This is a genomic window from Anaerococcus porci, assembly GCF_034090325.1.
Classification (GTDB): domain Bacteria; phylum Bacillota; class Clostridia; order Tissierellales; family Peptoniphilaceae; genus Anaerococcus; species Anaerococcus porci.
On record NZ_JAXDSU010000019.1, the window covers coordinates 1 to 51,642 of the forward strand.

A 51,642-nucleotide genomic window follows, 5' to 3' on the forward strand; every position below is an offset into this window, starting at 1 on the left:
TTGATTAAGATATAGACTAAATCCCAACATTTTTTAACCTTCTTAGCATAAGAATTGATGAAATTATAGCAATAAATAAGCTAGCAATAGAAGATATTCCAGTTTTTGGATTGTTTTTTTCTTTTATTATCCTACTTATCACTTCCTTATAGCCACTATTTTCTACATTTTTTGTACTTATCTTATCAGCTATATTTAATGATTTATCATCTTCATCAGGCAACTGATCATTTTTTTCATGGTTTTTAGCTTTTCTATTCATTTCCTCAAATTTAGCTAGATAATTAAAATAAGAATCTTTTAAGGCTAAATAATCATTGTAATCAGCTATATTATTATAAGCTTCTACATTTTCTATCAAATATAGCTTCTTATCCATCATCTCTTTGGCTAAGTCTAGAATCAATTTTGGGTCATTCTTATCTAATGATTTATAAATTAGACTGCTTATAGCACCATAGCCAGCAGACATTGACCTATCAGAGTAAAATCTATTAGGATTTTTTTCCTTATCAATTAAGGGCGAATTCTTTTTATTTGTCAATAATATTATTACCATATTCTCGATAGGATCTATAAGACTCAATGTACCAGTCCAACCAGTATGACCGTATGTTTTATTTGATGCTAGGTTAGAAAATGCCCAAGCATATCTTCCCTCTCCCATCTTTCTCCATCCTAGACCATAAGAAGGATTGTTTTTATTTTCTGTTAAAAATAAATCTTGAGTTTTCTTATCCCAAAAAGTTAAGTCTTTATATTTACCATTATTTTGCATTATATTTGCTAATATGGCTAATTCTTTAGAATTAGAAAATAATCCTGCATGACCACTTATACCATCCATTGCATAGTAGGCTTTTTCGTCATGAACTTCTCCCCAAATAGTGTGCTTTCTTATATTTTTAAAATCTATAACACCATCTCTTGTATTTCCATGTAGCTCAGTAGCTGCAGTATCTGTTTTCTTAAAACCATTTTTTAAAGGATTAAATAAAGTATGTCTTAAACCTAGGGCTTTAGCAAAGTTTTGATCAAAATATTCATCCAATCTTTGTCCTGATACTTTCTCTACTATTGCTCCTAGCAACATATAATCTACATCCGAGTATACATTTTTTTCTCCAGGATGATATTGTAGGGGGGTTTTTAAAATCATCTCTAAGGTTTTATCCCTATCTTGACTAAAAAGATCGTTTTTTCCATTTTTAATACCATCATCTTTATCATAATTATTGTTATGATATTGTGGGTCAGCCGGAAAACCTCCTTGATGCATCAATAAATCTTTAATTGTTAATTCATTCTTTCCTTTTATAGGATCATTTTCATTATCTTTAAACTCTGGAAAATATTTTGATATTTTATCATTAATGTCTATTTTATTTTCATAAACTAATTTTTGAAGTGAGTAATTTGTTACATACATTTTTGTGTTACTTGCTAGGTCAAATAATGTATCTGAATTTACTTTTATCTTATTCTCATCTTTTAGTCTCTTATTGTCTTCATCATAGTTATTTATATAGCCAAAGTTATGAGAATAAATTTCCTTATTATCCTTTATAACTGTAATTTGGCCACCAGCAAAACCTTTTTTAACTTCATTATCAAGTAAATCTTCCAAATACCCTAAAGTATTTTCATCTAGATTTCCATCATTGTCACTTTTACTTTCATTCTTAGAAGATTTAATCTCAACCTTTGTATCTTCCTCTGCATCAAATACATCGATAGTGTTTTTCCCATCTTTTATAGAATTATCTGACTTATTGTACTCTTTACCATTCACATATACTTTTGCATCTGACTCATTTACTGTAATTTCTGCTTTACCTTCCTTATCACTATAAAACTTATAAGAAGTATTAGTTAATATTGAATCATCATAATCTTTATCATCCTTTGACTCTATCACTGTTTCTTCTTGATTTTCTTTTAGCGTATCATCAGCTAGGGAATTTGTTGGTATTAACAATAAGGCTAAAGCTAATAATATAAGCTTTTTCATTTATACCTCCTTTGATGGCACATTAATATAGGAATTATATAAGTTAAACTTTTAATCTTATTAAATATTCTAAAATATATTAGACTATTGTTTGAAAAGCTTTTCATTTTCTATATTATAAAACACTTGAAAATTTATTTCAAGTGTTTTTGTTTATTTTTGAAATAATTATTTAAGTTTATCAGTTAAGTCCTTACTTATCTTAAGGCTCTCATTTACATTTTCGTAATTTTTAGCTATATAGGTGAAAAATAGAATATCTGTAATTATAAAAGATGAGAATCTTGAGGCAATTGCCCCATATCTTATTTCTTTTTCACTTGATGGAATTTTTAGAATTATGTCTGATAGGTCTTTTAGTTTTGATTTTTCAGACTTTGTTATGGCTATAACCCTAGCATTATTCTCTTTTGCAAATTTCATTGCTTCTAATACTTCTTTTGTTTTAGCATTATAGGAGATTGCTATAAGGATATCACCCTTTTTTATATGGCTTATGGCTGAAAGATTTGTGTGAGCATCTTTTTCATAAAAAACATTTGCACCTGCCCTAAGGAGTTTATAGTAGAAATCTTCACATATAAGTCCAGATCCTGCAACTCCACAAAGGTAAATCCTACTTGCCATATTGATTAAATTTCCTGCCTTTTCTATATTTTTTTCATCTATTATAGCATAGGTTTTTTCTAATGTCTTTTGGATATTTGCTCTAGATTTATCTATTATTTCACTGATCTTATCATCCTTTTTTATTTCATCTTCTATATATTCATTCTTGCTTTCAAAAGATTTTGCTATCGAAACTTTCATATCTACAAAGGACTTATAGCCTATTTTTTTGACAAATCGTGTTACCGCAGACTGAGAAGTTTTTGTATTTTTAGCAAGGTCTATGGATGATTCGTTTATTATCTTATCTTTATTTTTAAGTATATAGTCTGCTATAAGTTTATCTTTTTGAGTGAAATTTTCTTTTTTATCTTTTATTCTTATTAAATATTCCATATATTCCTCATTTTATTAATAAAAAAGACCCCTAGAAGGGGTCTTATCTACTCATCTTTTTTGGAGTCATCTTCACTTGAACCAAGTTCTATTGGCTTATTATCTTCTTCATTTTTTTCTTCTACAATTTTTTCTTCGTCTTTTGTGCTTATTTCATCACTTGAATTTTCATTTGTAGACTCTTTTTCTTCAATTTCTTCTTTTACTTTGACTTCTACAGGTTTTTTATTTAGAATTTCCATAAATTGTTCGCCTGTTATAGTCTCTTCTTTAAGAAGGAAGTCTGATATTTCGTGAAGTTTGTCTAGGTTATCTTTTAAGATTTCTATAGCTCTCATGTGGGCTTGAGATATGATGTGGATTACTTTCTCATCAATTTTATCTCCAGTACCACTAGATACTATAAGTGAGTGTTCTCCACCTAGGTATCTTCCAGTTGTTCTTTCAAGTTGGACAAAATCAAAATCATCGTCCATACCATATTGGGTTACCATGGCTCTTGCAATTTGGGTAGCTCTTTCTATATCATTGCTTGCCCCAGTAGTTTTAGTATTAAAGATAAGTTCTTCTGCACTTCTACCACCTGCAAAGGTAACTATTTCATCAAATAGTTCTTTTTTGGTCATTATATATTTCTCATCACGATCAACACTCATGGTATAACCTAAGGCCCCTGATGTTCTTGGAACTATGGTTATCTTGGTTACTGGTTTCTTTTGGGTTTGAATAGCTGTAACTAAGGCATGTCCTACTTCATGGTAGGCTATAATCTTCTTTTGGTCATCACTTATTACAGCATTTTTCTTTTGTGCACCTGCTATTACAGTTTCTATACTTTCTTCAAGGTCAACTTGTGTAAGTTTTTTCCTACCTTCTCTTACAGCTCTAAGCGCACCTTCATTTACTATATTTGCAAGGTCTGCACCAGAAGTTCCTGCCGTTCTTCTTGCAATTTCTTCATAGTCTATGTCATCTTCTCTTTTAACATTTTTTGCATGAACTATTAAGATGTCCTTTCTACCATTTAAATCTGGTAGCTCAACTCTTACTTGTCTATCAAATCTTCCAGGTCTTGTAAGAGCTGGGTCAAGGATTTCAGGCCTATTTGTTGCAGATAAAAGTACTACTCCCTCAGCTGCATCAAATCCATCCATTTCGTTTAGAAGTTGGTTAAGGGTTTGTTCACGTTCATCATTTCCACTAAAACCTGATGTATCCCTTCTCTTACCTATGGCATCTATCTCATCTATAAAGACGATACATGGAGCCTTTTCCTTAGCTTGTTTAAAAAGATCTCTTACCTTACTTGCTCCCATACCTACAAACATCTCAACGAATTCTGAGCCTGAAATTGAGAAAAATGGTACATTAGCCTCACCTGCTACAGCTTTTGCTAAAAGTGTCTTACCTGTTCCTGGAGGACCTACTAAAAGCACGCCTTTTGGAAGAACTGCCCCTATATCCCTATATTTTTGTGGTTCATGTAAGAAATCTACGACTTCATTAAGGCTATCTTTTGCCTCTTCTTGGCCTGCTACATCTTTGAAAGTTTTTCCCGTCTTATTTTCCATGTAGACTTTAGCATTTGACTTACCAAAGTTCATGAAGTCTCCGCCACCTCGGCCTCCCATAGTCTTTGATAGAGACCTGTTAGCCATATAGAAAATTAAAAGCAAGAATATAAGAGGCAAAATAGATGTTATAAACAGGGTGAGCCATGGACTCATTTTTGTTTCTATCTCTTTCGTAAATGTTAGGTTCTTATTATTCTTAGCCTTATCAAGTAATCTTTCTGTAAGGTTAGTATCTGGCCATAAACCTGTGGTGAAAGTTTTTTTGTCACCATCAACCATAGCTGTGAAGGTATAGTTATAATCATCTTTGGTAACTTCTCTTACTTGGTCATTGTCTATCATTTGGACAAATTGGTTGTAAGTTACCTCCTTTGGCTTCTCTCCCATTGTAATAGGATTAAGCATGTATCTTATTACTAGAAAGGCAACTATGGCTATAATCCAATAGTAGACCAATGGCCTATTGCCTTTTTTATTTGATAGCATCTATAAACCACTCCTTATAATATAATCATCTAGTAAGCTATCTAAAGATTCTAATTCATTAATGATTGTCTTTAAGTTAGTGTTGATATTTGACTCATCAACCTCTGGTTTTATTTTATCAAAATACTCACTTACCTTATCAGCTGCATCAACACCTTTTTGGGTAAGCTTAACATTTACAACTCTTTCATCTTCATCTGATCTATTTCTATCAACAAATCCTTGCTTTTCAAGTTTCTTGCAAATATTTGATATATTTCCACCATTTACACCTATACTTTTTCCAAGATTACCTATTGATACTGAATCTTCAGATGCAGATAAGGTCATAATCATCTTAAGTTGTAGGGTTGTTACTCCTAGATCTGTTGCTGTTTCTTGTAATAGTAAATCTATCTTGTGTGATATTTCTCTAATCATAGAGAATATAGAATTATTAAATTCAAAAAAATCAATGTGTCTGTCTGTCATATAAACCTCCATAAATTATAGACCTATATTTAATATAGGAGATAAGTATTCTCCACTATTATTTTACATATATTGTAATAAATTTCAAGTATTTAGAAAGAATATTTTTAATACATACTTTAATTGTGAATTAATTATGTTCTTTGATAAAAAACACCTATTATTATCTTTAAAAAAAACTAATGGGGTTGTTGCTTAATGAATTAATCTTTATCATATAATTACAAATCCCTCCACAACAATTTTACTCTATAGTATAAAGCTTTGTTTTTAAGATTCTAGAAGTAACTTGCAATTATATAAAGATATAAATTCGTAATTTTACAACACCCCACTAATAGTTTCACTGTCATTTTGTTTCACGTGAAACATTTCTTATATATGAGCTTGCATTAAGTCCTGCTACTTGACCTTCACCGCAGGCTTTGTTTATTTGGTAAGGCTTACCTGTTATGTCACCACAGGCAAAAAGCCCCCTTATATTTGTCTTCATATCTTTATCCACCAAGATATGTTTTTCATCCATTTTTACAGATGGTACTAAGTTTTTAGGCTTAGATGATGATTTTATTATAAAAAATCCATCAGCCCTGATTTTACTACCATCACTAAGCTCAAGACTTTCAGCCTTTATTAGGCCATCAAATTTTAAAGGCCTTTCATCTACAATATTTATATTAGATGAAAGTTTTATATTTTTTTTGTACATATTTATAAAGGTCGTATTTTTAGCTACTTTATTTATAAATTCTACTTCTTCTATTGACTCTTCATTGTAGCCTATAACTACAACATCACGCCCCTTATATAAAGAAGCATCACAGGTTGCACAATAAGATATACCCTTTGCAAAAAACTTATCTTCACCTTCTATAACTTTACCCATGTCTATACCTGTAGCTATAATGCAGGCTTTTGATTTTAGCATTTCATCTCCAAAATCTACTGCAAAGTAGTCTCCCATAGCGTAAACCGCCTTAATTTTTTTATCTTTTATATCTATATCATAGTATTTAATTTGCTCTAGGAATCTTTGATATAGGTCATCTCCCTTTATATCCTTAAATCCTAGGTAATTTTTTATGGATGGACTTTTTGAAAGAGCTTTGGAATCTTTCCCAATGACTAAAACCTTGTTTTTTCTAATTGCAGCATTAAGGGCTGCAGATAATCCTGCAGGCCCTTTACCTACTACTATTAAATCATAATCCATATTATTTAAGTTTTTCTACTTCTTCAAGTATAACTTCTTTAGCTTGGAAGCCTACTAGGGTGTTTTTTAATGTACCCTTTTTGAAAAGCATCATTGATGGGACTGCATTTACATTATATCTTCCAGCAAGTTCTGGACTTCGGTCTACATCTACTGAATATATATCAAAGTCTACTTCAGATTCTAATTCTTCGAGTATTGGTTTTTGCATCTTGCATGGTCCACACCATGTAGCTGAAAAATCTACTAAGACTATTCCTTCATTTTCTAGTACATGAGTATCAAACTCTTGAGTATTTAATTCTTTCATTTTTATCCTCCATTAATAAAGTTATTATACTTCTATTATTTTTGATCAACAAGACCACGAACATCACTTACAGGTAGTGAAAAAAGTATACCATTTGAATCTTGATTAAGCTCTAAGCTATCATAAAGAGCTGATTTAATTTTTTCCGCTATATCTTTTTTTATAAGCATTATTACTATATCTTTTTCTGGTTCTATAACCATATTTAAAAATACTGACTTTTTTTGGATACCTGAACCCCTTCCGTGAACAACAGTCGCCCCCCTTGCTCCATGTTTTTGGGATATATCTATAACCCTATCGGCATTGGACTTATCCACTATTACATATAAAGCCTCATATTCCATATTTATTTCTCCTTTTTTATCTATTGGTGTTGTAAACATGATAGATGTGTTTTTCTTGTCAAATTTATCTGATAATTTATCCAGCAAGTCTTTTACTAAAGAGTCATTTACTAAGGCTGATACTATTTCTTTTCTTTCTTTATTAATTCCAAGGACTTCTAATATGTGATCATTAGCAGAACCCTCTGCTAAAAGACAACTTATATATTTTGCTCCATAAGCTTGAAGCTGTTGCATAAATTTAGATCCTTTAGATCTATTTGTAATTATTCTTAAATATTTCATTATCCCTCTATGACCTCCTTATAAAAAGATCCCATTATCATTATAGTTATAACTGGCATAAGTGCAACAAAAGCTATAACTCCAAATCCATCTGCAACATTTCCTGCAACCCCTTGGCAAAATGCGAGAATAAAGGTTGCAGTCATTGGCCCTGATGCAACTCCACCTGAGTCAAAGGCAATACCTACAAAAAGTTGTGGTACATTTCTTGAAAGTATTAGGGCAAGTAAGAATCCCGGTCCTATTAGCATCCAAAGCTTAAATCCGTCTATTTTGATTCTTATCATTGCAAGCATCACTGCAAAGGCAACTCCTATTGATAAAGCCTTCATTATAGATGACCTATGGATTGAACCAGCAGTTACATCTTCTACTTGCTCTGATAATACAAATACTGCAGGTTCTGCTAAAACAACTAAAAGTCCTAGAACAAAGCCTATTAGTGGAACAAATTTAAAGTCAGCATAAGCCTCTCCCATAACTCTTGCAAGTTCCATAAAACCTCCTTCTACTGAGGCTAAAAACATTATAAGACCAATATAGGTGTATCCAAGTCCAAGCATTATATCTTTTTTATTTTTTAGTTTAAATACTAGCTTATCCATTATAAGAAATACTATAGTTATAGGTAATATTGCAAAGCTTGCTGACTTAAATCCACTTAAAATTGCTGAAGTATGGGCTACTTCTTCTATTACAACTGCTGATGGGTCTATAGACATTGTCATCAAAAGTCCTGCAAGTATTGGTCCTGTTGATGCTATTCCTACAAGTCCAAAGGAGTTTTCCTCACCCTTACTCTCTCCTTTAAGTTTACTTACTCCAAGACCTAAAGCTATTATAAAAGGAGTTGTCATAGCTCCTGTAGTTGCACCAGATGCATCAAAGGCTATAGCATGACTTAAATCACTTGATATAAACATAAGAATAAAGATTGCTCCATATATACACATCATAAGACTAGATAGCTTAATTTCCTTAAATATCCTATAAAGTCCTATTGATATCATCACTCCTACACCTACTGATATTATAGAAACTATTAACATTGATTCAAGTCCTATAGCACTGCTTACTTGCTTTGCTAAAATTAATAGGTCTGGTTCTGCAATTGATATTACAAAGCCTATAAATACGCCAAATATTATAACCTTTAATATATTTTCACTTTTTGCTATAAAATCTCCCATAAAAGATCCTATTTTTGATATTGATAAATCTACCCCAGTTAAGAATATAGATAAACCTACTATTACACCTAAACAACCTATAAGGAAGTTTGCGATTAATTTACTATCTACTGGTCTAAATATATTCAATACTAACACAAGAATGGCTATGGGACCTACTGCTTTTGCATTTTGTTTTAATTCTTCTCTAAATATAGTCATCACCCCTTTAAAATGATTATTGTTTAATTTTTATATTATTAATAGCTTATTTTTTATATAATAAAAGAGGCAATCATTAGACTGTCTCTTTATTTTAACTTATTAACTTTAGTCTCTAACTTGGTTAGCAGTTAGGATTGCAAGTTTATAAACATCTTCTTCGTTACATCCTCTTGAAAGGTCATTTACTGGTTTATTAAGTCCTTGAAGTATTGGACCAAGAGCTTCATAATTTCCTAATCTTTGTCCTATCTTATAACCAATATTTGCAGATTGTAGATCTGGGAATATAAATACTTTAGCTCTTCCAGCTACATCTGAGTTAGGGATTTTCTTTCTTGCTACTTGTGGTGAGATTGCAGCATCAAATTGCATTTCCCCATCAACTTTAAGGTCTGGGTCCATTTCCTTAGCAAGTTTTGTAGCTTCTTCTACTCTTCTTGCCAATTCGTGTTTAGCAGAACCTTTTGTTGAGAAAGATAGCATTGCTACTATTGGTTCTATACCAAATTCAACTGCTGTTTTAGCAGCTTCTACTGCAACTTCAGCAAGTTCATTTGATTGAAGAGTGATATTAATAGCTGTATCTGCAAATAATAATTTTTCACCATTTGGTCCAAGCATAATCATTACACCACTTACCCTATTTACACCTTTTTTTGTTTTTATAAGTTGAAGAGCAGGTCTTACAGTATCTCCTGTTGGGTGAGCAGCACCTGAAACCATACCATCAGCCTTACCTGTTTCTATAAGCATAGTTCCGAAGTAGTTATTGTCTTTTTTAAGCAAGTAGTCACCATCTTCTCTGGTGTTTTTACCATTTCTTAATTCTACATATCTATCTACTAATTCATCGAGTAAATCAGAGTGTCTAGGATCAATTATTTCTATATTTCCTAAGTCCACACCTTCTTCGTTTGCAACTTTTTTAATAGATTCAGGATCTCCAAGTAGTATAGGTTTAATAAGACCATCATTGTTGTGTCTTATCGCTGCCCTTAAAACTCTTGAATCATCACCTTCTGGAAAAACTATAGTACGATTTTTCCCTCTAATATTATCAGTTGCAAGCTCCATTACTCCATCATTTGCCATAATAGCCTCCTAATTAAAATCGATATTAATACTATTATTATACCCTAAGTGAAAATATTTTCTTCTATAGTTTTGCCTTTTCTAGACATTCATTCTCTCTTTCAGAAAGTTCTATCTCACTTTCTCCATTTATTATCTCTTTAAGATAGGTATTTGAACCTTCTTGGGAATAGAGATTGGTTAGAATTATTCCATTGTGGTAAGAGTCTAGAAGAGTTAAAGAAAATGAGTTTTTCCCTCTTTGGTTTTCAAAGGCATCAAAATGAACAACTGCCATCTTATTTACAGCTCCCATAGATGAGTTTTTAGTATCTGCTGATCTTTGGTCAAGAGATCTTATCTCCTTATTTGACTTATCTATTTGTTTGTTTAATTCTAAGATTAATTCTTCTAGGTTTAGATCTGGATTATTTCCCCTAAGAAGATGATCGTATCTTCTTTTTTGCCTTCTTAGCTTATCGTTGTTTGACTTTATCATAGTAAATTCAACTATAACTATTATAAATAAAATTATTATTGCCATTATTTGTCCCATAACTTAATCCTCTTTCTGATAATATCCATATTCTTTTCATATAGCTTATCACAATATTTAGTAATTGATTTGTAGTCGGTTTTTTTAAAATTGCTATCTTTATCAAAGTATTTTTCATTCATAATAACATTTACAAAAGATGAATGTATACATTCCTTTACCAATCTAAGTCCTATCTCCCCATCACTTATAGTTGAAAATTTCCCATTTTCAAGTAGAAAATCACAATCTTGAAGGACTATTATCATAAGTTCGATTGTTCTTTTTGGTGCAATATTTGCATCATTGATAAGCTTATCAATATTATCCATTTCATTATTTTTAAAAGCTTTTAAAAGGACATTTACCCTATCTACATCTTCTTGCATCAAATCCTTTAGCTCTTGTGAATAAGCTATGAATTTCTTAAAGATTTTTTTCCCCTTTTTATTCAAATTCTCATCTTTATAGTCCTTTTTTGCCATCATCAATATTAAATTTATTCCAAGATTTCCACTAAGACTTGCTAGGGCTCCTCCTCCAGGATAGGCTGTAGGCTTTCTTGTATTATCTATTAATTCACCTAGCTTAAAATCAATCAACTTCTTCTCTGCCATTTTTTATACTCCAATAAAGTCTTTCAATATCTTCTATAGAAAAGCAGTCTATAGACACTTTGTAGGTATTATTTTGCTTTTTAATCTCAACCTTTGAGTCTAAGAGGTTTATAAATTTTTCCTCAAAGTCTTCAAAAAGTATCTTATCTAGCTTATCTTCTTTTATGTCTAAATTTTCTTTTCTTTTATTTTTATTCTTTTTTTCTACATTTCTAATATTTGTTTTTTTATTTTTAAAATCATCAAGGCTTTTACTTCTTTCATTCTTATCTTTTATAGAAAGAAGTGTCCTTGCCTGAGATGAAGTTATATTTCCCTCTTCTAATTCCTTTTTACTATTTTCATCAAGTTTTAAAAGCCTTAGGGTATTTGCTATATAAGATCTTGATTTTCCGACAGTTTTTCCTATCTCGTCTTGTTTTAGTCCATAATTTTTAATAAGTTCATTATAGGCATTAGCCTCTTCAAGAGCTGTAAGGTCCTCTCTTTGAACATTTTCTACTATAGAAAGTATATCTATATCTTTATTATCTACATTTTTTATAATAGCATCTATTTCTGTATGACCTAGAAGCTTACTTGCCCTAAATCTTCTCTCCCCTGCTATAATTTCATATTTATTGCCATTTTTTCTTAAAACTATTGGATTTAAAAGACCATATTGTTCTATAGACTGGCTTAGACCCTCAAGAGCTTTTGTATCAAAACTTTTTCTAGGTTGGTCTTCTCTTCTGATGATTTTTTCCATAGGAATTTTAACTACAGTCTTATTTTTCTTATTATTTTCTGGTATAAGCGAGCCAAGACCCCTACCCAATGTTTTTCTCGTCATTTCTTATCACCTGATTTTTTTCCTCATCTTTTTGAAGTTTTTTATCTTTCTCATCTTTTCTTAATTCTTGATTATAATCTTTACTTTCTTCACTTATCTTTTCCTTAGTCTTTTTCTTGAAATTTTCCTTTTCTTTGGATTCCTTTTTTATATTTTCTATAAGCTCACTTGCCAGATTAAGATAGGCTCTTGCTCCCTTTGATTTCTCATCATAAACAATTACTGACTTCCCATAAGAAGGTGCTTCGGCAAGTTTTATATTTCTAGGAATCATAGTCTTAAAGACCTTGGACTTAAAATATGATTTTACTTCTTCTACAACCTCATATGAAAGCTTACACCTTCCATCAAACATACATAAAAGAACCCCTTCAATTTCAAGATCTTCTTTTACAGAACTTTTTATAGACTTATAGGTATTCATAAGCTCACTTACCCCTTCTAGGGCATAATATTCTGTTTGAATTGGTATTATTATGGAATCACTTGCTACAAGAGCATTTAAAGATAAAAGTCCAAGAGATGGTGGGCAGTCTATAATTATAAGATCAAAATCATCTCCTATTCCTTTTATAATAGAACTAAGCATAGTGAGTCTTTCTCTCTCATCTAAAGAAACCAATTCCACTTCAAGACCAGAAAGGGCATTTTCACTTGGAATAAGATAAGCACCATCTTCTGTTTTTACTATGTAATTTTCAAATGAATCTTCTTCATAAAACATCTTGTATATAGACTTCTCTACCTTAGATTTATCAAGACCCAAACCTGTTGTAGTATTTGCCTGAGGGTCAAAATCTATTACCAGAATCTTTTTTCCTAATTTTGAAAGGGCAGTGGCAAGATTTACCACTGTAGTAGTCTTTCCTACACCACCCTTTTGATTAAATATCGAAATTGTCTTCATACATACCTCTCATTATTAATATGGAAAGGTCCATGGCCCTATTTTTAGTCCAACGCCTAGCCTTATTCCTACTTGCAGAGAACTTAAATTCTCTAACAAACTTTTTATCCTTATATTTTACACCTATAAAAGCTTCTCCTTTGTGAGCATAGCCTGTAGTTATTATACATAATGCTGATTTTGTCCTATCATACAGACCATCGAGCATCTCATATGCACATTCCTTGCTGACTGCAGAATATTTTCTTAATGTTTCATATGAAACATTCAAGATTTTTTCTTTAGTCCTATCAGAGTAGGTCACATAGGACTCTTCTATTACATCACTTGCACCAGCTATATCTATAATAGATGACGCCACCATTCCTCCTGTAATAGACTCAGCACAAGATACTTTCTCTTTTCTCTCTTTTAATAAATCTATAAGGGTTTCTTCTTTTCTCTTTCCATCATCTGACAATAATAGTGGACCAAAAACTTCCCTTACTTCCTTTTCCTTTTCATCAAGTAAGATAAGAGCTTTATCATCACTTTCTGCCTTTGCACTTATTCTTAAAAATCCTCCCTCATCATCAAAATAAGGACTTATGGTTGGATTTGTAGAATGAAGATCTATCCTACTTGCCATATCCCATTCTCCCAAAAGTGCAATTCTTAAAGTCTTTGACTTAATAACCGCTTCTTTTTTTATATATTTAAGTAATTTATTTTCAAACATATATTTCATCTCTTGAGGTGGCCCCGGCATAAGAACTATTTTGCTCTTATTATCACAATCAATAATACAACCTGGTGCTGTACCTATATCATTTGGAAGAATAATAGCATCTTTAGGAAATTTTGCCTGCTTTATATTCACACTAAGGGCCCTTTCATTTGACTTAAAATATGAGTCAAGTTTCTTTTTACTTTCCTCATCTATAACTACCTTATCTTCCTTACCACTTGCCCTGATCGCTACTTCTTTACTTATATCATCTTCAGTAGGTCCCAGCCCTCCTGTAATAAAAATATAATCAACTTTACCAATAGCATTTTTAAGTTCTTTTAATAACCTGTCAAAATTATCTCCAACAGTTACCATCTTGTATAAATCTATTCCAAACTCACTTAATCTTTGTGCTATATACTTTGAATTAGTATCGGTAATATTTCCAAGTAATATTTCTGTTCCAACTGAAAAAATTTGTGCTTTCATAAAACCTCTTTTCTCTTTAAATAGTATAACAATATCAAGATAAGTTTTCAATATTAAATGTTTCACACGAAACATTTCTTACATATCAGCAGTAATTCTTTTTTATTATACTCTCTTAGATTATTTTTTATATCCTAAAAATCACTTCAATTAATTTAATTCTTCAAATTAATTATTACGTACTTGTTATTATAATTAATTATGATACAAATAATAATGTATAATCTTATTTATTATAATTTACTACTTAAGCAAGAGCCCCTTAGTTTGTCTCAACATTAGGCGAAGAATAAAAGTAAATATAATATTATTAATAATACAACAAAACAATGAGATTTTATTAAAGTTATAGTAATTTACCTTAATAAAAACAATATCTAAACTTTCCAATTAAATGAAGTGACTTATTACTAATTATCTTAATTAAACACATAAAAAATAAAAAAGACCTTAAAACAAAATATGTTCTAAAGCCTTATGATTAAAATCAAAAAATAATCTTAAGATATTAATGAATATCAAAGAGGATTCTTCTTTGGCAAGTTTTTTGCCCTCGGATATTTTATTTTTGTTGACCTTACTTTTTTTATTAGTATATTTTTTCTTGTGTTTCCATTAAGGTCTATTGTGTCTATATTTATTAACTCTCCTCCTAAGATTTTAAGAGCATTTTCGGCTTCATTTAATTCTTCTTCTGCCTTAGGACCTTTCATTGCTATAAAAATTCCCCCTACTTTTAGAAATGGTAAGGCATATTCCAAAAGTGTTGATAGTTTTGCTACTGCCCTTGATACTACCATATCAAACTTTTCCCTATTATTTTTAGCATAATCTTCTGCTCTTGTATGAATAGCTCTCGTATTTTTTAAACCTAATTCCTCTATTACCTCATTCATAAAGCCTACTTTTTTATTTACTGAATCTATGAGGGTTAAGTCAAATTCTTTTTTTATCCTAAGAGGAATCCCTGGAAATCCTGCTCCTGAACCTATATCTAGAACTTTCATTCCCTTATTTATATATTTCTCAATGGTTAAGGAGTCGTCAAAGTGCTTTACTTTAATCTGGCTAGAATCAACTATGGTGGTTAGGTTGAATTTCTTATTTGTCTCTATTAGCATTTCTTCATATTTTTTAAACTTATACATCTAAATCACCTGCCTTTAGTCTTATTAGTAAAACATTTATATCAGCAGGACTTACTCCAGATATTCTTGAGGCTTGTCCTATGGAATCTGGTCTTATATCATTAAGTTTTTCTGATGATTCTTTCTTTAGTCCTTTTATAGTAAAATAGTCTATATTTTGTGGGAGTTTTTTATTTTCAAGTTTTTTAAACTTGTCTATATCAGCCATTTGTTTTTTAATGTAGCCTTGATATTTGATCTCTGTTTGAACTTGAATTTGTTGAAATTTTGGAAGCTCTGGTCTATCAGGGTCAAGTACTTTGACAAGCTCATAAGTAAGCTCTGGTCTTTTTATAAGATCGAATAAGCTATATCCTGTTTTAAGTGGACTTGTTCCAATAGATTCTAACATTTCATTATTCTTCTTGTTTGGACTTATCATAACCCCTTTTAGCCTATTGATTTCTTTTTCTATATTTTCTCTTTTTCTTAGCATTTTCTCAAAACGTTCATCTGATACAAGTCCTATCTTATATCCAATTTCTGTTAGTCTAAAGTCTGCATTATCTTGTCTCATAGTAAGTCTATATTCACATCTTGATGTCATCATCCTATAAGGTTCATTAGTTCCTTTTGTTACAAGATCATCTATTAAAACTCCTATATAAGCATCCGACCTATCGAGTATAAGTGGATCTTCTCCTTTAATTTTAAGGCTTGCATTAATTCCTGCTATTAGACCCTGACCTGCTGCTTCTTCATAACCTGATGAACCATTAATTTGTCCTGCAAAAAATAAGTTTTCTACCTTTTTTGACTCAAGACTTCTCTTTAAATCTGTTGAATCAAGGCAGTCATATTCTATACCATAGGCTGGCCTCATAATCCTTGCATTTTCCATTCCCCTTATAGTTTTATAGAATTCTCTTTGCACTTCTTGAGGAAGAGTTGATGATACACCTTGGATATAGACCTCATCTGTTGATAGGCTTTCTGGTTCTATAAAAACTTGGTGGATATTCCTATCTGGAAATCTTACCATTTTATCTTCAATAGATGGGCAATATCTAGGACCAACTCCTTTTACTAATCCCCCATACATAGGTGATTTATGAAGGTTTGCCATGATTATTTCTTTAGTTTCATTTGTTGTATAAGTTAGGTAACAATTTTCCTGTTTTTTATCTGAAAAGTCTTTATCTTCATTCATAAAGGAGAAGGCTACTACATTTTCGTCTCCTTTTTGAACTTCTGTTTGTGATAAGTCTATTGTCTTAATATCAACCCTTGCAGGTGTTCCCGTCTTGAAACGTCTAAGATTGAAACCTAACTCTTCTAGACTATCTGATAAAAATGTAGCTGCTGAAAGTCCATGAGGACCTGATGTTTTTTGATAATCTCCCATAAGAATTTTTCCATTAAGATAGGTTCCTGTGCAAACTACAACAGCTTTAGTAGGAAAAATTGCCCCTTGTACTGTTTCTACACTTTTAACCTTTCCATCTTCTATGTTAATCTTATCAACTTCTTGTTCAAATAAGTCAAGATTTTCTTGCCTTTCAAGAGTTTTTTTCATCTCTTGGTGGTATTTTATCTTATCAGCTTGAACCCTTAAAGAATGAACTGCGGGACCTTTTGAGGTATTTAGCATCCTTGATTGTATAAAGGTCTTATCTATGTTTAATGCCATCTCACCACCTAAAGCATCTATCTCTCTTACAATATGTCCTTTTCCAGTTCCTCCTATATTTGGATTACATGGCATATCTGCTACAGACTCCATACTTGTTGTCAAAACCAAGGTTTTAAAACCAAGTCTTGCACTTGCAAGAGAAGCTTCACAACCTGCATGACCTGCCCCTATTACTACTACATCATAGGATTGGTCTATATATTTTTTCATCTTATTTTCCAACACAAAACTCCCTAAATACTTTATCCATTATCTCATCTGAAACAGTTTCTCCAATTATAAGACCCAAGTCATCATATGCACTTCTTAAATCAACCTCTACACAATCGATAGGAACTTGGGACTTTATATCCTTAAGGGCATTTTCTATCTTTTCTTTTGCTAAATTTAATAATCTTTCATGGCGTAGGTTTGTAATAATCAATGATTCTTTATTTAAGTCCTTAGTATCAAATATTTCAAAGATAGCCTCTTCAAGCTTATCTATCCCATCCCTGCTTATCATAGAAGTTTCAATAACCTTAAAATTGTTACCTAAGTCTTCTTTTTTAATCTTTAAATCTAAATCTAATTTATTTAAAATAATGATAGCATTTTTATTCTCTATAATATCAAGTATAATCTTATCCTCTTGATCAAAGTCTCTAGACCTATCAAATATTGCTATAACTAAATCTGCATCTTCTGCAAGCTCCCTTGACCTTTCAACTCCTATTTTTTCAACCTTATCTTCAGTTTCTCTAATTCCAGCCGTATCATTTATCTTTAAGGTCAGATTTCCTAAATTTATATACTCAGTTATAGAATCTCTTGTAGTTCCAGGTATATCTGTAACTATTGCTCTATTTTCATTCAATAGGACATTTAATAGAGATGACTTGCCTACATTAGGTTTTCCTATTATTGTTGTCTCTATTCCATCTTTTATGAGCTTGCCCTTATTAGCTGTTGATAAAAGCTTTTTAATTTCATCATTAGCCCTTTCTACATAAGATATTATATCATCTAAGGGAAGATCTTGCCCATCTTCTGTAAAATTAATGGAATACTCAATCCTTGATAAGGCCTCCAACTGGATGTCCCTTATATCTTCTATTTTTTCTCTTAATAATCCTGATAATTGCTTTAATCCTTGTTTTTGAGATAATTCATTAGTTGAATTTATAATATCAAGAACTGCCTCAGCTTGAGATAAATCTATCCTTCCATTTAAAAAAGCTCTTTTAGTAAACTCACCAGGTTCTGCTAAATCACACCCCTCATCTAGTAAAAGATTTAATATATCTTTTACAGAAATCATAGATCCATGACAATTTATCTCACAAATATCCTCTCTAGTATAAGTATTTGGTCCTTTCATGAAGTTTACCATAACTTCATCATATACTCGGCCATCTTTTTCTATATGACCATAACGCATCATTCTATTGTCCTTAATCCTATCAAGTTCCCTCTTATTAAATGGCTTAAAGATCCTTTTTATAATGTCAAAAGAACTACCGCCACTCATACGAACTATAGATATACCACCACTACCTTGTGGTGTTGAAATTGCTGCTATTGTAGATTCACTCATAATTCTTCCTTTCTATAACGATTGTTTACCTTTGACATAAACATCTCTTATTATACTATAGTATTATACATTAATTATTTCCATTAAAAAAGATGTTTCACGTGAAACATCTTTTAACTAGTCAATTTTGTAATCAACTACAACATATCTTCTTGGTTCTTCTCCTTCAGAGTGGGAATCCAACTTATCATATTTTCCTATTTGCTCATGAGCAAGTCTTCTTTCATATGAATTCATATATTTTAGATTCCAAGGCTTTCTAGTTTTCAAAACCTTCTTACAAGCTTTATCAGCCAAGTCAATAATTTTTTCATCTCGTCTTTTTTTGTAGTTATTTATATCAATATTAAGCTTTAGATTATTCTCCCTAGTATTTATTATCTTTCTTATAATAGTTTCTATACTTTCAAGAGTCTTTCCTGATCTTCCTATAACAATTCCAGTATCTTTAGGGTCAATTTTTGCATCAAGCTTAATAATATTATCTTCAAGATTTCCTATGACTTTTATATCTTCAAAATGCATATTATAAAGAATTTTCTCAAGTAGATCTTTCGCCTTATAGTAAAGCTCTACATCAGTATTTAACTCATCTTCTTCAACAATATTTGCTTCATCTAATCTTTCATCTTGATTAGATTTTTTATCTATGCTTTTTTCTTCTAAAACTTTTTCATCTTCTTTAGAACTTTCCTCATTTGTAATTTCTCTTGATAAGGCTGTTACATCAAAGTTTTCTCTAAGAGATTTTTTGCTATCTTCTTCAATTTCTTTCATAAGATCATCGATACCTTCATCTAAATCTTGATCATAGGAAATCTTTACAACAGCATCCTTTTGACCAATAAGACCCAAAAATCCACTAGACTCTTCTTCGATTATTTCGATAGATACCTCATCTCTAGTCTTATTTATCTCTTTTAAAGCTTCATTTATAGCTTCATCTTTAGTTTTTGCTGTTCTTATTATTGATCTTTTCATTTTCTACCTCTTCATCTCTTTTTCTAAGTCCTATTAAGTATTGGCCACCTAAAATTACAAGCCTTGCTATAGAACTTGTTGTCCAATAAAGTGGAAGACCTGCTGGAAGGCCCCTAAATATAAAATAATACATAATTGGCATTACCATAAGCATTGTATTCATAGAACCCATTCCTGGAGCTTGGGCATTGGTTGCAGGTGATGTTTTCATAGTAAAAAGTTGAACTAAAAGCTGACTTATACTTGTTAGAAGTGGAAGCCCATAAAATAGTGGATCCGCTTTAGATAGGCTTGGAACCCATAAAAAGTCGTTTCTTATTGCATGAAGTCCCCCATCAAATACAAACTTGTCAGGATTTTGTATAACCCTATAGAGGGATAAAAGTATTAAAAGCTGGAAAATCATAACTAAACATGAGGAAAGTCCTGGTCCTACTCCCTCTTGCTTGTAAAACTCTTGCATCTTTTGTTGCATAATTTGAGGATCATAAGAGTATTTTTTCTTAATCTCTTCGATTTTGGGTTGCATTTCTGATGATTTCGCAGCTTGTTTTTGCTGATTCATAGTCATTGGTATGGTTATAAGTGATACCAATGCTGTCATAATTATAATTGATATGGCATAAAAGCTCATACTCTCTGGTTCTGTAAAGTTATTTACCAAAGTTTCATAGATTAATTTCATCAAACTACCAAGTAGTTGTGCTATAAAATTTAACATTTTTTTCTCCAATCTCTGAATTGAATTATAAATCAATTGCTAGGCCGGATCGTACCCTCCCTTAGAAAAAGGATTACACCTTAGAATTCTCCAACAAGCCTTAACTAAGGCTTTTAAAAAATTGTACTTCTTAAAACAGTCAATAGCATATTGGCTACAAGTAGGATAATATTTACATTTACCCGAGCCTAAGAATGGAGAAATAAACAATTGATAAAATCTAATTATTTTTAAAAAAAGCTTATTTAACATAATTTATTTTCTTTTCCTTAAAGGCCTTATTTAATACGTGACCTAAAGAAGATTTAAGCTTATCATAAGTAAAATCTGTGGTATGTTTTTTTGGTATAATAATTATATCAACGTTGTTTATATATCTATAATTATTGTAAACAATAGACCTAAGTCTTCTTTTTAACTTATTTCTTTGGTGGGCCTTGCCTACCTTTTTAGAAATAGAAAAACCAATTCTTGGTCTATTTACTCCGTTATTTTTGACTAAAACTGTAAAATCCCTATTATAATAGTGCTTGGATTTCTTATAAACTCTTTTAAAATCTTCGTTCTTTCTTAAAGTAAATTGTTTTTCCATAGGAATTAATGTCCCTTATCCACAATATAAAAAAGCCGCAGCTTTTTTATTATGCAGATAATTTCTTTCTACCCTTTTTTCTTCTGGATTTTAATACTCTTCTTCCAGCGGGAGTTGACATTCTTTTTCTAAAGCCATGGTCTTTTTTTCTTTTTCTTCTATTTGGTTGATAAGTTCTCTTCATATTATCACCTCCTATTATTTTACGCTGTCTTTAATTATATGGAAATAAGGGGTAAAAGTCAAGGCTTTAACCTAAAAAAATAGACAATTTATTTGATTTTTTTATACTGCTAGATAAAAAATTTAAAAATTAAAAGTTTTATTATAAATTTAAGTTTTACTAAAGTCGAAAAATCTATACATAAATGATTATAAATGCTTAATTTAAAAATTATTTTCCATCTAAACTTAAGTTTTCTATGAAAATTTATTAGTAAGTAATGCAGCTTACAACTTAGTTTACTAAAATAATTATATAAAACAAATATACAAAAATAGCCTATTAGTTTATATTCATTTATGTAATGATTTTGCATTAATACGCATTTGTGGATATCTTTTTTTATTTATATTTTATCCACAAGATATTAAGTTAATTTTTAAGTGTAAAAATATAAATTTTTTTAAAAAAGATTTTATATGAACTTGTTAAAGTTAGGATATAGCAATTTTCTTATTTAATAATTTTAATATTTTTCCAAGATATCCACAATATCCACAGGATTTAATATTTCTAAATAAAATGATTTTTAACTTATCCCCAACTTATCAACAAGTTGTGGATAACTTTACAAAATGGCTAAATTAATGTATAATCTCTTGTGTAAAAGATATAGATAAGTCTAATTTTCTTAAGTTTTTGATATGATTTTGTGGATAAATCCATAAATTCTATTTTTAAATTTAAAAATTCTTGTCTAAAATCCGTAGTACAAGGCATTTTTAATATCCACTAAAAACTTATCCACATATTATCCCAATTTTGTGGATAAGTCCATAATTTTATTTTAATTCCTGAAATTTAAGGCAGAATTAAATGTGGATAAAATTCTAAGGAGAATGAGAGATAATAATGAATCTAGAATACATAAGTAATGAATTAAAAGAAAAGATGAAGGCTAATGTTCCTGATAAGGCACAGTATGATACATGGATAAGTATCTTAAAGCCTTTAAATGAATTCAATGATATTATCTATTTAGAAATACCAAAAAAAGAACTTAAATTCATCTTTGACCAAATATGGGTTCCCCAAATGCAGGAAATTCTTAATAAGATAAATAATGAAAGAAATACTAATTATAAGCTTGAAATTATAGCTAAAGATAGCGATGATTATGAAAAAATCTTATCATTAGGTAAGTCAACTGATAATAATGGACAATTGCTTATAAATGATGTAAATAAGTATCCTAAGCCACTTTTAGAAAAAACTAATATTTTTGAAAATTTTGTTCAAGGTAAGTCTAATCAATTAGCCCTTGCAGCAAGTCAGTCAGTGGCAGAAAACATGGCAAATTACAAGGTTTCAAGAGTCTATAATCCTCTTTTTATATATGGAGCATCTGGTCTTGGCAAGACTCACTTAATGCAAGCTATAGCCCATAAAATTCTAGATAAAAGAGATGATTGTTATGTAATGTATCTATCAAGTGAGAAATTTACAAATGAAATGATCTCAGCTGTTAGAAACAATACCAATGAAGAATTTAGAAAAAAATATCGTTCAGTTGATATGCTTTTGATAGATGATATTCAATTTATAGCAAATAAGACTGGAACACAAGAAGAGTTTTTCCATACCTTTGAAGATCTTTATAACCAAGGAAAGCAAATAGTAATATCATCAGATAGGCCACCAAAGGAGATTAAACACTTAGAAGAAAGATTAGTTTCAAGGTTTGGTTGGGGCATTATAGTTGACATTTCAAAACCAGATTTTGAAACTAGAGTTGCAATTTTGCAAAAAAAACAAGATGAACTGGGAGCTGTAGTAGACTATGAAATATTAGAATATATAGCAGAAAATATTGAAACAAATATAAGAGATTTAGAAGGTGCACTTGCAACTTCTATTGCCTGCTCTAAATCAAATAACCGCTCCTATGTAACCCTTGATGATGCAAGACTTGGAGTTTCATCAAGAGTCCATGTCAAAAGTAAAAGAATTACAGCAGAAGATATTCAACAGATTGTAGCAGATAGATACCATATAAAACTTCAAGACTTGAAGGGAAAGTCTCGAAAAAGGGAATTTGTAATGCCAAGGCAAATTGCTATGTATTTATGTAGGGATATGTTATCAGTATCACTGGTAAGTGTTGCCAATGAATTTAATAGGGATCATTCAACCGTTATGCACGGATATGAAAAGATAGAATCCATGATAGAAGAAGACCAAGATTTTAGATCGGAAATAGAAGAAATAAAAAAAGAAATAAAATCATAGTTATCCACAATTTGTTGATAAGTATGATGATAAGTATGTTTATAAAAAAACTATTAAATAAGAAAAAATAATAGCTGTGGAAAATGTTGATAAGTGGATAAGATATAAAAACTTATCCAAATTTTATCATTTGGCTTTTTCATTTTAATTTAAGCCTTAGCAATACTTATCCACATACCCACACAGCCTATTACTAATACTACTAAGTTTATATAATATTTTAGGAGCCATTATGAAAATTGAAGTAAGACAAAAAGAATTATCAAATAAAATCTCCATAGCCTTAAAGGCTGTATCAAGAAAGACCAATATACAGATACATGAATTAATATACTTTGAAGCTAAAGATGATACTCTTATCCTAAGTTCATCTGATGGAGAAATATCTATAAGAACAAAACTTAAAGTTAATGTCATAGAAGAAGGAGAAATGGCTATAAATGCCACTATAATCTCTAATATTATTAGAAAACTTCCAGATTCTACTGTAAGGATTACCCTTGAAGATTCAAAAATTAATATTAGGTGTAATGGATCAAATTTCAATATTCTTGCCTTTGACTACTACGATAAAAAGGAATTAAAAGTACCTAGTGTAGACTATTTAGAAATTGAAAATGATAAGCTAAAAAGATCTATATCTCAAACTGAGTTTGCTACAAGTATTGATGAAACCAAGCTAGCCCTTACTGGTATACTATTTGAACTAAAGCAAGGATATTTAAACTTTGTAGCCCTTGATGGATATAGGGTAGCCCTTAAGAAAATCAAGCTTGACTACCCTGGTTCAATGGATAATTCAAGACTAATTATTCCAAGAAAGTCAATATCTGAATGGACAAGAATTATTGATGATGAAACAAAGACTCAAATCTATAAGGATGATAAGGATATAATTTTTGAATCAGGGGACACTACAATGTATTGCAAAGTAATAGATAAAAACTATATAGACTATACAAATATAATTGCAGATATATCTACAACTACAGTTATAGTCAATAGGATTGAACTTATTAACGCCCTTGAAAGAGCCCAATTATTAAATAACACCCAAAGAGCAAACTTAATTAAGATAAGTCTTGAAGAAGATGTATGTAAGATAGAATCAAACTCTGAAATAGGAGACTTAAAAGAAGTCGTTCATATAGAAAAAGAAGGAGATGATGTAAAGATTGCTTTTAATGCAAGATACCTTCTAGAAGGAGTTAAGGCTTGTGATACAGATACTATAAGGATGAACTTAAAATCATCACTAAATCCATGTATCATATATCCTAATGATTCAAAAAATGAAGGTGAAGAATTCACATATCTAGCTCTACCAGTAAGGCTTGCAGAATAGGGGAAATTATGATTGATATAGAATTTCAAACAAATCTTATCACAGCCAAGGATCTTTTAAAGGCATTAGATATAGCCTCATCAGGTGGTATGGCTAAACATATGATAAAAGAAATAGGTATAGTAGTAAATAAAGAAGTTTTTTATGAAGCTGGTAAAAAACTTAGAAAAGGTGATGAAATAATCTTTAATGATGAATTTCATATAAGTTTAATCTGATGTGGATTAAGAGTTTAGAACTAAATAAGTTTAGAAACTATCTTTATCAAAAAATAGAATTTAATGAAAATATAAATATCTTTTTGGGAGATAATGCCCAGGGAAAGACCAACCTTTTAGAATCAATTTTTTACTTAGCTAATGCCAAGTCTTTTAAGGCAAATAGGGATAGGGAACTTATAATGTTTTCTGAAAAAGAGATGGTTCTTGATGGAGTAATAAGAAAGGGAAAATCCTTTAAAAATGTCTATATTAAGGCAAATGAGTCAAGTAAGGATATTTTTGTAAATGATATAAAATATGATAAAACATCTGATTTAAAGTCACTTTTTAAGATTGTTTTATTTACTCCAGAAGATTTGACTATAATAAAAGATGGACCAAATTTTAGAAGAAAGTTAATTGATGATATAATAATAAGCGTGGACTTTTCCTATAAGGGCATAAAAAGAGACTTTGATAAAGTTCTTTTAAATAGGAATAAAATCCTTAAAAACCAAAAATCTAAGTTTTTTAAAAATCAATTATTAGCCTATGACGAGCAGATTATTAGGCTAAATTACAAAATATACCAATATAGGAAAAAATATATAGCCCTTATAGACAAGTATGCAAATAAAAAACATGAGCTTTTAACATATGGTAGGGAAGATTTACATATTGTATATAAGCCTGACATTAAAGCAGATTCTCTTGATGAGTACAAGTCAAAGTTTAAGCAAAGGCTAATTGATGATTTAAAATACTTTAGAACTTCATCTGGAAGCCAAAGAGATGAAATTGATATAATAATTAATGGTAAGGATACAAAAAAATATGGCTCACAAGGCCAGCAACGTTCAGCAATCTTAAATATAAAGCTTGCAAATGTAAGTTTAATAGAAAATACTAGCCAGGATAAGGCAATTATCTTATTTGATGATGTTTTTTCAGAACTAGATGAAAAAAGGTCTAGTTTTTTGTTGGAAAATTTAGGAAGATTTCAAACAATAATCACAGCAACTAATACCAAGAGTCTTGATATAGTTGATAGGTCAAAGATAAGAAAAATAAAAGATGGCCATATCCTTAAATAGAAAGGAAATTTATGGAAAATTCACAATATAATGCGTCCAATATTAGGGTCTTGAAGGGGCTTGAGCCTGTAAGACTTAGACCTGGAATGTATATAGGATCAACTAGCGAGAGAGGACTGCACCATTTAGTATATGAGGTTGTAGATAACTCAGTAGACGAGGCTTTGGCAGGTCGCTGTGACTATATAAAAATAACCATAGATAAGGACAATATAGTAACAGTAGAAGATGATGGTTCTGGTATACCAATAGAAAAACACCCTGAAACAGGTAAATCAACACTTGAAACAGTACTTACAGTTCTTCATGCTGGGGGTAAGTTTGATGATAAGGCCTATAAGGTATCAGGAGGTCTTCATGGTGTAGGTGTTTCCGTAGTAAATGCCCTAAGTGAATATCTAATAGCTGAGGTAAAAAGAGAAGGTCATATCTTTAGGATGACATTTGAAAGAGGAAAGGCAACAAGTGATCTTGAGATAATTGGAGATACAAAAGAAACTGGAACAAAGATTAGTTTTAAAGCAGATGGAGAAATTTTTGATACAACAGTCTATGACAATAAAACCCTAGCAGATAGATTTAGGGAAATGGCCTTTTTAAACAAGTCAGTAAGGCTTATTTTTGAAGATAGGAGAGAAGATAAGACTGTAGAGTTTAAATATGATGGTGGAATCAAGGAATTTGTAGAATACCTTAATAGGAATAAAACACCAATTTTTGAAGAAATTCCATATTTTGAAGGTATGCAAGAATCAACAGAAGTTGAGATAGCCTTCCAATATACAGATGGATATAGTGAAAATATCCTATCTTTTGCAAACAATATCTACACAGTAGAAGGTGGAACCCACCTTTCAGGCTTCAGGTCAGCTCTTACAAGAAGTATAAACGACTATGCAAGAAAATATAAATTACTTAAAGAAAACGAAGATAACCTCCAAGGTGAAGATGCAAGAGAGGGAATTACAGCTATAATATCTGTAAAAATAACTGAACCTCAATTCGAAGGCCAAACTAAGGGAAAACTTGGAAATGGTGAGGTAAGAGGAGCAGTAGACGCTTTCTTTTCAGAACATATGGGAAATTTTCTTGAAGAAAATCCTAAAATTGCAAAACAAATTATTCAAAAGGCTCTTGCATCAAGAAGGGCAAGAGAGGCTGCGAGAAAGGCGAGAGATTTAACACGTAAAAGAAGTATCCTAGATTCAACAACTCTTCCAGGAAAGCTTGCTGATTGCCAATCTACAGATTTAGGTGAAAATGAAATTTTTATAGTAGAAGGTAACTCTGCGGGAGGTTCTGCTAAGGGGGGACGTGATAATAGGATTCAAGCTATCCTTCCTTTAAGAGGAAAAATAATGAATGTAGAGAAGGCAAATCTTGATAGAATATTAAATTATGAAGAAATAAAATCAATGATTACAGCCTTTGGAACAGGAATAGGAAAAGAATTTGACCTATCAAAACTTCGTTATGGAAAGATAATAATAATGACGGATGCCGATGTAGACGGTGCTCACATAAGAACACTTCTACTTACATTTTTCTATAGGTATATGAAGCCTTTAATAGATGAAGGTCATGTATTTATAGCCCAACCACCACTTTATAAGGTGTCAAGTGGTAAAAATGAAAGATATTGCTATACAGATAAGGAATTAGAAGAGATAGTAAAATCTTGGAATACAGACAATTACAAGATTCAAAGATATAAGGGTCTTGGTGAGATGAATGCTGACCAATTGTGGGAGACAACCATGGATCCAGAGCATAGGGTCTTACTGCAAGTATATGAGAAAGAAGACTCACAAATGTCAACAGATGCAACATTTTCAATGTTAATGGGTGAAAAAGTAGAACCAAGACGTGAATTTATTGAAGAAAACGCCCAATATGTTGAAAATTTAGATGTATAGGAGGATTCATGACAGAAGATAGATTTCAAAATATAATCGAGGTAGATCTTGAAAATCAAATGAAAAATTCTTACTTGGAATATTCCATGTCAGTTATAGTTTCAAGAGCCTTACCTGATGTTAGAGATGGGCTTAAGCCTGTTCATAGAAGAATATTATATGGAATGGAAGGACTTGGACTTGATCCAAGTAAACCAACTCGTAAGTCAGCAAGAGTTGTAGGTGAGGTAATGGGTAAGTACCACCCTCATGGAGATAGTGCAATCTATGATGCTCTAGTAAGGCTTGCCCAAGATTTTTCAACAAGGTATCCTCTAGCAAGTGGTCAAGGTAACTTTGGTTCAGTAGATGGTGATGATGCAGCAGCTATGCGTTATACTGAAGTAAAGATGAGTAAGATTGCAAAGGAAATGCTAAGAGATATCAATAAGGATACAGTTGACTTTATGCCAAACTTTGATGAAGAGGAAAAGGAGCCAACAGTCCTTCCATCAAGATTTCCAAACCTTATAGTTAATGGATCAAATGGTATAGCAGTAGGTATGGCAACTAATATGGCTCCACATAACCTTGGAGACTCAATTGATGCTTGTATAGCTTATATGAAAGATCCTGAAATATCAATAAAAAAACTTGCAAATATTATCAAGGGACCTGACTTTCCTACAGGAGCTCAAATATTGGGAAAGACAGGAATAAAAAAAGCATATAATACAGGAAGAGGAAAACTTAAACTTCGTGCTGTAGCAAACATTGAACATTTTAAGAAAAATAGGGAAAGAATTATAGTTACAGAAATACCTTATCAAGTAAATAAGGCAAAATTAATAAAAAAAATAGCTGAATATGTAAAAGATAAAAAACTTGAAGGTATATCTGATATAAGAGATGAGTCAGATAGGAAGGGAATGCGTATAGTAATCGAGGTAAAAAGAGATGCTAACGCCAATATAGTCCTAAACAACCTCTATAAGCAAACCCAACTTGAGACAACTTTTGGCATTATAAACCTTGCCTTAGTTGATGGAGTTCCTAAAATACTTAACTTAAAAGAGCTTATAAAATACTATATAGCTCACCAAAAAGATGTTGTAAGAAGAAGAACAATTTTTGATCTAGATAAGGCACAAAAGAGAAAACATATAGTAGAAGGTTTAATAATAGCAATCGATAATATCGATGAAATTATAAAAATAATTAGATCATCCTATGACAATGATGAGATTAAGAAAATCTTTAATGAAAAATTTGGTCTAACAGAGCTTCAAAGTCAAGCTATTCTTGATATGCAACTTAAAAGGCTATCAGGACTTGAAATTGAAAAACTCCAAGCTGAAGATAAGGAACTTGAAGAAAAAATCACCTACCTTACAGCAATATTAAGTGATGAGGGAAAACTTGTTGGTGTAATAATCGATGAAATGAGTGAAATTAAAGAAAAATTTTCAGATGAGAGAAGGACAAAAATTGTTCCGGATGTGGGAGAATTTGATGTAGAAGAGCTTATAGAAAGAGAAGATGTCCTTATCTCTTTAACTCATGATGGTTATATAAAAAGACTTCCTATAAATACCTATAGAGTACAAAATAGGGGTGGAAAGGGAATTTCTGCTGGAAACACCAAGGAAAATGACTTTATTCAAAAAATTATGACTACAAATACTCATGAGTCCCTACTTTGCTTTACAAACCTTGGTAGGGTATACTCACTTAAAGCCTATGAAATACCTGAAGGAAGTAGGCAATCTAGGGGTCAAGCTATAATAAATCTAATAAGTCTTGAAACAAATGAAAAAATTACAGATATAATGGAACTATCCCACCTAGATGAAGTTAGCCAATTAGTCTTTCAAACAGCTAATGGAAAAATCAAAAAAACTGATGCAGAACTTTTCCAAAATATTCAAAGAAATGGAATTATAGCCATATCTCTTGAAGATGGTGATAGACTTGTATCAGTTAGTCAAATAGATAGTGAGTGTGATATAATTGTATCAACTCAAAAGGGAATGGCCATCAAATTTAGCTCATCTGAAATTAGGTCAATGGGAAGAGCTGCCCGTGGAGTAAGGGCAATAAATCTTTCTGAGGATGATCAGGTAGTATCCATGAATACCCTAAATGATGAGGTATATCTTGTAGTAGTAACTGAAAATGGTTTTGGTAAAAAGACCTCATTTAATAACTTTAAAAATCAAAATAGGGGTGGAAAGGGAGTGAAATGCCATAAGGTAAATGAAAAAACAGGAAATCTTGTAGCAACACTTCCAGCAAACTTAGATGATGATATAATGATGGTGTCCCTAAAGGGTGACATTATAAGAATTTCAGCAAGAGATATATCAACTAGTGGTAGAAATACTCTTGGAGTAAAGCTTAAAAACCTAGAAAATACAGATGATTGTATTGTTTCTGTTACCAAATATTATGAGGAAACTAGTGAGGATTAAAAATGTTTGATACAAGTATAGAAGAAAGAGATGACTTTTTACTGGTAAAACTTAAGGGTGATTTAGATGTATACTCAAAAGAAGATTTTGTAGAATTTAATGACAAATCCTTAAAAAATACTGACAATAACTTAGTTATAGACTTAGAAAATCTGGACTATATAGATTCTACTGGTCTTGGTATGTTTATAAATATATACAAAGACCAAGAAGAAAAAGAAAAATATGTAAAAATAATAAACCCTAAAGAAAATATAAAAAAATTATTTAAAATAACAGACTTAACTAACTTATTTGATATGGAGGAATAATGGAGACTATAAAATTACAGATTCCACCAAATACAATCTATCTCAAATCCATAAGACTACTAGCAGCAAGCCTTGCAAGTGATATAGGTTTTGATATAGAAGAAGTTGAAGATATAAGAGTAGTTGTATCAGAAGCTTGTAATTACAAAATGAGTGATGAGGATATAAAGATAGAATTTCATGTAGATGATGGCTTTATCCAAATAAGAGTAAGTGGAAAAGATAGGGAAATTGAAAAAGAAAATCTAAAAATACAAAAGCTTATACTTGAACAATTAGCTGATAAGGTAGAAGTTGTAGATGATAAAATAATACTTACAAAAGAGAAATAATTATGGCAAAAACTAAGGCTTCTTTGGAAAGAAGGAAAGAAATCAAAGAAAAATTTGAACAATTTCATAAAACAGGGGACAAAAAGCTAAGAGCTGAGCTTATAGAAGAGCATATGTATATAGTAGATATACTCTCAAATAAGTATGTTGGAAAAGGGATTGAAAAAGATGACCTATACCAAGTGGCATCCCTGGGCCTTATTTATGCAATTGATAGATATGATCCGTCAAAAGGATATGAATTCTCTTCATTTGCAACTCCAACTATAATGGGTGAGCTTAAAAGATATTTTAGAGATAAGGGTTGGGTTATAAGAGTGCCTAGAAGGATACAAAATCTTTATAAAAAGATAAATACAGCAAAAAAAATCCTTCCACAGGAGCTTCAAAGAACCCCAACAATAAAAGATATTGCCTCATATCTTGGAGAAGATGAGGAAACAATACTAGAAACAATTGAGGCAAGTAAGGTTTATTCCCCACAAAGCTTAGATATGAAATACCAAGTTCAAAAGGGAGAAAATGCAGTTGACCTTTCAGATATGATAGGAAAAGATGATAAAAACTTTGACTCAGTTGAGCTAAAAGACTTAATAGAAAAATCAACCCAAAGACTAAACGATCTAGAAAAAGAAATACTAGAGTTAAGATATTATGAAGGACGCACCCAAGTTGATATAGCAGAAAAACTATCCATATCACAAATGACTGTATCAAGGATAGAGAAAAAGATCCTACAAAAATTCACAATTGAGATGAAAAAAATGCAATAAATTCGAAAAAAAGCTCTCAAATAATACAATTGAGAGCTTTTTCTTTTAGTTTTCTTCAATTTTTCTCTTTTTTTCTTTGATTACTATTGAATCATAATCTTTTTTAAGTATTTTTTTCATTTTTTATTCATCCTTTTTTATCTTTAGTTGTAATATACTTACAATAATAGGATAAAATAAAAATCTGCTTTAGTAAATGAAAACGATAGAAAATAAAAAATATGAAACACAAGAAAATAAGAATCATTATCAATTCTTTGAATAAGTTGAAAATTTGTCTTAAGCTGTATATATTCCTATTTTATAGCCTATATAGTTATTTGTATTATTATATGATTTTTTGTTAAATTTCTTATTAGATATAATTTATCTTCTATCTCTTAGTAATCTTTTTATTTTTTATATAGTTTTTTACTCCTATTTTCCTATATTACTCATATAATCAAATGAAATCATTTAAAGACTAAATAATTTTATTTTAGTAATTATTTATAAGTGAGCATAATTTTTTACAAGTTAAAATTGTCTTTAAATATTGTATAAAAGTATTTATATAAATTAGATGAAATAAAAGGTTGTTGCAAAATGATGAGTTAATTCTACAACAACCTTTTAGATTAAGAAAAATACTTTCAATAAAATTTCAAATTATTTTATATAAGGAAATTTTATTATTTAGAAAGATATCCTATTTTCCAGGATACATTGTAGAATAGCCTGGATACATTTTTCCTATCTCTTCTATGATTAGACCTATATCACCAAAGCCTGTTTCTTCTAATTTTTGTTGGGCCCTGTAGTTTGCAAGGTCAATATCAGCATCTGTTATGTCATTTATCTTATTTTTGTCAAAGCCATAATTTGCTACTAATTGTTTTCTAAATTCATCGTAGTCTGATTTGTTTTGGGCAAATTTCCCCATACCTTCTCCCTTAATTTTAGAGCTATTTTTGTTTGTATCTTTAGTATTATTATTATCATTTTGTGAAGTTTCTTTAGTTTTTGTACCTTCGTTTGTTGACTTATCTTCGTATTTCTCCTGAAGCTTTTGAGTAGCCATATCTATTTGCTCATCATAGCTTGAGAGCTTGTTACTTTCATAAATATCAAAGAAAAGTTTTTTAAGCTCTCCATTAGATATATTGGATGCATCAAAACCTTGCTCTTTTATATATCTTCTAGCATTTGTATACATATCTGTTTTGTCATCAGTGGTATAAACCCAATTTTCTTCTACATCTATAATTGAAGAAAGTGGATACTCACTATTTTTACTTGGATGGTCTTTGGCAACTTCATTTAAGAAAAAGCTTAACTTATTCCAAAAACCTGTTTTTTTTCTGAGATTTTCTGCTTTTTCCCCATATTTTTTGATATCCTCATCTGTAAGAGAGTCTATAATATCTTGGTCAAAGCCTGCTTCTTTAGCCATGATATCCCTTAATTCACTTACACTGAAGTCTTTTTTATTTGATTTAGTATTTTCTTTATCCTTATTAACATTGCTTCCATCATTAGAGGAATTTTTCTTTTCTCCTTCGAGATTATTTTTATTTTTCTTAGTTAAATCACTTACTTCTAAACTTTTATTATTAGATACTATCTTATTGCTGTTATTTGCATTACAAGCACTGAGCACTAAAGATAAAGAAAGGGCTACAATAATTTTCTTGTTCATCTCTCCCTCCATTAATTATTTTATTATATTTTTACCCAAATCATTTAAAAGATAATTTTTATTAATAAAATAAGATGGATTTCAATATTTAAATGAAGTAATTATCAATTTGATTTAAAAAAAATTTGTATATTATACAATCGATTTAATGTTTTATCTTAATAAAATCCCAAACTATAGTAAAATCTATGTAAAGATAGTGTCAAAAACACGAATAATTATAAATAAGTCTAAAATGTGATTTTTATTTTCTATCTCTTCTAATTGGAATTATAAGAATTAATAAAGATTTGACAAGAACATAAATATAAACTATAATGAATTCATATAAAATCAAAAAAAGAAAAAAGAAAAGAGGATAGAAGAATGAATGTAAAAAAAGTTTTTTCCCAAGCTTTTGCTTTTGGTTTAGCTTTAACACTTACAGCTTGTGGTGGATCTAACAAAGATGATTCTAACAAAGATAATAATGCATCCAATTCACCAAGCACACCTGCATCTAATTCTAAAGGCGATGCTGAGGTTGATAACTTTAAAGCACAAACAAATGATAATACACTAGTTGTTGGTGTGGATTCAATTGGAGGAGAATTTATCCAAGGATTTAACAATGGTACAAATGATGTAACTGCAAGAGAGTTCATGGGAATTCAAGGTGCAGCATCCTATGATACATATATAAAAGATAGGAACGGAAAATATAATTGGAATCCAACAGTACTAGAAGAAGAGCCAAAGACTGTTAAAAATGATGATGGCTCATCAACAACAACTTTCAAACTTAAGAAAGATTTAAAATGGTCTGATGGTGAAGCAATTACTGTTGATGATTATTTATTTAAATCTTTGCTTCATTCATCAAAAGATTATTCTGTTATAACAGGTTCTACAGAAATAGGAGCAGACTCTATTAAGGGATACAATGATTATAGAGAAGGAAAAACAGATGAATTTGTAGGTTTAAAGAAGATAGATGACAATACATTTGAAGCTACAATAGATTCATCTTTCTTACCATACTTTGAAGAAGAATACTTAAAGGCATTTAATGCAAGGCCAATCCATTATATAGCACCAAATTTAAAGGTTGAAGGTTCTAAACTTGCTCTTAAAGATGGTTATGAATTAAGCGAAGATGACAAGAAAGCATATATAGAATCTCTTGACCAACAAATAAAAGCTGAACAAGAAGCTTATGACGAAAAAGTTAAAGATGCTGGTGAAGAAGATGCTGATGCTAAAAAAGAACACGAAGAAAAGAAAAAGAATCTTGAAGATAAAAAGTCAGCTGCTGAAAATGGTGGAGATATAGACCCTACAAAGATGCTAGTTGAACAAGCAATGATTTTTGATGCAAATGACTATAGGAAAAAACCAGCTGTAACATGTGGACCTTACAAATTTGTTTCATTTGAAAATAACATGGTTAAACTTGCTTTAAATGAAAATTATGCAGGAGATTTTGAAGGTCACAAGGCTACAATTCCAAATGTTATAATTCAAGCAATTAATACAGAAATAGCAGTTGATCTTGTTAAAAATGGAGACATTGATATATATGAACAAGAAATGAATGGTTCAAAAATTGACCAAATGAGAAAAGCTGCTGATGAAGGTAAATTATCTTATGTATCATATGATAGAAATGGTTATGGATGTCTAAAGTTTCTAACAGATAGGGGACCAACTCAATATAAAGAAGTTAGACAAGCTATAGCTTTCCTAATGGATAGAAATGACTTCGTTCAAAACTTTGCAGGTGGATATGCTGTTGTAACAAATGGTATGTATGGTTCAAGCCAATGGATGTATAAGGAAAGAGGAGCTGATGTTGAGTCAAAACTTACAAATTATACTCTAAACATTGATGAGGCAAATAAGAGACTTGATGCTTCTCCTTATAAGTTTGAAAAAGATGGAAAAACTCCATGGGATGCTCAAAAAGCTCAAGAACAATACAAGTCAAATGCATCAAGCTTTGATTATTACAGATATGATGAAAATGGTAAGAAGTTACAAATCAACCAATTTGGTGCAAAACAATCTGAAATAACAACCCTTCTTTCAAACCAATTACCAGACAATGCAAAACAAGCTGGTCTTGAATACAATGTTCAAGCAGGAGATTTCAATACACTTCTTAACTATATGTATAATCCTAAAGAAGGAGATGCAGCAGAATATACAGCATTTAACATGGGAAATGGATTTGGTACACCATTTGATCCTTACTACCAATACAATAGTAAGGGAAATGACAACACAACTAAAACAAATGACCCTAAGGCTGATGAAATAACAGTTAAATTAAGACAAACTGATCCATCTAAGAAAGATGAATACTTAGATAGATGGGAAGAATTCCAACAATGGTATAATGATTATCTACCAGAAATACCACTTTATTCTAATCAAGTTCACTCAGCTGCTTCATCAAGAGTTGAAGGATTTGAAGGTGTAACACCAGAATGGGGAGTTTCTTGTCAAATCAATCAAATGAGTCTTAAGTAAATCTAAAAAATGATAAAAATTAGGCTATTGCATTTTTGCAATAGCTTATTTTTGTTAATTATAAAAATAATGTCTTAAATATTTTAAATTTTAAAAAAGAAAAAATAGATAAAGTATTATAAATTTTATTTGAAATTAAACTACAATTATTATTGAGATTAGAGAAATAATATACATATATAGTCAAATAAGCTTCTAAATATTGGATTTTTACAAGCAAATTTAAATCTTTATTAAGTAATAAATCATTTTTAAATTGACAAATTAGCCATCTTATATTATTATATTGTTTATGATATTGTAAGTTTATTGTAAGGAAGATTTTTTATATTTATTTATTAAAATTTATAATTAGTTTTTTTCCAAATGTCTTTATTTTTCAAAAATGTCTATATTTAACTATTTAAATTGAAAAATAATTGATGCAGTAAACTTAATAAACATTAAGGAAGGGACAAGAATGTTAAAATACATAATAAAAAGAATCATTAACCTGATTCCTGTAGCTATAATTATATCTGTATTGGTTTTTGTTTTATCAAAATCCATGCCTGGAGATCCTCTTTTAGCTATGATGCCTAAAGATGGGAGAATGACAAAGGCCCAACAAGAAGAGTTATATAAAAATTTAGAAAAACGCTATGGATATGATAAGTCATTACCAGAACAATACTTTATGTGGGTAGGAAGGTCTTTAAAAGGAGACTTTGGCGATTCACTTCAATCAACAAGGCCTGTAAAAGAGTATTTATCAGAGCCACTTAGAAATACAATCTTATTAAATATAGGCTCAACTCTTATATCTTTTATACTCTCAGTCTTGATAGGTATAAGGTCGGCTGTTCATAAGGGAGGGATCTTTGATAAGTTCTTCCAGGTATTTACTTTGGTGGGAATATCATTACCTACATTTTTTATAGGCTTATTTTTGATATTTTTATTTGCCTTTAGGTTAGGATGGTTTCCTGCAAATGGTATGCCTAGAAATAATAGTTTTGGAGAATGGATAAGATATTTAATACTTCCAACTCTTACCCTAACTTTTGGTTCCATGGCTTCCATTTCAAGATATGTAAGAAATTCTATGCTTGATTCTTTAAATGAAGACTATATAAGAACAGCTAGGGCAAAGGGTCTTAAGGAAAAGACTGTAATTTATTCTCATGCTTTTAGAAATGCTTTAATCCCAGTTGTTACTGCAATGACATGGGCTGTTCTTTCTATGTTTTCAGGTTCAGCTATAACTGAGACTATATTTGCATATAGGGGAATTGGAAATATCCTTATAAAGTCAGTTCTAGCCCAAGACTATAATGTAATCTTAGCCTTAACTATGTTTTATGCTATACTTACACTTTTAGGAAATTTAATCATGGATATTGCTTATGCTATAGTAGATCCTAGAGTAAAATTGGAGGCTTAATATGAAAGATAAATTATATAAAAGTTTTAAATCTTTTGGAAAATTAGTTCTTTCCCTTTTTACTTTCGGAACTAATTCTAATGAATATGACAAAGCTGATAAAGTTAAGGAAGATGCTCAAGGAATAGTTGACCAACAAACAAATACTCAGCTTGGAGATATTGATCCTAAAAATGAGAATGAGGACTTAAAGGAAGAAGCTATTACATCACCTGGTAGGATGGCTGTTAAAAACTACTTTAGAAATCCATTAGGAGTAATAGGTCTTGTTTTACTACTAGCTATGATTTTGGTCGTATTTGTGGGTTCTATTTTAGTTCCATTTAACCCTTATCAATCAGAAGGTACACTTATAAATGTATCACCTGGTTCAGGTTATATGAATTATCCTTCTGAGATGGAAAAAGAGGGAGTTAAGAAAATATCTGTAGGAAACACTTTTGGCGTAGGTCTTACAAATGAAGACAACTTCTATTATTGGGGAAAAAATAATGAAGATGACGTTATGAAGATGCCTAAGGAAATAGAAGATAAGATAAAAGATAAAAAGATAAAAGATGTTACTGCAGGAGATAGGCATATCCTAATAGCAACAGAAGATAATGAAATATATGGTTGGGGTAATGACTCTTTCAAACAAACAAAACTTCCGCCAATGAAAGAAAGTCAAGTGAAGCAAGAAGGAATTAAAAAACTTGGTGCGGGTGTTCAATATTCAGTAATTTTAACAGAGAAAAACAATATAATAGTTTGGGGTTCTACAATGAACTCAAGGCTTGATCTAATTCCTAGTGAAGTCCAAGGAAATGTGGTTGATTTTGCTACAAATGGTACAAATATACTTACTATATTAAAAGATGGATCTATAAAACTATTGGGAGTTAGGGGAGCTGAGGTAGATTTAGGAGCTCCAGATGAGATTAAAAATAACAAGGTAAAGATTAGTAAGGTAGCCCTTACTACAAATTCTGCTGCAGCCCTAGATGAAAATGGAAAGTTATATGTTTGGGGACCTGCAAGAGATAGTCTTTCAGGATCAAATATACCAAAGTTTGAAGCTGATATTGTAGATATAGAAGGTGGAACAAGCCACTTTACAGCACTTGATAAAAATGGAAAGATTTATTCTTGGGGAAATAATAACTATGGTGAAGCAGATAGTCCTGATGGAGAATATAGCCAAATTTTTACAGGATATTTTAATAACTATGCTGTAAATAAGGACTCAAAGATTGATACTTGGGGACTTAAGGGTTTTAGGTTAGGATCAGATGACCAAGGACGTGATATATATGCAAGGCTTATTCATGGTGGAAAAATGACTATGATTATCTCTTTTGTATCAGTAGTTATCCAAGTAGTACTTGGGGTAATTATAGGTATGATATCAGGTTATGCTGGAGGAAGAGTAGATAATGTATTGATGAGAATTACAGAAATCGTTCAATCATTCCCATTCTATCCACTAATTATAACTCTTTCGGCACTCCTTCCTGTAAACACAAGTCAAAATACAAGACTTATGATGATAATGGTTCTTTTGGGTGTTATAGGATGGACAGGGATTGCAAGGCTTGTTCGTGGTCAAATTTTAGCTGAAAGAGAAAGAGACTATGTAACAGCTGCCAAGGCCCTTGGTGTTACAAATTCATCAATCCTTGTAAGGCACATCCTACCTAATATCCTTTCTATAATTATAGTAAATGCAACACTTGGATTTGCTGGAAACCTCCTTACAGAGGCAGGTTTATCATTTTTAGGATTTGGTGTACAAGAGCCAATGCCATCTTGGGGTAATATGATGACAAGTGCCCAATCATCAGATGTAATAAATATATACTGGTGGAGATGGGTAATACCAGCACTTGCAGTATTCTTAGCAGCATTTTCGGTAAATCTTATAGGGGATGCCCTAAGAGATGCTATAGACCCAAGGTCAAATGAGAGATAGAGGTTAAAGATGAAAAATTTACTTGAAATAAATAATCTTCATACCTACTTTGATACAAGACGTGGTCAAATCAAAGCGGTCAATGGAGTATCATGTACAATTGAAGAAGGAAAAACCCTAGGGCTAGTTGGAGAATCAGGTTCAGGAAAAAGTCAAACAGCTATGAGTATCCTACAATTATTTGAACCTAACCAAAAAATTTATGGTGGAGAGATAATATTTGAAGGTAAAAAAATCTCTGAATATAATAGAGCTCAAATGGAAAAGGTAAGGGGTAATGATATCTCTATGATTTTTCAAGAGCCTATGAGTTCTCTAAATCCTGTATTTACAGTAGAAAAACAAATCTCAGAAGTTTTGATTCTTCATAAGAATATGAATAAAAAACAAGCTGCTAAGAGAGTTGAGGAATTGCTTGCTCAAGTTAAGATTCCAAATCCTAATGTAGTCGCTAAACAATATCCATTTGAACTATCAGGTGGTATGAACCAAAGAGTTATGATTGCAATGGCCCTTGCTTGTGAACCTAAACTTTTAATAGCAGATGAACCTACTACAGCCCTTGACGTAACTATCCAAGCTCAAATTCTAAAGTTAATGAATGAGCTTAAGGAAAGGCAAAATACATCTATTCTTTTTATAACCCACGATCTTGGGGTAATAAACCAAATGGCTGATGAAGTTGCTGTAATGTATTGTGGTCAAATAGTAGAACAATCACCAGTTGATTATATCTTTAAGCATGATATAACAGACTATAACCACCCATACACAGTAGCCTTACTAAATTCAATTCCTGCTATAACAAGCGATAGGAATGAAAGACTTGATATAATACCAGGTTCTGTTCCTCACCCACTTAACCTTCCAAAAGGCTGCAAGTTTGCAGACAGGTGTAAGTATGCAACAGAAAAGTGTAGAAAAGATATGCCAGAGCTTGTAAAAGTAAGTGAAAACCAAAAAATCAGATGTTTCTACCCTAATAGGAAGGAGAGGGAAAATGGAAAAATCCAATAATAAAAAGGTCTTATTTAAAATAAGAAATCTTAAAAAATATTTCCCTATCAAGAAAAAATCAATCTTTTCTAGGGGAGCTAACCAATATGTACATGCCAATGAGTCAATCTCTATAGATATTCACCAAGGAGAAACTTTTGGTTTAGTTGGTGAAAGTGGTTGTGGTAAGTCAACCTTTGGTAGAACCATCCTTCAAATATATGAACAAACAGAAGGAACAACCCTTTACTATGGAACAACTTTAGATGAACTTGCTCCAGAATATATGGGAAAAGATATTAAGGATATAGCAAAGAAATTTCCTGAATATGAAAAGGAAGTAGAAAAGCTTAATTCTATCTACAGTGAGATAGAAAAAACAGAAGATGAGGAGAAAAAGGCTGAACTTAACGAGTCAGCTATGTTTCAAAGAAGGCATATCCAAGAAAATTATGAGAATATGTTAAGAATAGCTGGAGGTCTTTTAGCTGATGATGATTTAAGTGAAGTTAGTTCAATCTTAGATCAATACTATCAAAAGATAAAAGAAAGATCTAAAATAATACTTGAAATCAAAAAAATAAAAGAAAAAGATGAAGTAAGAATAAGGGATAAGAAAGAATTAAAAAATACCTTAATTAATGACCCTAAATATAAGGAACTTTTGAGCAGGAAAGAAAAGCTTGATAAGGAAGTTTCAGAAAAAAAAGCTAATATTGATTATAAAAAAGAAGAGCTTAAAGCTAAGGATTCTTTTGAAAAGCTGGAAAGTTTTGTAGATGATGGAATAGATTTATCAAGGCTTACAAGTGAAGAGATGAGAGAGCTTAGAAAAGATCTTCAAATAATTTTCCAAGATCCATATGGTTCTCTTGATACAAAGATGACAGTAGGAAATATAATTGGAGAAGGTGTACTTGGTCACGGACTTTTCAAAAATAGGAAAGAGGAAGGCTATAACGAATACATCCAAGATGTAATGGGAAAATGTGGACTTGCTCCATACTTTATTCATAGGTATCCTCATCAATTCTCTGGTGGTCAAAGACAAAGAATAGGTATAGCAAGAGCCCTTGCCCTAAATCCATCTTTCATAGTATGTGATGAGGCGGTATCAGCCCTTGATGTTTCTATCCAATCACAAATTATCAACCTACTTCAAGATTTAAAAACAGACTTAAATCTAACCTATCTTTTTATAACCCACGATTTATCAGTTGTAAAATATATATCTGATAGAATTGGAGTAATGTATTTGGGGGTTATGGTAGAATTATCAGACTCTGATAAGATTTTTGCAAATCCTCAACACCCATATACTAAGGCTTTACTACAAGCTATTCCAAGAACAGATGTCGATAAGGGACAAGAACTTCAAACTATAGAAGGTGACATTCCTTCAGCGGTAAATCCTCCAAAAGGATGTAGGTTCCATACAAGATGTAAGTATTGTATGGACATATGCAAACAATTTGAACCTGAACTTAAGGAAGTAGAAGAAGGTCATTTTGTAGCTTGTCACTTAATGGATGTCTCTGAAGAAACTAAAATTAAAGCTTTTGAAGAAAATGAAGAAAAAAGGTTGAAAAAAGAAAGAGAATTGGCTAAGGAAGCTAATCTATGAAAAAACCTATAGATCCTTTTAAAAATAAAACAAAGGAAGAAATCTATGAAAAAGAAGAACTTTTAGAAAAAGATAATCTGGAAAAACATGATAAACTCGCTATGTTTTTAGCTGCTATGAAGGTATTTGGACCTCCTGTTTTGATAATATTGGCAATTTTTGCAAGCCTTATATTCTTATTTTAGTTTTAAATTATTCCTTAGAGGGTAATTATATAAGGAAGCTAAAAAAAGAAAGGATATAAAATGAGTAAATTTGACTTATATTTTAAACCAGAATGTCCATATTGCTTAAAAGTTTTAAATTTTATGCATGAAAATAAAATTACCGACTTCACATCATACAATGTAAAGGATGGAAGAAGTGGTGAAGAAAATACTAAAGAATTAGTAGAATTGGGCGGAAAAGATCAAATCCCATTTATGGTATTTGGTGATGTAAAAATGTATGAATCAGATGATATAATAGAATATCTAAAAGAAAATTACTAGAATGCAATACAAAGTACCGACCTTGGGTCGGTATTTTTTTGTTAAGTTTTTATAAAATAAATCTTATCCGGGTATAAAAATAAGGGTGATAATATGAGAAATTTAAAATATAGGGATAATAAAATATATGAAGCTGATAGGATAATCTACAAGCTAAAAAAATCAGCAAAAAGCTATGAAGTTCTCTATAATAGTGGGAAACTTGTAGCTAGATTTAAGGTAAAGAAGATATTTAGTCTAAAGGATATTAGAGAGGCTGTAATAGGAAATATAAGGATAAGAAAAGAGAAAAAAGCTCCTATAGAAGATGCTAAAATATTAAATAGAAATTTTATAAATCTTTATCCAAATTCGGGACTAATTTCACTCTTAAAGGAAGAAGAACTTTTAGGCTCTTATAATTTTTCGAAAGATGAGATTGAAGTTTTTGATGATGAAGGACTTCTTATAACTATATTTTTTGCCCTAAAAGTAATAAGTTAAAAGCTCTTGTAAATATTATTTTTGCAAGAGCTTAATTTTTACATATAAATATATCCATTTTCATCAGGTGTTTTTGTAAGAGCTATTATAAATTCAAAAAAAGATATTATAGTTGGAATTCCAGTACATATAAATATAAGATATATAATTCCCTTACCAAATTTTCTGGAATAAAACTTATGGGCTCCGAATCCTCCCAAAAACAAGGCCAAAATAGCATATATCCACTTATTAACAGGATATTTACCATAAGGAATATTCTTATTTTCTTGGTTTATATATATGTTTGTAACACTAGATTTATCCAAGTCATTTCTATAATATTCTTTTTCATCTACAGTCTTATAAGATTCATATTCTGATTTTTCTTTTGCTTTTCTTATGTAGTTATGGTTTCCATCATTGAAAACTTTAACCTTGTCTCCAATATTTGGAACAAAGTTAACATCATCAAGATCAATTCTTATTACAGAACCATCTTCAAGTCCAACTACAACTTTATCTGCTTCAATTTTTATTATTTCTCCCATATTAACTCCAATCTTTTTCTAAATTATATCATTATTTTTTTAAAATATAAAAAAATTCTAATTTATACTAAAGTTGCCCTATAGTTATTAGGATTTTAAAATTATTTATCATAATATATTAATAAGAATGGGAATATGTTAAGTGAAAAAATTAAAAATAAAAGAGCTAAGGCTTACCCAAGAATATATTACAGAAAAATTATACATATAAAGGCAGGCTGTATCAAAGTGGGAAAAGGGATTATCTGAACTATCTATGGAGAATCTAGTTAAATTAAGTGAAATATTCAATGTAGATATAGAATATTTTAAAAATGAAAGCGAAGATAAAGAAGAAAAGCCTATCCTTGCTAGTTTTTTTAGCTATATCTTTTATAATTTTAACCCTATATTTTGGAATTTCTGTATTTGCCTTCTCGCAGGCTATAAAAGACTTGTGAGAAAAGCTAGATGACTTAGACTATACTTTGTTTTCAAAATTTATCTTACCTTTAGTATTCATCTTAAGTCCTCTTATTGTTTTATATAATATAATTAAGAAATAAAAATTAAAAAAAGGGCTATTGCAGAATGAATTAATCGTTCCAAAATCATTACAAGATTTTCCAGACAATTTGGATTTTCTTAGCCTGTAGGCTATTTCAAATTATCTATTAGTAATTTGTAATGATAGAAGATTAGAAATTCATAATTTTGCAACAAACCCTTTTAAATTATTTATTTTCTAATGAGGTAGTTAAAGGCTGAAAGTGCTGCAGTCGCTCCAGATCCTGATGCTATTACTATTTGCTTATATACTGAATCAGTGCAATCTCCTGCTGCAAAGACACCTTCTATATTTGTAGAAGCATCTTTTTTAACTTCTATCTCACCTCTATCTGTAAGCTTTACAAGACCATCTAGCCATTCTGTATTTGGTATTTGTCCTATTTGTAAGAATACTCCAGAAAGTTTTTCTTCGTGTACTTCTCCTGTTACGCGATCAGTGTATTTTAAGCCTGTAAGCTTATTGTCACCTATGAATTCTGTTGTTTGTGCATTGGTTATAACTTTGACATTTTGAAGGGATTCTAATTTTTCTTGTAGTATTTTGTCTGCCTTAAGTTCTGGCAAAAATTCATATACTGTAACAGTATTAGCAAGTCCTGCAAGGTCGATTGCAGCTTCTATTCCTGAATTTCCGCCACCAATTACGCCAACATCTTTGCCCTTAAATAAGGGACCATCACAGTGGGTACAAAAAGCTATACCCTTAGTCTTAAACTTATCTTCTCCTGGAACATTTAAGAGTCTCCATCTTGTTCCAGTTGCAAGGATTAAAGATTTGCTATTAATCTTTGAGCCTTCATCAAGCTCTATTATTATTTCTTTATCTTCCTTGCTAAAGCTTTGAGCTTTTACTCCCTCAATTATATCTACACCAAGATTTTTAACTTGTTCTTTTAAAAGAGCCATGTATTTTGGTCCTTCTGTAGATATAAGTCCTGGTATATTTTCAATTGTAAGAGTTTCATTAACTTGTCCACCAAATTCATCTGCAACTATACCAACCTTAAGTCCCTTACGAGCTCCATAGATTGCAGCAGTTCCACTTGCAGGACCTCCTCCAACTATTAAGATATCGTAGTTTTTAAAATTAGATAAATCCCTTTTAGCCTTTCCTGCAACAAGGTCTAGTAGGTTAGATAAAGTTTTCTTACCACCATCAACAAATTCTTTATCCTTAAAGATTGCAGGAACTGCCATAACATCTCTTTTTTCAGCTATATCTTGGAATACTGATCCTTCAATCATTGTGTGGTTTACATTTTTATTTAAAACAGCCATTATGTTAAAGGATTGAACAACTTCAGGGCAGTTGTGACATGTTAGAGAAACAATGGTTTCGTAGTTTTCATTTGTATCTATAGATTCGATTCTTTTTTTATCCTCATCACTTATTTTTGGAGCTATACCTCCAACTTGTAAAAGAGCAAGGACAAAGGATTCAAATTCGTGTCCTAAAGGAATTCCTGCAAAGACTATTTTACCATGGTCAAAGTCACCTTGAAGCCTGAAAGAAGGTTTATATTCTAAGTCTTCTTCTGTTACTTTGATTTTATCAGATAGACTTTCAACATCCCTTATAAAAGATTCTAGTTTTTTTGATTTTTCATCATCTTTTAAAGAAAGTCCAATGTTTACATTGGACTTAAGCATCTTAAGGTAGGCCTTAAGTTGTTCTTTTAGCTTTTGATCTAACATTAGATTTTTCCTACAAGGTCAAGTCCTGGTGTTAGAGTATCATCATCTTCTGAATTCCATTTTGCAGGGCATACTTGGTCTGGGTGTTGTCTTACATATTTTCCAGCCTTTACCTTGTAAATGTTGTTTTCAGCTTTTCTTCCGATTCCATCAGCATTGATTTCTAAAGCTTGAATTACATTGTCTGGGTCTATTATGAGAGTTGCTCTTTGAGCCTTTCCATCTTCAGACAAGATATCTAGTGCCTTTGTTAGTTCTTTATTTGAATCACCAATCATTGTGTATTCAAGTTTGCCTATAGCATCACTTTCTTCATGCCAAGCTTTGTGTACAAAGTGAGTGTCAACACTTACTGAATAAACTTCAGCACCTAATCCTTTAAGTTCATCATACTTTTCTTGTAAATCTTCAAGTTCTGTAGGACATACAAAAGTAAAGTCAGCTGGATAGAACATTAAAACTTTCCATTCACCTTCTAGGTCTTTATCACTTACTGTGATAAACTCATCTGTCTTTGGATTATAAGCATCCAATTCAAATTCTGGTAATCTTTTTCCGATTAATGACATAATATCCTCCATAAAAAATTATTTATTATTTTTCTATTTCATTCTTACTTACAAGATAATTATACTCATTCTAAAATTAAAATCAATATTAAAAATAAAAAAATAAAAATAAGACCAAAAGAAATAAAAAAAATTAATTTCTTTTGGTCTTAAATAAGATTAAAGATAAAAAGCCACTTATAGTATGTATTTAAGTGGCTCTTTGATGGGCGAAATCTTTATAGATTTCTATGAGTTAAACAGTAAAAGTTTATTTAATAAACTTTCTATTTTATTATAACACCCAATTCTTAATCGGTAAAGATATTTAAATAATTAAGATATAGATATTGGGTATAATTTATATTGAGGTGAATTATGAATATACTACTAGCTTTAGATTCTATAAAAGATTTTGAAAACTCAATAGAGATAGCCAATTATTTTAAAGACGAGTTAGAAAAATATGAAAAGACTAACCATGTTGAAATCCTTCCCTTTCTAGATGGAGGAAGAGGGACTGTAGAGATTATGAAAGAAGTTATAGGAGGAGATTTCTCTTATGTGAATGTACATAATCCACAAAATGAGGCTTCAACTGCAAGATATGTAATTAAAAACAATTTTTGTGTAATGGAGATGGCAGAAGCTTGTGGTCTTAGGCTCCTAGATAAGGATACGCTTGATATAATGAAGTCATCTTCCATAGGATTAGGGGAGATGATAGTAGATGGTTTTAATAATGGATGTGAAAAGTTCTTTATAGGAGTAGGAGATACTGCAACAAATGATATGGGCATGGGTATGCTTTATGCTTTAGGTGTTAGATTTTATGATAAGAACTTAAATTCTCTTACCCCTATTGCAAAAAACATGATAAAGGTTAATTCAATAGATATGTCAGGTCTTGATAAGAGAATATTTAATGTGGATATTGAGCTTGCCACAAGCCAACCTCTTACTCTTTTTGAAAAAAATTCCTTTTTAGAAAAAAGACCTATAAGAAAGGGAGCTAGTAAGGAAGAGATAGAAAAATTAGAAGTAGCATGTAAGCACTTTTCAAAAAAAGTATCAGAAGCACTAGGTGTTGGTCATATAGATTTTCCATATCTTGGAGCAGGTGGCGGGGTATGCTGGGCTCTTTATATCTTCTTTAGAGCACAAATTTCTAATTCAATGGAGCTTATTTTATCTCTTGTAGACTTCAAAGAGGAAGTGAAAGATCAAGATATAATGATTCTTACTGAAAATGTAGATGAATTTAATGGAGAAAATTCTATAAATCTTGCTAAATTTGCTAAAAGATACAATAAAGATATAAGGGTTATATTTTTACAAGATGTAGATTATCAAAGGATAGAAAAAAACAATATAATTGATCAGATTTATGAATTTTCTATTGATGAAAATATAAATAGAGAAGACTATGATAAAGAAATAAGAAAAATAGCAAGAAGTCTAATAGAAGATAGCTTTGCTATTTTTTAAGCTCTTTATATCTATGGTATAATTAAAGGAAAGAGAGATATGAGTAAAGGAAAAATGACAAGAATACTAATGGGAATAAATATCCTAGTCTTTATTTTGATGACTGTAAGTGGAGGAAGTGAAAATATATCAAATCTGGTGAGGTTTCAGGCTATGAATAAGATATATGTCTTTCAAGGGCAGTGGTGGCGAATGTTTTGTGCAATCTTTATCCATATAGGAATTTTTCATCTTTTGATGAATATGTATTTTTTAAATTCCATAGGTGGAGTTTTTGAATCTCTTTATGGATCAAGAAATTTTCTTATCATATACATTCTAACGGGTCTTATGGGTAATCTTTTAACCTATGCTTTTGGAGAGTTGAACACAGTATCAGCCGGAGCCTCTACTTCTCTTTATGGACTTATAGGTCTTGGGCTAGGCATTATGTTAAACTATAAGGATAATGATATCCTTATGCAATTTGGAAGAAGTTTTCTTCCTATAATAGTAATAAATATAATTTATTCATTTATGATGCCAGGGATTGGAATTACAGGACATTTGGGTGGACTTTTGGGAGGATTTATCCTAGCAGGAGCTTTTCCAATTATGAATATGGATATTTCATCTACAACAAGAATTATCAGCTTAGTTGCCTTTGTAGCTATAGCCATTGGATTTGTTTATATAGGAAATAGGTCTGTAATGGGAGCCTTATGAGAAAACATACTATACTTTTATGTCTTCTTAGCTTATATTTTCTTTTTACATCTTGTCAAAAACCAAGTGAAAGTTCTTTAAAAAATGGTGATAAAGAAACTATAAAGGAAAAAGTTAATATAAAATATGTAGGAAAAGAAAAAACTTTTGAAAATACAAATAAGAAGAAAAGCTTCGAACAAAAGTATGGAAAAGGGAGAAAATCCCCTTCTATAAATCTTGATGAGGCTGTGGGTAATCTTGTATCTGCAAAGATAGCTAATATAGATTTAGGCCTTTCCCTTCTTCCTTCTACAGAAAATTCTGGTAGTTATTCTATATTTGTAAACTATGAAGATAAGAATAACAATCTAGGCTTAGATGAAGAGAAAATTGAAATAGGACCAATTTTTGATGAAGATAAGTCCTATAGTCTCATTAGTTTTTATAAGATGACATCTCCTAGTGGGGATATTTTAATTATAAGTCAGGTCCAAATATCTGATGATTTTCAATATTCAAAGTATTCTATATACAATAAGTATTTAAATATGATGGACTATGCTTACTTTTACAATTCAAATCAAAATATATACCCTACATCTATAAGAAGTGATGCTATCTTAGATGAGGCCGAGGATATAGAAGATGGAGATATAAATATTGCTACGAAGATGAGAGTAAAAGAAGAAGATAAGTACCTTAAAGATTTATTTAAGACCTATAATATAGAAAATATAAGTAAAAAAGCAAATATTGAAAATAGTGAGATGGTAATAGCAAACTTCACTAAGGAAAGTGATAAGATTATTAAAATTTTAAGTATAGAAAAATTAAAAAATGGAAAATTTGCCATTAAGTAAAGGAGCAAAATATGAATAGAAATGAAATAGATAAGTCCCTAAAGTGGGATACAGAAAAAATATATAAAAGCGATGATGACTTTTATAAGGAAGTAGAAGAAGTAAAAAATCTTTTAAAAGAAGTTAAGACATATAAAGGAAGGATATTAGAGTCAGCTGATTCTTTATACAAGTTTTTAAAGGATTCTGAAAAACTTGAAAGAAAATTCTCGAAACTTGGTGTCTACGCATCCTTAAAGTCAGATGAGGATACAAGAGTATCTAAATATCAAGAGATGGAAAAAATTGCAACAAATCTTTATGGAGATTTGGTAAAAAATTTATCTTTTGTAAATCCTGAAATATTATCAGATGATTACGAGAAGGTAAAATCTTTTATAAACCAAAAAGATGAACTTAAAATATATGCTCATTACTTTGAAGATTTATTTAGAAACAAAGACCACACTCTAGGAGAAAATGAAGAGAAAATAATAGCATCATTTTCAAAACTTACACAAAACCCACAAAACACTTATATGATATTTTCAAATGCAGATTTAAAATTTCCAAGTGTCAAAAAAGGCGATAAAGAAGTAAAAATTACAGATGCAAACTTCACAAACCTACAAGTAGATTCTAACCGTAAATTTAGAAGAGATGTTTACGAAACCTACTATAAGACATATAAGCAATTTGAAAATACAGTTGCATCTCTTTTAGATGGCGAGATGACTGCAAATAACACCATAGCAGCTCTTAAAAACTTTAAGTCTGCAAGAGAAATGAGTCTATTTAGAAATAATATAAATGAAAGCGTATATGATAATCTAATAGAAGTAATCCATGACAATATAGAAATTCACAGAGACTATACAAGCCTTAGAAAAAAAGTTTTAGGACTTAGTGATTTAGGCTTTCATGATATATATCTTCCCTTAGTAGAAGATTATGAAAAAAAATATACATTTGATGAGGCTAAGGAATTAATCCTTAAGGCTCTTGCTCCACTAGGCGAAGAATATATTAAAAAGGCAAGAGAAGGATTTGATGATAGATGGTTTGACGTATTAGAAAATGATGGAAAAAGATCAGGAGGATACTCATCAGGATCCTATGATACAGAACCATACATCCTATTAAACTATAACGAATCTCTAGATTCACTATTTACAACAGCACATGAATTAGGTCACTCCATGCACTCCTACTACACAAGAAGTAGCCAACCTTATATATATGGAGAATATTCAATATTTTTGGCAGAAATAGCATCAACAACAAATGAGCTACTTCTACTAAACTATATGATAGATAAGGCAGAAAATGATAAAGAAAAAACTTATTTATTAAATCACTATGTAAATAGCTTTAAGTCTACAGTATTTAGGCAAACTATGTTTGCTGAATTTGAACATATTGCAAACAAACTTGTAGAGGAGGGAAAACCTGTAACAAGTGAGAAACTAAACCAAATTTATCATGATCTAAATGTAGATTATTTTGGAGAAGATATAGAAGTAGATGAATATATATCAACAGAGTGGGCAAGAATACCACACTTTTATATGTTCTACTATGTATTCCAATACGCAACAGGTTTCTCATCAGCAGTAACCCTATCAGATAAAATACTAAATGGAGAAAAAGAAGATATAGAAAAATACCTTAACTTTCTAAAAGCAGGAAAGAGTAAGTATCCATTAGAAGTATTAAAAGATGCTGGAGTAGATATGACCAAGAAAGATTCACTACAAAAAGCTATGGATGTGTGCAAAGAAAAGTTAGAAGAGTTAAAAAAAGCCTTAAATAAATAAAATATTTAAAAAATTTGGAATAAAAGACAAAGAAGACCTAATTTTTATTGTAAAATAGGTCTTCTTTTCTTTTTTTAAAAAAACTTCAGAAAAAAATTGACAAAAGATAATAACCATAGTATTATATAAAGGTACTGTAAATGACTGAGCAAGATAATAAAAAATAAAAAAACTTGACAAAGTAAAATGTGCAGTATATAATATATACAATATCATATCAGAAAAGATATCTTAAAACTAAGTGTTTTTTAGAAAAAAATAAAAAAATACTTGACAAGATAAAATGAAGATGGTATTATATAATAGTCGTTACAAGATAGCGACATTGAACCTCAAAAAAATATATATAGATAACTACAAAAAAGTAAAGTGAATTACTTTGAGTAAACCAAACAAAAAATGACAGAAGTCAAGATCGAACTTTAAATGAGAGTTTGATCCTGGCTCAGGATAAACGCTGGCGGCGTGCATAACACATGCAAGTCGAACGATGAAACGATTAAGAGTTCTTCG

Annotated in this window: 48 protein-coding genes and 1 rRNA gene; 23 read left to right on the forward strand and 26 right to left on the reverse strand. The window is 30.7% G+C overall.

What is annotated here, in order from left to right; genetic code table 11:
- Positions 1-16 precede the first annotated feature (16 nt).
- From pbp4b to rpmH, 22 genes are all read right to left on the reverse strand, one after another.
- Entirely contained in the window at positions 17-2,011 is a 1,995-nt protein-coding gene (pbp4b, locus tag SOR60_RS02290; RefSeq protein WP_320595113.1) for a penicillin binding protein PBP4B, read from the reverse strand.
- Between the two features lie 168 nt (positions 2,012-2,179).
- Positions 2,180-3,016 (reverse strand): MurR/RpiR family transcriptional regulator, encoded by an 837-nt coding sequence (locus tag SOR60_RS02295; protein WP_320595114.1) that lies wholly within the window; start codon positions 3,014-3,016, stop codon positions 2,180-2,182.
- 47 nt (positions 3,017-3,063) lie between these two features.
- Positions 3,064-5,076 (reverse strand): ATP-dependent zinc metalloprotease FtsH, encoded by a 2,013-nt coding sequence (gene ftsH / locus SOR60_RS02300; protein ID WP_154539825.1) that lies wholly within the window; start codon positions 5,074-5,076, stop codon positions 3,064-3,066.
- On the reverse strand, positions 5,077-5,547 hold the full coding sequence (locus SOR60_RS02305; protein WP_154539827.1) for a MarR family winged helix-turn-helix transcriptional regulator: 471 nt from the start codon (positions 5,545-5,547) through the stop codon (positions 5,077-5,079).
- A gap of 349 nt (positions 5,548-5,896) precedes the next feature.
- Positions 5,897-6,760, reverse strand: a complete 864-nt coding sequence (locus tag SOR60_RS02310; RefSeq protein WP_154539829.1) for an NAD(P)/FAD-dependent oxidoreductase — start codon at positions 6,758-6,760, stop codon at positions 5,897-5,899.
- A 1-nt stretch (position 6,761) separates the two neighbouring features.
- Complete coding sequence (trxA, locus tag SOR60_RS02315) at positions 6,762-7,070, reverse strand: thioredoxin (RefSeq protein WP_154539831.1); 309 nt, start codon at positions 7,068-7,070, stop codon at positions 6,762-6,764.
- A gap of 35 nt (positions 7,071-7,105) precedes the next feature.
- Positions 7,106-7,702: a P-II family nitrogen regulator gene (locus SOR60_RS02320; protein WP_320595115.1), complete on the reverse strand. Its 597-nt coding sequence runs from the start codon at positions 7,700-7,702 to the stop codon at positions 7,106-7,108.
- Positions 7,702-9,093, reverse strand: coding sequence for a DUF1538 domain-containing protein (locus tag SOR60_RS02325; RefSeq protein ID WP_320595116.1), 1,392 nt, complete (start codon positions 9,091-9,093; stop codon positions 7,702-7,704). Before SOR60_RS02325 ends, SOR60_RS02320 begins: the two co-directional genes overlap by 1 nt.
- 108 nt (positions 9,094-9,201) lie before the next feature.
- Positions 9,202-10,188, reverse strand: coding sequence for a phosphate acetyltransferase (pta, locus tag SOR60_RS02330; RefSeq protein ID WP_154539837.1), 987 nt, complete (start codon positions 10,186-10,188; stop codon positions 9,202-9,204).
- 64 nt (positions 10,189-10,252) lie between these two features.
- Entirely contained in the window at positions 10,253-10,723 is a 471-nt protein-coding gene (locus tag SOR60_RS02335; protein WP_154539839.1) for a DUF4446 family protein, read from the reverse strand.
- Complete coding sequence (locus tag SOR60_RS02340) at positions 10,711-11,319, reverse strand: cyclodeaminase/cyclohydrolase family protein (protein ID WP_154539841.1); 609 nt, start codon at positions 11,317-11,319, stop codon at positions 10,711-10,713. The genes SOR60_RS02335 and SOR60_RS02340 overlap by 13 nt, the downstream gene beginning before the upstream one ends.
- Complete coding sequence (locus tag SOR60_RS02345; protein ID WP_154539843.1) at positions 11,297-12,151, reverse strand: ParB/RepB/Spo0J family partition protein; 855 nt, start codon at positions 12,149-12,151, stop codon at positions 11,297-11,299. Before SOR60_RS02345 ends, SOR60_RS02340 begins: the two co-directional genes overlap by 23 nt.
- Entirely contained in the window at positions 12,129-13,058 is a 930-nt protein-coding gene (locus SOR60_RS02350) for a ParA family protein (RefSeq protein WP_320595117.1), read from the reverse strand. Before SOR60_RS02350 ends, SOR60_RS02345 begins: the two co-directional genes overlap by 23 nt.
- Positions 13,036-14,256 (reverse strand): CinA family nicotinamide mononucleotide deamidase-related protein, encoded by a 1,221-nt coding sequence (locus SOR60_RS02355; RefSeq protein ID WP_154539847.1) that lies wholly within the window; start codon positions 14,254-14,256, stop codon positions 13,036-13,038. Before SOR60_RS02355 ends, SOR60_RS02350 begins: the two co-directional genes overlap by 23 nt.
- Positions 14,257-14,774: 518 nt before the next feature.
- The gene (rsmG, locus tag SOR60_RS02360) at positions 14,775-15,404 is read right to left on the reverse strand and encodes a 16S rRNA (guanine(527)-N(7))-methyltransferase RsmG (protein WP_320595118.1); all 630 of its coding nucleotides are present in this window, start codon (positions 15,402-15,404) and stop codon (positions 14,775-14,777) included.
- Entirely contained in the window at positions 15,397-17,286 is a 1,890-nt protein-coding gene (gene mnmG, locus SOR60_RS02365) for a tRNA uridine-5-carboxymethylaminomethyl(34) synthesis enzyme MnmG (protein WP_320595119.1), read from the reverse strand. Before mnmG ends, rsmG begins: the two co-directional genes overlap by 8 nt.
- Before the next feature lies 1 nt (position 17,287).
- Complete coding sequence (mnmE, locus tag SOR60_RS02370) at positions 17,288-18,652, reverse strand: tRNA uridine-5-carboxymethylaminomethyl(34) synthesis GTPase MnmE (RefSeq protein ID WP_320595120.1); 1,365 nt, start codon at positions 18,650-18,652, stop codon at positions 17,288-17,290.
- 117 nt (positions 18,653-18,769) lie between these two features.
- Entirely contained in the window at positions 18,770-19,633 is an 864-nt protein-coding gene (gene jag, locus SOR60_RS02375) for an RNA-binding cell elongation regulator Jag/EloR (protein WP_154539855.1), read from the reverse strand.
- Positions 19,599-20,354 carry a YidC/Oxa1 family membrane protein insertase gene (locus SOR60_RS02380; RefSeq protein ID WP_154539857.1) on the reverse strand — a complete coding sequence of 252 codons (756 nt, stop codon included), beginning with the start codon at positions 20,352-20,354 and terminating at the stop codon, positions 19,599-19,601. Before SOR60_RS02380 ends, jag begins: the two co-directional genes overlap by 35 nt.
- A gap of 39 nt (positions 20,355-20,393) precedes the next feature.
- Entirely contained in the window at positions 20,394-20,606 is a 213-nt protein-coding gene (gene yidD / locus SOR60_RS02385) for a membrane protein insertion efficiency factor YidD (protein ID WP_154539859.1), read from the reverse strand.
- Positions 20,596-20,946 (reverse strand): ribonuclease P protein component, encoded by a 351-nt coding sequence (rnpA, locus tag SOR60_RS02390; RefSeq protein ID WP_154539861.1) that lies wholly within the window; start codon positions 20,944-20,946, stop codon positions 20,596-20,598. The genes yidD and rnpA overlap by 11 nt, the downstream gene beginning before the upstream one ends.
- A gap of 49 nt (positions 20,947-20,995) precedes the next feature.
- Positions 20,996-21,130, reverse strand: a complete 135-nt coding sequence (rpmH, locus tag SOR60_RS02395) for a 50S ribosomal protein L34 (protein ID WP_154539863.1) — start codon at positions 21,128-21,130, stop codon at positions 20,996-20,998.
- 891 nt (positions 21,131-22,021) lie between these two features.
- On the opposite strand from rpmH, the gene dnaA reads away from it, so the two are divergent.
- The 9 genes from dnaA (at position 22,022) to SOR60_RS02440 (ending at position 31,819) form a co-directional block, all read left to right on the forward strand.
- A complete protein-coding gene (dnaA, locus tag SOR60_RS02400; protein ID WP_154539865.1) occupies positions 22,022-23,398 on the forward strand; it encodes a chromosomal replication initiator protein DnaA in 1,377 nt (458 codons plus the stop codon).
- A gap of 232 nt (positions 23,399-23,630) precedes the next feature.
- Complete coding sequence (dnaN, locus tag SOR60_RS02405; protein WP_154539867.1) at positions 23,631-24,743, forward strand: DNA polymerase III subunit beta; 1,113 nt, start codon at positions 23,631-23,633, stop codon at positions 24,741-24,743.
- Positions 24,744-24,751: 8 nt separating this feature from the next.
- Positions 24,752-24,961 carry an RNA-binding S4 domain-containing protein gene (locus SOR60_RS02410; protein ID WP_154539869.1) on the forward strand — a complete coding sequence of 70 codons (210 nt, stop codon included), beginning with the start codon at positions 24,752-24,754 and terminating at the stop codon, positions 24,959-24,961.
- Entirely contained in the window at positions 24,961-26,037 is a 1,077-nt protein-coding gene (recF, locus tag SOR60_RS02415) for a DNA replication/repair protein RecF (protein ID WP_154539871.1), read from the forward strand. The genes SOR60_RS02410 and recF overlap by 1 nt, the downstream gene beginning before the upstream one ends.
- A gap of 11 nt (positions 26,038-26,048) precedes the next feature.
- Positions 26,049-27,953 (forward strand): DNA topoisomerase (ATP-hydrolyzing) subunit B, encoded by a 1,905-nt coding sequence (gyrB, locus tag SOR60_RS02420; protein ID WP_154539873.1) that lies wholly within the window; start codon positions 26,049-26,051, stop codon positions 27,951-27,953.
- An 8-nt stretch (positions 27,954-27,961) separates the two neighbouring features.
- Positions 27,962-30,403, forward strand: coding sequence for a DNA gyrase subunit A (gyrA, locus tag SOR60_RS02425; RefSeq protein ID WP_154539875.1), 2,442 nt, complete (start codon positions 27,962-27,964; stop codon positions 30,401-30,403).
- A gap of 2 nt (positions 30,404-30,405) precedes the next feature.
- Positions 30,406-30,714 carry an STAS domain-containing protein gene (locus SOR60_RS02430; RefSeq protein ID WP_154539877.1) on the forward strand — a complete coding sequence of 103 codons (309 nt, stop codon included), beginning with the start codon at positions 30,406-30,408 and terminating at the stop codon, positions 30,712-30,714.
- Positions 30,714-31,046 (forward strand): ATP-binding protein, encoded by a 333-nt coding sequence (locus SOR60_RS02435; protein ID WP_154539879.1) that lies wholly within the window; start codon positions 30,714-30,716, stop codon positions 31,044-31,046. Before SOR60_RS02430 ends, SOR60_RS02435 begins: the two co-directional genes overlap by 1 nt.
- A gap of 2 nt (positions 31,047-31,048) precedes the next feature.
- Positions 31,049-31,819, forward strand: coding sequence for a SigB/SigF/SigG family RNA polymerase sigma factor (locus SOR60_RS02440; RefSeq protein WP_154539881.1), 771 nt, complete (start codon positions 31,049-31,051; stop codon positions 31,817-31,819).
- A 688-nt stretch (positions 31,820-32,507) separates the two neighbouring features.
- Here the strand turns inward: SOR60_RS02440 and SOR60_RS02445 are convergent.
- Positions 32,508-33,497, reverse strand: coding sequence for a hypothetical protein (locus SOR60_RS02445; protein WP_176269641.1), 990 nt, complete (start codon positions 33,495-33,497; stop codon positions 32,508-32,510).
- Between the two features lie 366 nt (positions 33,498-33,863).
- Here SOR60_RS02445 and SOR60_RS02450 point away from each other — a divergent pair, with 366 nt between their 5' ends.
- From SOR60_RS02450 to SOR60_RS02485, 8 genes are all read left to right on the forward strand, one after another.
- On the forward strand, positions 33,864-36,008 hold the full coding sequence (locus SOR60_RS02450) for an ABC transporter substrate-binding protein (RefSeq protein ID WP_154539885.1): 2,145 nt from the start codon (positions 33,864-33,866) through the stop codon (positions 36,006-36,008).
- Positions 36,009-36,468: 460 nt separating this feature from the next.
- Positions 36,469-37,431 carry an ABC transporter permease gene (locus SOR60_RS02455; RefSeq protein ID WP_176269643.1) on the forward strand — a complete coding sequence of 321 codons (963 nt, stop codon included), beginning with the start codon at positions 36,469-36,471 and terminating at the stop codon, positions 37,429-37,431.
- A 1-nt stretch (position 37,432) separates the two neighbouring features.
- Positions 37,433-39,382: an ABC transporter permease subunit gene (locus SOR60_RS02460; RefSeq protein ID WP_154539887.1), complete on the forward strand. Its 1,950-nt coding sequence runs from the start codon at positions 37,433-37,435 to the stop codon at positions 39,380-39,382.
- Positions 39,383-39,391: 9 nt separating this feature from the next.
- Positions 39,392-40,399, forward strand: a complete 1,008-nt coding sequence (locus tag SOR60_RS02465) for an ABC transporter ATP-binding protein (RefSeq protein ID WP_154539889.1) — start codon at positions 39,392-39,394, stop codon at positions 40,397-40,399.
- Complete coding sequence (locus SOR60_RS02470; RefSeq protein WP_154539891.1) at positions 40,383-42,002, forward strand: ABC transporter ATP-binding protein; 1,620 nt, start codon at positions 40,383-40,385, stop codon at positions 42,000-42,002. Before SOR60_RS02465 ends, SOR60_RS02470 begins: the two co-directional genes overlap by 17 nt.
- Positions 41,999-42,187, forward strand: a complete 189-nt coding sequence (locus tag SOR60_RS02475) for a hypothetical protein (RefSeq protein ID WP_154539893.1) — start codon at positions 41,999-42,001, stop codon at positions 42,185-42,187. Before SOR60_RS02470 ends, SOR60_RS02475 begins: the two co-directional genes overlap by 4 nt.
- 60 nt (positions 42,188-42,247) lie before the next feature.
- Entirely contained in the window at positions 42,248-42,493 is a 246-nt protein-coding gene (locus tag SOR60_RS02480; RefSeq protein WP_154539895.1) for a glutathione S-transferase N-terminal domain-containing protein, read from the forward strand.
- A gap of 93 nt (positions 42,494-42,586) precedes the next feature.
- On the forward strand, positions 42,587-42,976 hold the full coding sequence (locus tag SOR60_RS02485; RefSeq protein WP_154539897.1) for a hypothetical protein: 390 nt from the start codon (positions 42,587-42,589) through the stop codon (positions 42,974-42,976).
- 38 nt (positions 42,977-43,014) lie between these two features.
- Here the strand turns inward: SOR60_RS02485 and SOR60_RS02490 are convergent, their stop codons facing one another.
- Positions 43,015-43,506: a TM2 domain-containing protein gene (locus tag SOR60_RS02490; RefSeq protein ID WP_154539899.1), complete on the reverse strand. Its 492-nt coding sequence runs from the start codon at positions 43,504-43,506 to the stop codon at positions 43,015-43,017.
- 256 nt (positions 43,507-43,762) lie between these two features.
- Between SOR60_RS02490 and SOR60_RS02495 the strand changes: the two genes are divergently transcribed.
- The gene (locus tag SOR60_RS02495; RefSeq protein ID WP_235942761.1) at positions 43,763-43,960 is read left to right on the forward strand and encodes a hypothetical protein; all 198 of its coding nucleotides are present in this window, start codon (positions 43,763-43,765) and stop codon (positions 43,958-43,960) included.
- A gap of 263 nt (positions 43,961-44,223) precedes the next feature.
- Here SOR60_RS02495 and ahpF read toward each other — a convergent pair whose 3' ends face one another.
- Positions 44,224-45,750, reverse strand: a complete 1,527-nt coding sequence (ahpF, locus tag SOR60_RS02500; RefSeq protein ID WP_154539901.1) for an alkyl hydroperoxide reductase subunit F — start codon at positions 45,748-45,750, stop codon at positions 44,224-44,226.
- Positions 45,750-46,319: an alkyl hydroperoxide reductase subunit C gene (gene ahpC, locus SOR60_RS02505; RefSeq protein ID WP_154539903.1), complete on the reverse strand. Its 570-nt coding sequence runs from the start codon at positions 46,317-46,319 to the stop codon at positions 45,750-45,752. Before ahpC ends, ahpF begins: the two co-directional genes overlap by 1 nt.
- Before the next feature lie 357 nt (positions 46,320-46,676).
- On the opposite strand from ahpC, the gene SOR60_RS02510 reads away from it, so the two are divergent.
- From SOR60_RS02510 to SOR60_RS02530, 5 genes are all read left to right on the forward strand, one after another.
- The gene (locus SOR60_RS02510; RefSeq protein ID WP_154539905.1) at positions 46,677-47,786 is read left to right on the forward strand and encodes a glycerate kinase family protein; all 1,110 of its coding nucleotides are present in this window, start codon (positions 46,677-46,679) and stop codon (positions 47,784-47,786) included.
- A 39-nt stretch (positions 47,787-47,825) separates the two neighbouring features.
- Positions 47,826-48,491 (forward strand): rhomboid family intramembrane serine protease, encoded by a 666-nt coding sequence (locus SOR60_RS02515; protein ID WP_154539907.1) that lies wholly within the window; start codon positions 47,826-47,828, stop codon positions 48,489-48,491.
- Positions 48,488-49,333 (forward strand): hypothetical protein, encoded by an 846-nt coding sequence (locus SOR60_RS02520; protein ID WP_176269644.1) that lies wholly within the window; start codon positions 48,488-48,490, stop codon positions 49,331-49,333. Before SOR60_RS02515 ends, SOR60_RS02520 begins: the two co-directional genes overlap by 4 nt.
- An 11-nt stretch (positions 49,334-49,344) precedes the next feature.
- Entirely contained in the window at positions 49,345-51,129 is a 1,785-nt protein-coding gene (pepF, locus tag SOR60_RS02525) for an oligoendopeptidase F (RefSeq protein WP_154539911.1), read from the forward strand.
- A 422-nt stretch (positions 51,130-51,551) separates the two neighbouring features.
- Positions 51,552-51,642 (forward strand): 16S ribosomal RNA (locus SOR60_RS02530); the annotation flags it as partial.

What these genes read in the sequence shown, in the direction of transcription:
- pbp4b (WP_320595113.1), bottom strand. Translation starts at nt 2,011, where the DNA reads ATGAAAAAGCTTATATTATTAGCTTTAGCCTTATTGTTAATACCAACA.
- SOR60_RS02295 (WP_320595114.1), bottom strand. Translation starts at nt 3,016, where the DNA reads ATGGAATATTTAATAAGAATAAAAGATAAAAAAGAAAATTTCACTCAA.
- ftsH (WP_154539825.1), bottom strand. Translation starts at nt 5,076, where the DNA reads ATGCTATCAAATAAAAAAGGCAATAGGCCATTGGTCTACTATTGGATT.
- SOR60_RS02305 (WP_154539827.1), bottom strand. Translation starts at nt 5,547, where the DNA reads ATGACAGACAGACACATTGATTTTTTTGAATTTAATAATTCTATATTC.
- SOR60_RS02310 (WP_154539829.1), bottom strand. Translation starts at nt 6,760, where the DNA reads ATGGATTATGATTTAATAGTAGTAGGTAAAGGGCCTGCAGGATTATCT.
- trxA (WP_154539831.1), bottom strand. Translation starts at nt 7,070, where the DNA reads ATGAAAGAATTAAATACTCAAGAGTTTGATACTCATGTACTAGAAAAT.
- SOR60_RS02320 (WP_320595115.1), bottom strand. Translation starts at nt 7,702, where the DNA reads ATGAAATATTTAAGAATAATTACAAATAGATCTAAAGGATCTAAATTT.
- SOR60_RS02325 (WP_320595116.1), bottom strand. Translation starts at nt 9,093, where the DNA reads ATGACTATATTTAGAGAAGAATTAAAACAAAATGCAAAAGCAGTAGGT.
- pta (WP_154539837.1), bottom strand. Translation starts at nt 10,188, where the DNA reads ATGGCAAATGATGGAGTAATGGAGCTTGCAACTGATAATATTAGAGGG.
- SOR60_RS02335 (WP_154539839.1), bottom strand. Translation starts at nt 10,723, where the DNA reads ATGGGACAAATAATGGCAATAATAATTTTATTTATAATAGTTATAGTT.
- SOR60_RS02340 (WP_154539841.1), bottom strand. Translation starts at nt 11,319, where the DNA reads ATGGCAGAGAAGAAGTTGATTGATTTTAAGCTAGGTGAATTAATAGAT.
- SOR60_RS02345 (WP_154539843.1), bottom strand. Translation starts at nt 12,151, where the DNA reads ATGACGAGAAAAACATTGGGTAGGGGTCTTGGCTCGCTTATACCAGAA.
- SOR60_RS02350 (WP_320595117.1), bottom strand. Translation starts at nt 13,058, where the DNA reads ATGAAGACAATTTCGATATTTAATCAAAAGGGTGGTGTAGGAAAGACT.
- SOR60_RS02355 (WP_154539847.1), bottom strand. Translation starts at nt 14,256, where the DNA reads ATGAAAGCACAAATTTTTTCAGTTGGAACAGAAATATTACTTGGAAAT.
- rsmG (WP_320595118.1), bottom strand. Translation starts at nt 15,404, where the DNA reads ATGTATAAGTTTAAAAAATATGAAGAAATGCTAATAGAGACAAATAAG.
- mnmG (WP_320595119.1), bottom strand. Translation starts at nt 17,286, where the DNA reads ATGAAAAAATATATAGACCAATCCTATGATGTAGTAGTAATAGGGGCA.
- mnmE (WP_320595120.1), bottom strand. Translation starts at nt 18,652, where the DNA reads ATGAGTGAATCTACAATAGCAGCAATTTCAACACCACAAGGTAGTGGT.
- jag (WP_154539855.1), bottom strand. Translation starts at nt 19,633, where the DNA reads ATGAAAAGATCAATAATAAGAACAGCAAAAACTAAAGATGAAGCTATA.
- SOR60_RS02380 (WP_154539857.1), bottom strand. Translation starts at nt 20,354, where the DNA reads ATGTTAAATTTTATAGCACAACTACTTGGTAGTTTGATGAAATTAATC.
- yidD (WP_154539859.1), bottom strand. Translation starts at nt 20,606, where the DNA reads ATGTTAAATAAGCTTTTTTTAAAAATAATTAGATTTTATCAATTGTTT.
- rnpA (WP_154539861.1), bottom strand. Translation starts at nt 20,946, where the DNA reads ATGGAAAAACAATTTACTTTAAGAAAGAACGAAGATTTTAAAAGAGTT.
- rpmH (WP_154539863.1), bottom strand. Translation starts at nt 21,130, where the DNA reads ATGAAGAGAACTTATCAACCAAATAGAAGAAAAAGAAAAAAAGACCAT.
- dnaA (WP_154539865.1), top strand. Translation starts at nt 22,022, where the DNA reads ATGAATCTAGAATACATAAGTAATGAATTAAAAGAAAAGATGAAGGCT.
- dnaN (WP_154539867.1), top strand. Translation starts at nt 23,631, where the DNA reads ATGAAAATTGAAGTAAGACAAAAAGAATTATCAAATAAAATCTCCATA.
- SOR60_RS02410 (WP_154539869.1), top strand. Translation starts at nt 24,752, where the DNA reads ATGATTGATATAGAATTTCAAACAAATCTTATCACAGCCAAGGATCTT.
- recF (WP_154539871.1), top strand. Translation starts at nt 24,961, where the DNA reads ATGTGGATTAAGAGTTTAGAACTAAATAAGTTTAGAAACTATCTTTAT.
- gyrB (WP_154539873.1), top strand. Translation starts at nt 26,049, where the DNA reads ATGGAAAATTCACAATATAATGCGTCCAATATTAGGGTCTTGAAGGGG.
- gyrA (WP_154539875.1), top strand. Translation starts at nt 27,962, where the DNA reads ATGACAGAAGATAGATTTCAAAATATAATCGAGGTAGATCTTGAAAAT.
- SOR60_RS02430 (WP_154539877.1), top strand. Translation starts at nt 30,406, where the DNA reads ATGTTTGATACAAGTATAGAAGAAAGAGATGACTTTTTACTGGTAAAA.
- SOR60_RS02435 (WP_154539879.1), top strand. Translation starts at nt 30,714, where the DNA reads ATGGAGACTATAAAATTACAGATTCCACCAAATACAATCTATCTCAAA.
- SOR60_RS02440 (WP_154539881.1), top strand. Translation starts at nt 31,049, where the DNA reads ATGGCAAAAACTAAGGCTTCTTTGGAAAGAAGGAAAGAAATCAAAGAA.
- SOR60_RS02445 (WP_176269641.1), bottom strand. Translation starts at nt 33,497, where the DNA reads ATGAACAAGAAAATTATTGTAGCCCTTTCTTTATCTTTAGTGCTCAGT.
- SOR60_RS02450 (WP_154539885.1), top strand. Translation starts at nt 33,864, where the DNA reads ATGAATGTAAAAAAAGTTTTTTCCCAAGCTTTTGCTTTTGGTTTAGCT.
- SOR60_RS02455 (WP_176269643.1), top strand. Translation starts at nt 36,469, where the DNA reads ATGTTAAAATACATAATAAAAAGAATCATTAACCTGATTCCTGTAGCT.
- SOR60_RS02460 (WP_154539887.1), top strand. Translation starts at nt 37,433, where the DNA reads ATGAAAGATAAATTATATAAAAGTTTTAAATCTTTTGGAAAATTAGTT.
- SOR60_RS02465 (WP_154539889.1), top strand. Translation starts at nt 39,392, where the DNA reads ATGAAAAATTTACTTGAAATAAATAATCTTCATACCTACTTTGATACA.
- SOR60_RS02470 (WP_154539891.1), top strand. Translation starts at nt 40,383, where the DNA reads ATGGAAAAATCCAATAATAAAAAGGTCTTATTTAAAATAAGAAATCTT.
- SOR60_RS02475 (WP_154539893.1), top strand. Translation starts at nt 41,999, where the DNA reads ATGAAAAAACCTATAGATCCTTTTAAAAATAAAACAAAGGAAGAAATC.
- SOR60_RS02480 (WP_154539895.1), top strand. Translation starts at nt 42,248, where the DNA reads ATGAGTAAATTTGACTTATATTTTAAACCAGAATGTCCATATTGCTTA.
- SOR60_RS02485 (WP_154539897.1), top strand. Translation starts at nt 42,587, where the DNA reads ATGAGAAATTTAAAATATAGGGATAATAAAATATATGAAGCTGATAGG.
- SOR60_RS02490 (WP_154539899.1), bottom strand. Translation starts at nt 43,506, where the DNA reads ATGGGAGAAATAATAAAAATTGAAGCAGATAAAGTTGTAGTTGGACTT.
- SOR60_RS02495 (WP_235942761.1), top strand. Translation starts at nt 43,763, where the DNA reads ATGGAGAATCTAGTTAAATTAAGTGAAATATTCAATGTAGATATAGAA.
- ahpF (WP_154539901.1), bottom strand. Translation starts at nt 45,750, where the DNA reads ATGTTAGATCAAAAGCTAAAAGAACAACTTAAGGCCTACCTTAAGATG.
- ahpC (WP_154539903.1), bottom strand. Translation starts at nt 46,319, where the DNA reads ATGTCATTAATCGGAAAAAGATTACCAGAATTTGAATTGGATGCTTAT.
- SOR60_RS02510 (WP_154539905.1), top strand. Translation starts at nt 46,677, where the DNA reads ATGAATATACTACTAGCTTTAGATTCTATAAAAGATTTTGAAAACTCA.
- SOR60_RS02515 (WP_154539907.1), top strand. Translation starts at nt 47,826, where the DNA reads ATGAGTAAAGGAAAAATGACAAGAATACTAATGGGAATAAATATCCTA.
- SOR60_RS02520 (WP_176269644.1), top strand. Translation starts at nt 48,488, where the DNA reads ATGAGAAAACATACTATACTTTTATGTCTTCTTAGCTTATATTTTCTT.
- pepF (WP_154539911.1), top strand. Translation starts at nt 49,345, where the DNA reads ATGAATAGAAATGAAATAGATAAGTCCCTAAAGTGGGATACAGAAAAA.